This window comes from Agrobacterium sp. FDAARGOS_525 (genome assembly GCF_003938925.1).
Lineage (GTDB): Bacteria > Pseudomonadota > Alphaproteobacteria > Rhizobiales > Rhizobiaceae > Agrobacterium > Agrobacterium pusense.
The window spans coordinates 281,985-337,430 of sequence record NZ_RKIU01000003.1 but is presented as its reverse complement, the minus strand read 5'-3'; the positions used below and the strand labels follow the sequence as shown (position 1 = coordinate 337,430).

Here is a 55,446-nt window from a genome sequence, read left to right as displayed (position 1 = left end):
GTAACGGTCGATCCAGGCCTTGGCGGAATAGTGATCAACGACCAGGATTTCATCGGGCAGGAACAACACCATGTCGCGCTGGTCTTCCGGGCGTGCCAGCGACAGCTTGATGGCGTCGAACTGGAAAGCGAGGTCGTAACCGAAGGCGCCGAACAGGCCGATTGCCGAATCCGCGTTCGAATAGAAGAGGTCGACTATGGCGCGCAGCGCAGTGAAGACGGTCGGGATTTTTGAGCGTTCTTCTTCAGTGAAGACGCGGTCCGGTTCGTTGACGGTAAGATCAAGACGACGCGTGGTGGAAGCGCCGAGCGTGAGATCGGGCGTCGCCTTCAGCTTTTCGGTGATGAAGGAAAGCAGTACTTCGCCGCGGCCATTATAGGCCTCAATCCACATCTTGCGGCCAAAACAGGAAATTCCGAGCGGCGGGTCGATGATGGCCGTGTCCCAGCGCGTGTAGCGGCCGGGATATTCATAGTTGGATGAGAAAACCGCGCCGCGATGGGAATCGAGCTTTTCGACATAATTGTCGATGGCGTTGGCATAATCGGCAGGCCGGCGCTTTCGGCTGACCTTGATGCCGCCTTTCGTCTCGTAGGTTTCCGCTCCGTCATCCTGAATGATCGTTACCATTTCTTTCGCACTTCCCGTTGTTCAGGCCCGATGACAGGCGGCAAGATAACAAAAAAGCCGCCTGAAAATTCGGGCGGCTTGGACTTTGTCTGAAGACATGACTGGTCAAGGCCGCGTAAAGCTGCTCCACCACCAGTTAGCAATGTTCTTAGACACGATGTTCATGCGAAAATTGTTAGCGTGCACGATCCGCCTTGGCAAGCGGATTTCGGCAAGGGAATGAACCTTACGGGCCGCCGCGGCGTTGCACCCCTGCCGAAACGGTCAGGAGTGCCCCGTAAAATGCTTCATCGCCTGTGTCTTCTGGTAACCACCCTCGCACTGATTTCTGCCTCTGAACCGCCGGCGCAGGTGCCGGTGCCGCAGCCGAAACCGGGTGAGGGGCAGTCCTCCACCCCCTCGGAAAAGCCATCCGACAAGACGCCGCAAAGGGCGGCGGAAGCACCCAAACCCGTTCCCAAGCCGCAGCCCGAGGAGAAGCCGGTCGCGAAACCCGATGCTTCCGGAAACCAGCAATCCGATGGTGAAAAGACACCCGCTGACAAGGGTTCCGATGACGCCAAGAAGGAAGGCGAGGACAAGGATGGCGTGGAGCAGAAGAAACCGACTGTCGAAGCGGCGAAACCTGAGGAGAAGCCACCGGAGCCGGTGAAGCCGGAGGACCCGGCCGCACTCCAGGCATGTCTTGCCTCGTTGAAGGAGATTGGCGCCGAGTTCAAGCAGCTTGAGCCGATCCGCGATACGGAGCAGGGGTGCGGCATCGACGCGCCTGTCGAGCTTTCCGTGGTTCTGCCTGGCATCAAGCTTGAGCCATCTGGAACCATGCGCTGTGAAACCGCGCTTGCGCTTTCACGCTGGACCAAGGAGATGATGGTGCCGGCGGCCGCTCTGGCTTTGCCGGAGAAAAAGGTGACGGCGATCGCCAACGCTTCGACCTACATTTGCCGCAACCGCAACAGCGCGGAAAACGGCAAGATTTCCGAACATGCCAAGGGCAATGCCGTGGATATTTCCACCATTTCCTTCGATAAGGGCGAGCCGCTGGTGATGAAGCCGCGCGGTGAGGACGGGACGCCGGAAGGCGCTTTCCAGCGCACGATTACCGCTGCCGCCTGCCTGTTTTTCCGCACGGTCCTTTCGCCCGGCAGCGACGCAACCCATCAGGATCACCTGCATCTCGACGTGCTGGAGCGAAAAGGCGGCTATCTCTATTGCCGCTGACAAAAAGGGGCGACCCGAAAGGCCGCCCGACTGGAGTTGATGCTTCCGCCCCGGATTTAGAACTTCTGGGTCAGGGAGATTTTGAAGGTGCGGCCTGCTTCCGTGTAGAAATCGACCGGCTGATTGACCGTGCTGACCGAATTCGGGTTCACGTCGCGGACGCCGACGGCATTCCAGTATTTCCTGTCGAACAGGTTGTAGATGCCGGCGTGGATGCGCAGGCCCTTGGTCTGCTCGGGTTCCCACCAACCGGTCAGGTTGAAGACGCCGTAACCGGGGGCGTCGAAAGTGTTGGCCACCCTGTCGTCACGCATGCCGGCGGAAAAAACGCCCGTCAGTTCCGTGCCCCAGACATCCTGCGCATAACCCACGCCGAGGACGGACTTGAACGGTGCTACCGTGCGGATGAACTCGTTGGTGTCGGTGTCCTTGCCATAGGCGTAGGCAAGCGAGGCGTGGGCGAAGAAGCCGTTTGCCAGATCCTTGCGGACCTTGGCCTCCACACCGGAGATTTCGACGTTGTTGCGGTTGCGATAGGTAAAGAGCGATCCGTTGCCCCTGCCGCCGAAGCCGGGGAAGAGCGTTGTCGAGGTCGTATATTGTTCGATGAAGTTCTTGTACTTGTTGTGGAACAGCGTCAGGCTTCCCGTCAGGTCGCCGGAGGCGTAGTTCGCACCGATCTCGAAACCGTTGCTGGTCTCGGGATTGAGGGCGGAGTTGCCGACAACAGCGTAACCGGAGCTGACGTTGGAGAAGTTCAGATACAGTTCGTTGATCGTCGGGGCACGATAGGCCATCGACCATTGTGCGAAAAGCTGTAGTTCGGGCGTGACATCATAGGTGGCAAGAAGCTTCGGCGAGAAGCGCGAGCCGCTATTGCCGCTCGGCAGGCCGAATGTTCGGTAGCCGCTGTTGCTGGAAACGGAGCCATCGGGATCGTAATCGTAGGAATCGAAGCGCAGGCCGGGGGTCAGTCGGAAGCCGTTGCCGAAGGCGATTTCGTCATCGAGATAGAGGCCGAGGCTCTTGCCGCTCACGTCAGGCATGTCCGATTGCGACGATGAGGTCGAACCGGCCGTATTGGCGAAAAGCTCCTGGCTGAAATCTGTGGTCATGGCGTTGCCGCCGAAACGGACGGTGTGCTGCACGCCGCCAAGCTCGAACCCGGATTCCAGGCCGCCGACGATACCGAAGGCGCTGTTGCGCATGCTGTCTTCGCGAATATAGAGGGAATTATTGGTCAGCCGGTCGCCGGCGCCGGATTCCTTGGAGAGGCGCGTCCAGTAGAGCGACAGATTGGCGGCATCGATCATGCCGTCAGTCGAGGGCGCCTCGTATTCATAATCAAGCGAGACGCGGTCGCGCTCAGTGTCCTCGTAACCGCGGTAATCACCGATGCGATAGGTCGAGCCCGATACGCTGACACCCTGAAGGGTTTTCATGTCGCTGCGGTCTCTCAGCGAATACCGTTCGGCAGTAAGTCCTATGCGGTGGCCACCTTCCAGATCCTGGCGGATCTTGAACATCAGGTTGCTTTCATAGGTGTCGGCGGGGTTGGGCTTGGTGCGACGCGTGCCGTAGATGTCTGCCGTACCCTTGTTGTCCGTTTCATTGCCGCGTTTGTAGGAACCCTGGAAAAGGACCGAGGTGTTCTCGATCTTCCTGGCGACGGCGAGCGATCCGCCCACGCTTCTGTCCTCGCTGTCATAGGTGGTCTTGGCGACACCGCCCCAGTCCCTGCCTTCACCGATCAGGTCCTCCGGCTCGAGCGTGCGCAGCACCAGCGCGCCGCCGAGAGCACCGGAGCCGATGCGGCTGGAATCGGCGCCACGCACCACATCAACGGTCGAAAGCGATGAGAAATCAAAGCTCGAATTCGTATTGCTCAATGTGGTGGTGGCCTGACCCTGCCGGGCGAAGTTTTCGAAGAAGGGAACGGGAATATTGTCGATCAAGGTGACGACGCGTGCGCCACCGAGGCCGCGAATGAACAGGCCGCCGGGCCGGCCGGGTTTGGCGTCGACGTAATCGACACCCGGTTCCGTGCTGTTGCCGAGGTCCTTGATGCTGCCGATGTCCTTCTTGCGGATGTCTTCCGCAGTCGTCTGGCTCGCCAGCGGCGTATCGGCGACGGCATTGGCGCTTTTGACGCGCTTGCCCTTGACGACGATTTTTTCGAGCGTGGTGGTGCCGTCCGCCTGCGCCGCGGCATCCTGCGCCCGCACGGGGCCGGCGAGCGGCAGAAGAGAGATGGCAGTGCACAGAAGCAGCGCGGAATGCGTGCGCGAAATGGACATTAAATACCCCCAGGTAGGCGCGCGAATAGGCCACGGCGTGCGAAAGCACGCCGCGTTTGCCGTCGCGGCTGAAACTGTTTTGATTGTTACGGGCGAGCCGGTAAGCGAGGACTAAAAAACATGATTATAACTGTCAACATTATTATATATGACTTTTAGCATCATGTTTTAAAGCGGGGCGCTATGTTGCAAAAATATTACGTTTGCGGGCCGCGGCCAAAAAAGATGGGTCAGGGCGAAAACGCCACGATGCGGTCAAAGTGCCGACATTGATGCTTGCTACGATCTTCGCGGCCAGTTTACATGGCGAAAGAAAGCATACCCGAAAATAACAGTTTAATAATCGGATACGGAAATGAAGTCTCTTGAACTGCTCGTCGAGCGGATCATTCTCTCCAGCCGCTGGCTGCTGGTCGTTTTTTATCTCGGCCTCGTCGCGGCGCTGGCTGTCTACGCCTTTTCTTTCGCGCTCAAGTTTCTGAAAGTTGCGAAGAACGTTTTTACCTACGACGAAGCCGACATGATCCTCGCCATGCTGGGCCTGATCGATGCGGCACTCGTCGCCAGCCTGATCGTCATGGTGATGATTTCCGGTTACGAGAACTTTGTCAGCCGTTTCGACGATGCCGATGCGGAGGTTTCGTTTCTGGGCAAGCTTGATGCCGGAAGCCTGAAAATCAAGGTCGCGTCGTCAATCGTGGCCATTTCGTCCATTCACTTGCTGCAAATCTTTCTCAATGCCAATCAGTACTCGGACAGCAAGCTGATGTGGTTCACGATCATCCATCTGGCTTTTGTCGCCTCGGCGGTCATGCTTGGTTTCTTGGAGAAACTGATGGCCAAGCCGAAGGACAAGGCCGAAAAGCCGGTGCTTTAGCAGGGTAATCCAGACGATATGAAGGTCGCAACCCCGTCATGGCCACGCATTTTTTCGCTCCTGGCGTCAAGACCCGGCGCGGAGAAGGGGCGTGAATGGTGAAGACGGAGCGTCAGGCGAGGCTATGCGATGATCTGTCGGCTGCTGCCGACAAGTCCCAATGGCTGGAGGCGCTGCAGGAAGTGATGCACGCTTTCGGTTACGCCTATGTGACCCTGCTGCTCCTGCCCGGCGGCCAAAATGCCTATGGTTTGCCGACGGTCATTGAAAGCAGCCTGCCAATCTGGGTCGTGAATGCGATGACCAGCGACGGTGCGCTCGGGGATTGTCCCGTCATCAGGCGCGGCGCATCATCGATGATGCCGCAATATTGGTCGTTGCAGGACCCGGACATTGCGTGTGAAACGCTTCAGGATGCCGTATCCTCCGTGCGCAGCATGGGCATTACTTCGGGTCTCATGGTCCCGGTACACGGCATGAACGGCAATCGGTATCTGATGAATTTCGCAGGCGATCGCGATACCCTGCAACAGGCCGCGCTGAACGAGCTGGGCATGATCGCGCTACACGCGCTGGAGGTCTATGACCGGCTTTGCCGCACTGGCTCCAGAGGGCCTTCACCGCTGACGAAGCGGGAACTCGACGTGGTGCGCTGGACGGCGCAGGGGAAGACCTCGGTGGAGATTGCCGAGCTTCTCTCCATCTCGGAACATACCGTCAACGCCTATATGAACAACGCCATCCGCAAACTCGACTGCGTGAACCGCACCCAGCTGGTGGCCAAGACCATACGCCTTGGCCTGATCGTCTGATCAGTCCCGCCCTTCGGGAAAACCTGCGCCTTATCGGTCGAGAACCGAGCGAAGCTCGACGAGATTGGAGCGAACCCGCAAAACGTAAAATCCCATGGTTGCCAGGTGCGACGGCATGATCCAGCCGCTCTCCTCACCATTGGAGATGATCGCCGGCTGGATACGCAAGGCTGCGCGGGTCTGCAGGAGCGTGTCGTTCCACAGGTTGGTGAGGTTGCGTTCGCGGATGACCTGCGCGAAGTCGGATCCGGCTGCGGAAAGTACGCCGTAATAACCGTAAAGCTGACCATAGGCGAACCAGAAACGGTCGTCGGCGCGGGTATCGAACCAACCGCCATTATAGTTTTCCGAACGCTCACGCAGGATGGCCGATGTCGAGCCGATATCGCCGGCAATGCGGTCGATGAACTGGATCAGGTTGTCGGCGCGGGTGTCGAAGACGGCCTTGCAGGCGACGAGCTCGCCATTGAAGGCCTGGAAGCTGCGGATCGCGGCGCGGTAATAGCTGGGGGTCGGCGTCTTCGGGCCGAAAGGATCGAGACCAAAATACCAGGAATATTCGCTGAACTGCATATTGCCACGCGCTTCCTGGAGGTTGTTGTTGATGCCCGATGTCCCGCGCACGCGCCCGAGCGTATCCACCAGCTCCACTGAGGTGCGGCGCACAGCCTGGTTCACGCCGCGCTGGAATGAGGCCTTGTTGTCGAGAAACGGTGTGCTATCCCAGTCCATGCCGAAGAGACCGAGGCGATAGAGCAGCATGGAGGAAATCCATGCATTCTGGTTGACGTTGAAATCGGTGAGATCGGCGGCAGCGTCAACGATGGCTGAGCGCTGGCACACCGGCGCGGATGTGTTGGCGGCTGCACCGGTTGCGCCAGCGGGCGACGTCGGGGAGGCGGCCGGCAGTTCCTGTCCGGGCGGCACGGTCCGTTCAGCAAGCTTGTAACGGGAAATGTAATCCGGATCGAAATTGCTCCAGACCTGCGTTTGCCAGACGAAATATCCGTAGAAGCCGGCAAGCAGGATGAGAACCAGAGCGATCGGGCCCTTGATGAGCCAGTTGCGGCCGCTGTACCAGCCATGGGCGGCCATGAAGGGCCATAAAAGCCAAGCGACGAGAAGACCGGCGGCCCTGCCGATGGCACTGAAGGCTGCCTGAATCGTGGCGGTGATCCGGTCTATCATGTCGTCATAGTCTCCTCTGCCCGCGGGGCTGGATGCCGGAATAAAACCGCCATCCGGTGGGGCGCCCTTCGGCGCCTGGTCGGACTCCGGTCATTTACTGTCCTGCAGATATGTCCCGGTCAACCGGGATACAACATGATTGCGAAACTTTTCTCAACCTGCGGTCCGCGCCGGCCATCATCGCTCTCCATACGGACTGCGACGTAACGGCCGCCGCGGAGCCGGAGGGCAAGCAGTCAGAGGCCGAGCCTGGCGATCTCCTCATTCAGCCGGTCGCGTGCCTTTTTCGGCAGTTTGCCGCTCTTGACGGCATCGAGGTTGGCCGGCACGGCGTCGCCCACGACAACGAGCGCGACCATGCCCATGCCGAGATGCGGCGTGCATTTGACGACGTAGGCGCCTTCCTTCTCGACCGTCAGCTTCACCGCCTCGTTCATCTTGCCCTTGAACTCGGAAACCCCCTCGGGGATCATATCCTTCACGGCTGCCGCGTCATGGCCCTTGTCCACCGGAATGAAGGTGATGACGTCACCTACGGCAGCCTTGACGGTTGCGGGCTCGAAGACCATCGCCTGACCATCGCTGCCCTTGTTGAGCATCTTCACTTCGATTTCGGCAGACAGGGCGGGGAAGGCAAAAAGTCCAGCAATGACGAGGCTGGCAAATCCGGCAATTTTGTTCTGCATAATTTTGCTCCTGAGAGAAAGCACATCCAAGCGGATGTCCCCGCCGTTCTAGCGCAGGAGCCGGGCGGTCATCTTTGCGAAAAATCAAATGCGGCAACCGGACGCAGCCGTTCAGCCGCCGTTGAACGTCTCCACCCAGTGGCGGCGGCAGAAGGAAACATATTTTTCGTTGCCGCCTACCTCAATCTGCGCGCCTTCCGTGACGACATTTCCTTCATTGTCGAAGCGGGCCACCATCGTCGCCTTGCGGCCGCAATGGCAGATGGTGCGGATTTCGCGAAGCTCGTCGGCAATCGCAAGCAGTTCTTTCGAGGCAGGGAAGAGCTTGCCCTGGAAATCCGTGCGCAGACCATAGGTCATGACCGGGATGTCCAGCCGGTCGACAATCTCGGCAAGCTGCCAGACATGGTGTTCTGAGAGGAAATTGGCCTCGTCGACGAAAACGCAGGCGACGGGCGCCTGTACATGCAAGGCCGATACTTCAGCGAACAAATCGGTATTTTCATCGAAGGTCAGGGCGTCGGAGGACAGACCAATGCGCGAGGCGACACGGCCGACGCCGGCGCGGTCGTCAAACGCGGCCGTGAAGATCAGCGTGCGCATGCCGCGCTCCTGATAATTATAGGACGCCTGAAGCAGCATGGTCGATTTGCCGGCATTCATCGTCGAATAATTGAAATAGAGTTTTGCCATTATCCACTCCCGGAGCGCCTTCGCGCCTTTCGGCCGCCTCGCAACCTCACGAAACGGCGCGCCGGATTTCACCAGGCGATCACAAAGCCCGATCCGATGCCGCATCAGGCGTCTTTTGACGAGGAAGATGTGGATTGAAAAGTGCGCAGGCGCGAAAAACACAGATTTCTGCTGTCTGCTTTTTCCCATTTGCAGGTTCGAATCCCGACGTTTTTGCCGTTTTTGTCGCAAACGGGCGGGCCAAAGCACGCAAATGCACGCGAGTTGATTGTGGCCGGAAGATATTGATAATGGCAAGGGAACGAAAAAAAGGGAGCAAACAATGTTTGCAAATAGACGTCGCTGTCTGGTTCTGGCCGCAGCAATCTCCTCCATGACGTTCAGCGCGGCCGGTGCCGCCGAACCGGCAAGTTGCGGCACGGTGCGGTTTTCCGATGTGGGCTGGACCGACATCACTGCCACAACGGCCACCGCCACGGTGCTACTGAAAAGCCTAGGCTATGAAACTGACGTCAAGCTTCTCTCTGTTCCCGTTACCTATACATCCCTGAAAAACAAAGACATCGATGTCTTCCTCGGCAACTGGATGCCGACCATGGAAGGGGATATCGCGCCTTACCGCGAAGACAAATCGGTCGAAACGCTGCGGGAAAACCTGACCGGCGCCAAGTATACGCTGGCGACCAACGCCAAGGGTGCCGAACTCGGCATCAAGGATTTCAAGGACATCGCCACGCACAGCGACGCGCTTGGCGGCAAGATTTACGGCATCGAGCCCGGTAATGACGGCAACCGCCTGATCCTCGACATGGTGGCCAAGGATACATTCGGATTGAAGGCGTTCGAAGTCGTCGAATCCTCCGAGCAGGGGATGCTGTCGCAGGTCGCCCGCGCGGAAAAATCCGGCGAGCCGATCGTTTTCCTCGGCTGGGAACCGCATCCGATGAATGCGAATTTCAAGCTCACCTACCTGACGGGCGGCGATGAGGTCTTCGGTCCCAACTTCGGTGGTGCGACGATCTACACCAATGTTCGCAAGGGTTATGTCGAGGAATGCCCCAATGTCGGCGCCTTCCTCAAGAACCTGCAATTTTCCCTGCCCATGGAAAACGAGATCATGGGCAAAATCCTGAATGGCGGGCTTGAGGGCGAAGCTGCCGCCACCGCATGGCTGAAGGCCAATCCGGCTGCGGTCGAACCCTGGCTCGCCAACGTCAAGACCAAGGATGGCAGCGCCGACGCCCTGCCCGCCGTCAAGAAGGCGCTTGGCCTTTAAAACGCAAGACTGTGCATGACTGTATCCGGCCTGTGCGACAGGCTGGATTCAGCGGGAAATATCGATGCCCATGCATGACCTTGCCCGCGCATTTTCAACGCATTGCAGGTCATGCGCCAGCACCGCGTCCGGCCGCCGTCTGCCGGTCGTTGTTTCTGCATTTGTTTAAGAAAGGTCTTTTCTTACCGTGGAATGGCTCAGCGCTCCTGAAAACCGCCTGCCCGTCGGCCGATATGCCAAGGAGGCCATCGACTGGCTGACCGGCAATCTCGCTTTTTTCTTCGATTGGCTTTCCTTCATTTTCCAAAGCGTCATCAACGCCCTGCTTTATGTGCTCCAGGCGCCGCATCCGCTGGTCATCGTGGCGATTGTCACGGCGCTTTCGGCCTGGACGCGACGCTCGATCGGCATGCCCGTCTTCACCGCACTCGGCCTGCTGCTCATCATCAATCTCGGCTATTGGAAAGCGACGACGGAGACGCTGGCGCTGGTGATTGCCGCCAGCGCCGTGTGCATGATCATCGGCATACCGCTTGGCATATTGGCGGCGAGGCGCAAATGGATCTATGCCGGCATGCGCCCGGTGCTGGACCTGATGCAGACCATCCCCACCTTCGTTTATCTCATTCCGGCGCTGGTGCTGTTCGGCCTTGGCATGGTTCCGGGGTTGATCGCCACCGTCATCTTCGCCATTCCGGCTCCGGTGCGGCTCACACGCCTCGGCATTGTCTCCACGCCGCCGGCGCTGGTCGAGGCGGCCGTCGCCTTCGGAGCAACGCCGTCGCAGGTGCTGCGCAAGGTGGAGCTGCCCTTCGCCGCGCCGCAGATCATGGCCGGTCTTACCCAGACGATCATGCTGTCGTTGTCGATGGTGGTCATTTCCGCGCTTGTCGGCGCCAATGGTTTGGGCGTGCCTGTCGTGCGCGCCTTGAACACCGTCAATATCGCCATGGGCTTCGAGGCGGGATTGTGCATCGTCATACTGGCGATCGTTCTTGACCGGCTTTTCCGCCTTCCCGGTACGGAGGATGATCTATGAGTGACGCCATCATCTTCGGAAATGTCGATATCGTCTTTGGCGACCGGCCCGATGCCGCGCTGCCGATGATCGACAGGGGCAGTACGCGCGACGAGATCAATGCCGAGACCGGGCTGGTGCTCGGTGTCGCCAATGCATCGCTGTCCGTCAGCGAAGGCGAGATACTCGTGCTTATGGGGCTTTCCGGCTCGGGCAAGTCGACGCTGCTCAGGGCCGTCAACGGGCTTGCGCCCGTGGTACGTGGCAATGTGGGGGTGAAGACCAAGACCGGCTTTGTCGATCCCTATCGCTCAACGGCCAAATCGCTCCGCGACCTGCGCATGCATACGGTTTCCATGGTGTTCCAGCAATTCGGTCTTCTGCCGTGGCGTAACGTGGCCGACAATGTCGGTTTCGGGCTCGAGCTTTCCGGCGTACCGGAAGCGGAGCGCAAACGCATGGTGGCCGAGCAGCTCGAACTGGTCAATCTTTCCGCCTGGGCCGACCGCAAGGTGGGAGAGCTTTCCGGCGGCATGCAGCAGCGTGTGGGACTGGCGAGAGCGTTTGCCACCGGCGCGCCGATCCTGCTGATGGACGAACCATTCTCGGCGCTCGACCCCCTTATCAGAAGCCGCCTGCAGGATGAGCTTCTCGAATTCCAGAGCCGGCTGAAGAAAACGATCCTCTTTGTCAGCCACGATCTGGATGAGGCTTTCCGCATCGGCAATCGTATCGCCATGATGGAAGGCGGACGCATCATCCAGTGCGGGACGCCGCAGCAGATCGTCAAGCAACCGGCCACGCAATATGTCGCGGATTTCGTGCAGAATATGAACCCGATCTCCATGCTGACCGCTGCGGATGTGATGAAGCGGGGCGTAGATGAGCGCAACGGCCAGATGACCGTCGCGGCCACCGCCCGCCCGTCATCCCCCCTGATCGACATTCTCGATGCGCTGGCCAAACATTCCGGCGCAATCGGTGTCGTCGACAATGGCGCAATCGTCGGCACGATTTCCGCTGACGAAGTCGTGGCAGGGCTGACCCGTCATCGCAAAAAATAACTGGCTTTTGCCAGGAAACAAAAGGGACCTCCCTCACCGGGGGGTCCCTTTTGTTTTTCCGCAGATATTTCGGGCAAGTTACCTTCCCCGTGTTGGAAAGAGTATCTTTGACATCATAAGTTATGCATGAAAATTATTACTAATAAAAACCATATTGCAAATTTCGAGAAAATTGCGCAAAGTAAAACTAGATTCTGTAGCCCGTTGCTAAATTTAAGGTGGTATAAGCTTAAAGCCTCAAAATCGGTCGCGGGTTATGGTGATTTGGGAGCTGAAATTTTTATCATTTGTTGCTTATGAATACTTATTCTAATACATGTTTTTATTGTCAATGGGATAAAAATCAGGCAGAACGCCGATATTTTAGGTGAAGTGTCTTAGAGTCTGATTCAAAACTATCTCGTGTAATTTCATGCTCTTGCGATACGGCGTGTGAAGAGCTGGATTGATGCGATGAACAGCCAGGCGGTTGCTGAGGCGATGGTTTGTTCGAAGTCCTTGGCGAGACGTCGGTTGCGGCTGAGCCATGCGAAGGTTCGTTCCACCACCCAGCGGCGCGGCAGCACCTCGAAGCCTTTCGCGGCGTCGGACCGCTTGATGATTTCGATGGTCCATTTGCTCTTTCCGATCTTGCGCAGTGCCTCCCGGAGCTTGTCACCGGCATACCCACCATCGGCGAAGACGTGCCGCAGCCACGGGAAGCGGCGGATTATTTCGGCGAGGACGAACGGTGCCCCGTCGCGATCCTGGATGTCGGCGGTGTGGATCACAGCATGAACCAGGTTGCCGTCTGTGTCGGTCAGGATGTGGCGCTTGCGCCCCTTGATTTTCTTGCCCGCATCGTAGCCCCGAGGCCCGCCGCTCTCGGTGGTTTTGACACTCTGGCTGTCGATCACTCCTGCACTGGGCGACGCTTCGCGCCCTGCCGCTTCCCGGCCGATCAGAAGCAGAGCATGATTGAGCGAAAGCCACAGACCATTGTCGCGCCACAGGTAGAACCAGCGTCGTACCGTCGAGACCGGAGGAAAGCAGGGCGGCAACATCCGCCAAGGCAGCCCTCCGCGCAGCAGATACAGGATCGCCTCGACGATGCGCCGCAGCGGCCACTTCCGCGGACGCCCAACCTGTGAAGGCTGCGGAAGAAACGGCTCCAGCACGGCCCATTCCGCGTCAGTCAAATCGCTTGGCAAAGTCAGCTGTGCACGGGCATACTGCGCCCGAGTGGTGTCGGTCCACATCGTCGAACTCCGGAAGTTTGTTGCAAAACCCCGTGAATCAGCGACTTGGGATGGCGTCAAGCTAACCCGCTGACACCACTCAACTTAATTTCGGATCAGGCTCTTAGATGGATAATTAGTGAAGAATAGTCTTTGAAAGGGACACGATATAAGCAAGATTTAGGTATATACAACGTTTCCACCGAATTATAAAAACACCTTTTGGAACACCTATAATAGCCACCATGACCGTCTTTCCGACTGTCATCAGGAGACTTGAGCGTATGGATAACCAATCTCTGTCGGAACATAGCATCGCCGCTGCAGACTTGCTCTCAGCGATGGCGAATCCCAAGCGCCTGATGATCTTATGCACGTTGGTGGATACGGAAGTGCCGGTCGGTGTTCTCGCCTCTCAGGTTGGTCTCAGCCAGTCCGCTCTTTCGCAGCATCTTTCGAAATTGCGGGCCCAGCGGCTGGTAAAGACACGACGGGATGCGCAGACCATCTATTATTCCAGCAACTCCGAATCCGTTAAGAAAATCCTGGCCTCCCTTGAGGAAATTTATTGCCAGGCGCAGAAGAGCAGCAAGACAGCCGCCTGATCCGGGGCCGTCAGGCCTCCGGCAGCATTGAATTGAAACCGGCGCTTGACGCCGGTTTTTCGTTTGTGAGTTACCTGACCGGGCGGGTGATCCCGCAAGGAGCGCGCTGGTCTTTGCGCCGGGTGCGATCAGCGGGCGGGCACAGCCTGCATCTGCTGCTTGAGCAGGGTTGCTGCAGCCGCGTATCCGCCGTCAGCGCCGTCCACGAAATGCATGTGATCCCGTGAAAGCGGGGAGGGTACGATACAGGTCATCAATGCGGCGTCCTGCTCATGCAGGCCGAAATAACAGCTTCCAGACAGGCGGCCTTGCTCAAGCCGGTCGCGAATTTTTTCGAGCCTTGCGCCGTCGATATCCACGGTCATCTTCAAACCGTCGTCGAATTTCCTGAAATCGGTATTGCTGGCGACGGAGCGCCGATAGCGCTCCGCATTGAACCGTCCGAGCGAAAGACCCGTCAAGCCGAGCAAATTGATAAGCAGGGTCTCGCCGAGAATACGGGACGAACGGCGCAACTGGCCCCAGACGTCGCGATGGGCCGCTCCTGCGCGTGCCTCGAGATTCAGTCCCTCCCGCACGAAACCGAGCTTCGGGCCCTCCTCAGGCACGGGGTGGCCATGCCTTCCGTCCTGCTCGGCCAGATCGACAAGATCGGTAACAAGCTTGCGGAATGCCGGCATGTCCCGCGACGGCCCCGGCACCGCTATGATGGATACAACCTTGCCACGGGTCGCCGGAATGGGATTCCAACGGCATGAGAGGCCGGTCAGATCCGGGCGTTCGCCTGCGGCTGCGGTGGGCAGGATATAAAGGCCTTCCTTCATCCGTGCTTCGGCCCAGCTATTGCCGCCACCTGAAAACATCGCATAGGATACATCGTCGCTTGCCTGAAAACGCGCGACGCGCACATCGAAGCCATTCTCACGAATATCCTCAACCGGAACCAGCGCTACCCGCATCGTAAGGTCGAGATCGTCCTTCACCCAACGCTGAACGGAAGAAAGAGCGGCGCTGGCAAGCGGCAGCCCGCCCGGGGGCACGGTGACGGCGGCGCCATCGCCGCCGAAAACGAAGGGCAGGTCGTGACGTCCGAGACTGTTCGACACACCGGAAATGACAGCCGCGCCGGCCATGTTCACCGCCTTGTATCGGCCGGTCTGGATCGCCGTCGTTGAATCGACGATATCGGCGATGGCAAGCCCCCATCCCGGTGGCAGGGCACGATAAAGCGCCGGATCAACCACGTCCTCAAAGCGCTGGAAAACGGGCAGGCCCGTCAGAAATTCGTCATCTGCTGTGATCATGCCGCGATTATCCTCCAGCGGCGGCCAAACGCCAAGCATTTCCATGGGTCGATACCGTGCTTCGGAGTGATAGGATCATGGCCCGCTCCGCGTTTGATTTACCTCTAATAGACCTAATCCAGCAAAGGTGACTTGCATAGATCATCAATCCTTCCGTATGAGTTGAGTGGAAGGCTCGGAATTCAAAAATGGAACGAGTTTTCGCCGGGAGGCGTCCGATAGTTTCATTCGGTCGGCGCCCATGGCGCTCACCGGGTCCCGCGACCCCCTTTAAGGAGACACCAGGATGAAACTGAAGACATTGACCAGCGTGACGCTTGCAGCGTCCTTCGCATTCGCACCCCTTGCCCATGCCGAAATCGTCATCGGCCTGATTGCGCCGCTCACCGGTCCTGTCGCCGCTTATGGCGACCAGGTCAAGAACGGCGCCCAGACGGCAGTCAATGAAATCAACAAAAAGGGCGGCATCCTCGGCGAACAGGTCGTGCTGAAGCTGGCCGACGATGGCGGCGAGCCGAAGCAGGGCGTTTCAGCCGCGAATCAGCTGGTTGCCGAAGGCATTCACTTCGTCGTCGGTCCGGTGACGTCCGGCGTCGCCATTCCCGCTTCGGACGTCTTTGCCGAAAACGGCGTGCTGATGGTTACGCCGACGGCGACTGCGCCGGGCCTTACCAACCGCGGCCTTTCCAACGTCTTCCGCACCTGCGGTCGCGATGACCAGCAGGCCGAGGTTGCGGCGAAATACGTTCTCGCCAACCTCAAGGACAAGAAGGTCGCCATCATTCACGACAAGGGCGCTTACGGCAAAGGCCTGGCAGATGCCTTCAAGGCGACGCTGAATGCCGGCGGCGTGACCGAAGTTCTCTACGATGCCCTGACGCCCGGCGAAAAGGACCTCGGCGCGCTGACGGCACGTCTGAAGTCCGACAATGCCGAGATCATCTATTTCGGCGGTTACCATCCGGAAGCCGGTCTTCTGGTGCGCCAGTTGAAGGATATCGGCTCCAAGGCTGCCGTTATCGGCGGTGACGGCCTGTCGAACAGCGAGTTCTGGAACATCGGTTCGCAGGCTGGCGAAGGCACGATCTTCACCAATGCTTCCGACGCGCTGAAGAACGCTGATTCCAAGGCTGCTGCGGAAGCGCTGAAGGCCGCCAACATTCCGGCGGAAGCCTTCACGCTCAACGCTTACGCGGCTGTCGAAGTCCTGAAGGCCGGCATCGAAAAGGCTGGCGCCAAGGATTCCGAAGCGGTTGCCAAGGTCCTGAAGAGCGGTGAAGCCTTCCCGACCGCAATTGGCAAGGTCACCTATGGCGAAAGCGGTGACCTGACCTCGCAGACCTTCTCGCTGTTCAAGTGGCAGGACGGCAAGATCGTCGCAGCCGAATAAGCTGACCTTACCGGCCGCACCCGTTGCGGCCGGTTTCATTTTATGGCCTGAAGAGGGTGAAGGCAGCATGGCCGATGCCGGGACGCGCATAGACGGAGATATCGCTTTAGAGCGGATATTCCCCATCCTCAGGATGTTCGACGAGGCCAAGGCACGGGAGTTCTATATCGATTTTCTCGGCTTCGAGGTCGAGTGGGAACACCGCTTCGGCGAAAATTTCCCGCTCTACATGCAGATTTCACGCGTCGGAATGGGGCTGCATCTCAGCGGCCACCACGGCGATGCGACGCCGGGCTCCAACGTCTTCGTCACGATGCATGGCGTTCTCGCCTATCAGCGGGAACTGGCGGCAAAGGATTATCGCTTCATGAAGCCCGGCGTTGAAGAACTGCCATGGGGTAATGTGATGGAAGTGACCGATCCCTTCGGCAACCGCATTCGTTTCTGCGAGCAGAAAAGCGGATAGTGATGTTTTGGACGCGAGCGCAAGGCCCTTGACCTTGATCCTCGTTTGAACGATAGAACGCTCAAATAGCGAACCGCGCGCACGGAGACCCCGTGCGCGCGGTTCGTGCGTTTTGGCAATCGGTCATGCAATTCGTTCGCATCCGCACGGGGACAGAAAATGAACGTTGAAGGCAATGCGCTGGTCAGGAAGCTCGCATTCTGGGGCATTCCGCTTTTTTTCGGTGTACTCGGCCTCAAGCTTGTGGCCTGGTGGGTTACCGGCTCGGTCGCGCTGCTGTCCGACGGTCTGGAATCGACCGTCAACGTGGTCGCGGCTTTCATCGCCTATTTCGTCATTCGTTATGCGCAGAAGCCCGCCGATGACGACCACCAGTTCGGCCACCACAAGGCGGAGTATATTTCCGCTGTTGTCGAAGGGGTGCTGATCGTTGTCGCCGCCCTGCTGATCGTGCAGGAGGCCTGGGGAGCTCTCTTCAATCCGAGACTGCCGGAAGCGCCGGTACTTGGTCTTGCCATCAATGCCGCGGCCGGGATCATTAACGCTGTCTGGGCGACGATATTGATCCGCGTCGGCAAACAGCATTCTTCGCCGGCGCTTGCGGCGGACGGCCACCACATCATGTCTGATGTCGTGACATCGGCAGGCGTACTTGTCGGCCTCGTCCTGGCATTGCTGACGGGCTATGCCATTCTCGATCCCGCGCTTGCCATTCTCGTGGCCGTCAACATTCTATTTCAGGGCTCGAAGGTCATCCTGCATTCGCTGGGTGGCCTGATGGATCGGGCAGTGGAGCCCGAGGAGGATGAGGCGATCAAGAAGGCGATCGCAGCCAATTCCGGTGGCATTATCGGTGTCCATGATCTAAGAACCCGCCGCGCCGGTTCGGCCGCCTTCATCGATTTTCACGTTGTCGTTCCTGCCATCATGACGGTGCGTGAGGCGCATGATATTTGCGACCGCCTTGAAGATGCCATAAGGGACGTCATACCGGGCGCCAGCCTTGCCATTCACGTCGAGCCGGAAGGCGAAAAGGCGCATGGCGTCAAAGTGATCGTTTAAAAAACAGGAGTTTTCCATGTCCGTGACGGATGTTTCCGGCCTGTCGCAGCTGGGCACGAAGGTCGATACGCCAGAGAGCCCTGAAAAGGCCGTTCTCGAAAAGGTGCCCAACGGCAATGCCGGCACCGATTATGTCGTGCGCTTTACCGCGCCCGAATTCACCTCGCTTTGCCCGATGACCGGCCAGCCGGATTTCGCCCATATCGTCATCGATTATATTCCCGGCGACTTTCTGGTGGAATCGAAGTCGCTGAAGCTGTTCCTGCAGTCCTTCCGCAACCATGGCGCATTCCATGAGGATTGCTCGGTCTATATTGCCAAGCGCCTTGTGGAATTGCTGCAGCCGAAGTGGCTGCGTATCGGCGCCTACTGGTATCCGCGCGGCGGCATTCCGATCGACGTGTTCTGGCAGACCGGACCGGCGCCCGAGGGCGTGTGGCTGCCGGATCAGGGCGTTGCCACTTATCGCGGCCGCGGCTGATCCGGCTCCTTAAAGGATAAAAAGTTCAGGCGAACGAGCTGTCGTCGCCTGAATCGAAATCAGCATCATCGGCGCTGTCGTCGTAATCGGCCTGCTGGATATCGTCGTCATTGTTATCCTGCGGGTTCGCGCTGTCACCATAATAGTTGTTGATGACCGTTTCTTCGACTGGCGCATTGCCAGTGCCGCTATTGCCGCCGAAGGGCGAGCCGAGACCGAGCGACGACATGTGGCTTCCGAAGATGCCGCTCAGCGAATTCGCAAGCAGCATGCCACCTGCAACGCCGGCTGCGGTGCCAAGCGCGCCCTGCAGGAAACCGCCGCCAGATCGGCCGGCTGCTGCCGGCTGCTGACCCCACGGTCCACCGGGCTGCTGCTGGGCTGCCTGCGATCCCCACGGACCGGTCGTCTGGCCAGCGGTATCGTTGCGCCACGAGGCCGGCGCGGCAGCAGCAGGTGCTGGTGTCGGAGCTGGCGGCTGCGGCTGGCCGCTGCCGAAGATGGAACTGAGAAAGCCGCCCTGCGCTGCGGCCTGAGGGGCCGGGTTGGCGCTTTCCAATGCGTGGATGCGCTCTTCGAGCTGCTTGATATGGGCTGCTGCCGCTTCCAGTCCCTTCTCCTGCACGATCACCGCCTGAGCGAGATAATAGGGAGCTTCGGGCTGATCGCGCACGGCGTCTGCGATCAACGTTTCCGCCTCGCGGTCACGCGGGGTGGCGGATGCGGCCTTGGTTCTTTCGAACAGGCCCTTGAGAAGCTGGCTTTCTTCCGGTGACATGTGCTGCCTCCTTACCGTGAAGCGAAATTCTACGATAAGGAGGTAGGCCACAATTTTGGCTTTTCAAAGCGGTCCGAATTTTAAATTTCGGTAATGATCCTCAGCCGCCGAAAGCGAGCGAGAGGCCCGCAATCGCCGTGAGCGCGCCAACCGTGCGGCTGGCGACCGAGCCGAAGCGGGTGATGCCGAGACCGAGGGCGATGCCGGCAAGGTGCAGGATGGCGGTGGCGATCATGAAGCCGATGCCGAATTGCAGCGCGCCCGCGCTGCCGAGTTCGCCGCCATGCGCATGGCCGTGGAAAAGCGCGAAAGCGCCGACAACGGCCGCGGCTGCTGCGGTGGGAAGCTTTGCCGCCATGGCGACCAGAAGGCCAAGGCCGATGACGGAGGCGAGAATGGCGGGTTCGACGAAGGGCAGGTCGATGCCGTAAACCGCCATCAGGAAGCCCACAGCCATGGTGCCGACGAAGGCGGCGGGCACGATCCAGAGCGCCCTTCGGTCACTTTGCGCGACAGCAATCTGGGAGGCCCAGATGCCGACCGCCACCATCGCCAGAATATGATCCGCACCGAAGAAGGGGTGAGACACACCGGCCATGAAGGAGCCGTGTTCTTCCGGGGTCAAATGCGCGAAAGCGGGCAGGGTGGTAAGGCCGAGCGCGGCGGCTGCAAGGCTTAGTCTTTTCAGCATGGTTCCCTCTTAAGATTATCGCCGCTCACCTGCTGTCTTGGGGTTCCGCAGCGTGCGGCACTGCAATGAGACGCTGACGATATCGCGAAGACGAACGAGCTGTCCATGCGTCATCTGCCGGGGGTGCTGTTTATTGTTCGGGCGCGAACCTTGTCTTTTTTGCTCATTGCCTTACGTAACAAGTCGCACTATGTCCGAAGGGCATGCACGAATTTTGCTGGAGAGAGCCGTTGATGAACGAAGACGAAGACGACAAGAGCAAGGAACTGCCGATCGGCAAGGAAACGGAAGCGAATCTTTTCAAGTCGCGTTCGATCTTCATCTATGGTGGCATCACGCAGGAACTGGCGCAGAAGGTCTGCACGCAGCTCGTGGCCCTTGCCGCCGCCAGCGACGACGACATCCGCGTTTACGTCAATTCTCCGGGCGGTCATGTCGAATCGGGTGATTCCATCCACGACATGATCAAGTTCATCAAGCCGAAGGTTTACATCATCGGCACGGGCTGGGTCGCCTCCGCCGGCGCGCTGATCTATGTTTCGGTGCCGAAAGAACGTCGCCTTTGCCTGCCGAACACCCGCTTCCTGCTGCACCAACCCTCCGGCGGTACGCGCGGCATGGCGTCCGACATCGAAATCCAGGCTCGCGAAATCATCAAGATGAACCAGCGCCTGATCAAGATTTTCTCCAAGGCCACCGGCCAGAGCGAAGAAAAGATCGCCAAGGATATCGATCGCGATTACTGGCTCGGCGCGGAAGAGGCCAAGGACTATGGCCTCGTCGGCAAGATCGTCGAAAGCCAGTCGGAACTCTGAGTTCCGGATTTTCAGTCGATAAAGCCCGCATCGGTGAAAACCGATGCGGGCTTTTTCCTTTCGGGCCGTTGTTATTTCATCATATCGCAGGCCTTCATCATGTCGGCTTTCTTCATCTTGTCCATTTCCATACCGGCCTTGTGCATGCAGGCCTTCTTGCCGGTCACGGACATGCCATCTTTTTTCATCGTCTCCATTTTCATCGCGTCGGGCTTCATGGCGTCTGTCTTCATGCCGTCGGCATGGGCGATGCCCGTGAGGGAAACAGTAGAGAGCAGGGAGGCGGCGGCAACGGCGGTGAAAATGCGGGTCATGAAGGGTCTCCTCTGGACGTTATCGAATGTCCGCCGGCATCATGTCGGGGATCACGATTGTCCATTCGGGAGAAATGGGCGGTCGTTACAGCTTCACACGTTTGTGACAACATCTTCGGGCGAGATTTTTCAAACCACCGTGTAACAATATGCTGCCGACCGCGAATAACCCGATAGTGACAATGACAGGCAGCCTTTCAGAAGACACTTTAAAGACGCTGATGCTGCGTTCCCTCGACGGGGACGAAGGCGCCTACAGGCATTTGCTTCATGCCCTGCGCCGGCTGCTGACCGCTTACTACGGTCGGCGCATGGGCGCCGCTTCAAGGGCAGAAGTGGAAGATCTTGTGCAGGAAACGCTATTGTCGCTGCATGCGAAGCGGGCGACCTATGATCGCTCAAGACCGTTCACGGCCTGGTTTTTTTCGATAGCGCGCTACAAGCTCATCGATCACTATCGCGGCAGGGGCGCGCGCATGCGGGGGGAGGTGGAGCTGGATGAGACCCTGGAGGCGGATTGGTCTGTCGACGCCGTCACCGCGCGGATGGATATCGAACGGTTGCTCGAGGATTTGCCGGAGCGGCAACGCGAGCTCATTCGCAGCGTGAAGCTTGAAGGGCAGTCCATTGCCGAAGCGGCAAAAAAAACCGGCCAGACCGAGCTTGCGGCACGAGTCGGCATTCACAGGACATTAAAAACCCTGGCGGCGAAGTTGCGAGGCGACACGTGAAGAAAACGGAAGATATTATCGAGCGACTGGCAGCAGATCTCAGGCCCGTTCCGGCTTTTGCGCTCGAGCGTCGGCTGGCCTTTGCAGCCCTGCCGGCGCTTGGCGTTTCACTTCTGCTGATGTTCATCATTTTGGGACCGCGCGGCGATATGCGGGATGCGGTGAGCGAGCCAGCTTTCTGGGTGAAGTCTTTCTACAATGCCCTGCTGGCGATGGTCGCTTTTTTCGCGGTCAGGCGTCTTGCCCGGCCGGAGGGAGAAAGAAGCTGCCTGTTTGTCGGGATCGCGGTGATCGTTTCGGCAATGGCGGTGATGGCCTTCGTGCAACTGGGATTTGCCCTGCCTGAAGCCTACCGCAGGCTCATCCTGGGTTCTTCAGCCCTGCATTGCCCGCTCTTGATCGTCGCCTTTTCTGTTCCGGTGTTTTTTGCGAATTTTGCCGCTCTCAAACGATCTGCTCCTGCCGATCCCGCCCTGGCAGGTTTTGCTGCGGGACTTGCGGCCGGAGCGGCCGGAGCCTGGGTCTATTCCTGGTTCTGCAGCGAAAACGGCCTGGCCTTCGTGCTGATCTGGTATTCGCTGGGTATTCTCCTCACCGGTCTGATCGGGGCCTTCGCCGGTTCACGTCTTCTCCGCTGGTGAAGGCAGGTTTCCTGTTGTGTCGTGTCCGCTCATGCCGGCGCTGTGGGCTGTCAGGGGCCGGCACGATCCTTATCGTGTGTTACTGACCGAGGTTTGCCGGCACTGCGAAGGCTGCAAACTGGGTGAACTGCTTGCCCGGGTTGAAATTATCGTCCGAGGCGATGACAAAGAGCTGTTTGCCATCCACGACCGGTCCAAAAGCAAGGCTTTCGATATTGTCTATGTCGAGGCCGAAGTCGCCTTCCTTGATTTCGAACCATGCCGATTTGGAAACAGCGGCCACGGATGCCGGATCGATCCTGTCCTTGCCGAGAACATTCTCGGCGCGGGAGAGGTCGACGACGAAGAAGCGGATATGGTTGCCGACCCCGGAGGCGAAATTGCGCTCGACGGCGACGAGGCGCCCGTCCGGCAGGGCCGCAAGAGCGGAGAGGCCATTGTCATTGTATTTCGGCTCGGCGGCTGTCGGTGTGTTGGAGATCGCCTCCGTCACATAGACATGTTCAGCGACCGGCTTCAGGGTCGCGGTATCGATGACGAGAATACGGGCCGGGCTGCCCGCCTGCGGCGTCGCCTTCGGACCATCCTGAGTGAGCGCATTTTCGGTGGCGGCGATCAGTCTGCCAGGTGTCCCCGTCAGGCCTTCGAAGCCAAGATTGTTTTGCAAGCCCCTGGTCTTCGCGTCATCGATGAGATAGGCGTCGGGCAGCGCCAGCCGTTTGACATCGCTTCCATCGAGGTTTGCCACATAAATCGCCGGCTGGTTTTTCAGGTCGCGTTCCGAAGACCAATAGAGCTTGCCGCCCTTGCGGTCGAGTGCGATGCCTTCTGCGTCGATGCCTTTGGGAGCGAAGGCCGCGCCGGTCTCATCCTTCAATTCATGCATGGCGGCGATATTGAGGGTGGCGACGCCTTCCGACACCGCCAGTTCCAGCTCGTAATAACGGGCCGGGCCCTTTTCCACGCGGTCGTCGGAAATTGCGAGATAACGCCCGGTTTCGCTGTCGAAAGCGAGATCGGAGATCCCGCCGAAGGTGACGCCATCGATGGCGAGGCCGGAGGGAACGACGATCTGGCCCAGAAAGGCCGGCTGCGGCAGGGTCTGGGCAGCCGCCGGAAGGGCTGCAAAACCCAGGGCTGCAATGGTGACGATACGATACATGAAGCTCCCTCCTGTGGCGGATGATCCGTTGCGATGCAGGGAGGATTAGCGTGCTGCCGCTAAACTTTGATGACGTTTTCCATGCCGGCGTACCCGAAGTCCGGCGGTTCATCTTGCCAAGCCCCGTCTTTTTTGATCCTGAATATAGCCATGCTTCATCCAGAGCGTGCTGCTATCTTCAGATTCGCGCTTCACGCTTCAAATTTGTTCGTGTCCGTCGCCAGTGCAGATCGCTGCGGTTTCTTGCGACGGGCAGCAGGCCGCAGAGTGCTTCATGCTGAGAGATTTTTCCGTCCAGAGCCTGTTCATGGGCTGCCTCACCGCCTTTGTCGGTTTCGCCAGTTCCTTTGCCGTCGTGCTGCAGGGCCTCAAAGCCGTGGGCGCGACCGATTTCGAGGCCGCGTCGGGACTGATGGCGCTTTCGGTGGCGATGGGGCTTTGCGCCATCGTTCTTTCCGCCGCCACCCGGCTGCCGGTCAGCATTGCATGGTCGACGCCGGGCGCCGCACTTCTGGCCACGACGGGCGTGATCGAGGGCGGTTTTCCTGCGGCTGTCGGCGGCTTCATTGTCTGCGCCGTCCTGATCATCGTTGCCGGCCTGTTCAAGCCGCTCGGTCGGGCGGTTGCCTCCATTCCGGCGCCACTCGCCAATGCCATGCTGTCGGGTGTCATCATCGGCCTGTGTTTCGCCCCGATCAAGGCGATCGGCTTCAACCCGGCGCTTGGCCTGCCGATCATTCTGGCGTGGATTGTCGTGGGGGCTTTCAGGCGGCTGTTTGCAGTACCTGCGGCCCTTGCCGCCTTCGTGCTGGTGATGATTTTCGGCGTCGATATTCCGGCGGGTGCGTTCGACAGCGTCGCGCAATCGCTGACGCCGCCGATGGAATGGGTAACGCCCGTCTTCAGCCTGCATGCCGTCGTCTCCATCGCGCTGCCGCTCTTCATTGTCACCATGGCCTCGCAGAATATTCCCGGCATTGCGGTGCTGAAGGTCAATCACTACGACCCGCAGCCCGGCCCGCTTTTCGCCGCGACCGGCTTTTTCTCGCTGCTTTCCGCGCCCTTTGGCGGCCATGCGGTCAATCTTGCGGCAATAACGGCGGCGATGTGCGCGGGCGAGGATGCCCATCCTGATCCAAAGCGGCGCTATTGGGCGGCGATCATCGGCGGTGTCGGCTATATTATTTTCGGTCTGCTAGCCGGCGTGGTCACGGCCTTCGTGGCGCTTGCGCCGCCTATCCTCATTCAGGCGGTGGCGGGGCTGGCGCTGGTCGGCGCTTTTTCCGGCTCAGCGGTCGCCGCGTTCAAGGACCCCGAAACCCGCGAGGCTGCGGCCATCACTTTCCTCATCACGGCCTCCGGCCTCTCCTTCGGCGGCGTTTCCGGTGCTTTCTGGGGCTTGATCGGCGGCGGGTTGATGATGGCGTTGCAACGGTTGGTAAGGCGTGGTTAGATAGTGGAAATGGTATAGTTTTTATATTATATTCTCATAGAATTCGAATTTGATCCGGCCAAGAGCGCTGGCAATAAAGACAAGCACGGGATTGATTTTGTCGATGCTCAGGCGTTGTGGCACGACAAATTCGGTTTGACCGTTACCGCGCTGGGCGTCGGTGAAGAGCGGTTTGCGCTCATCGCTCTTCTCGGCGGCAAATTATGGCTCGCAGTGCATACGCTGCGGGATGGGCGTATTCGAATCATTTCCGTTCGGCGCGCCCGTGAGTTAGAGAGGCATCATTATGAAGACAATAAGCGCAGAAGAATTCGACAGAATGGCTGATGATGGCGAGGACATCGGTGAGTATCTCGACTGGACAACGGCGCGGCATCTGAATATCGAGCCCAAACGTGTCAACATCGATTTTCCGACGTGGGTCGTCAACGACCTGGACAATGAGGCTCGGAGACTTGGGGTGACCCGGCAGTCGCTTGTCAAATTGTGGATCGCGGAAAGGCTTGAGATCGGCCGACACGCAAAATAGGCCTGCACCGCACAAGATCACTTGTCAGACCGCCAGCCGCTGTTTATACACATCGCCATGAGCAACAGCATCGCAACCATTTCCGGCATGAGCGCGCAGATTTCTGCGAAGGCCTCGCCGTGCGGTGCACTCTCGCTTCTTAGCCTCGACCTTACACGCGGTTGCCGGGTCCAGTGAGGAGCGCCCGGCGGCCGAAAGCCCGCTGGTGCAAACGCTCCTCATCTCGAAATCTCATTTTATACTGGATTTAGGCCCTCAAGGGCCGCGCATCCGCCGATGGCTTGAAGAAGCCCGCGGATGGCGCAAGGAGGAAGCGACATGGACGCCAAGACCACCACTGTTTCCAAGGGCATGACCGACGCGAGCGTGAAGTATCGCCCTTATCCCACGATCAACATCCCCGACCGCACCTGGCCTTCCAAGACGATCACCAAGGCGCCGATCTGGTGTTCGGTGGACCTGCGCGACGGTAATCAGTCGCTGGTCAACCCCATGGGTCACGACCGCAAGGCCCGCATGTTCAAGCTGCTGCTCGAAATGGGTTTCAAGGAAATCGAGATCGGTTTCCCTTCCGCGTCGCAGACGGATTTCGATTTCGCCCGCTGGTGCGTGGAAGAGGGCAATGTGCCCGATGACGTCTCGTTGCAGGTTTTGGTGCAATGCCGCCCGGAACTGATCACCCGCACCTTCGAAGCGCTGGAAGGCGCCAACAAGCCGATCATCCATTTCTACAATTCGACATCGGAACTGCAGCGCCGCGTGGTGTTCGGCAAGGATGTGCACGGTATCAAGCAGATCGCGGTCGATGCGGCCAAGATGATCACCGACATGGCGGCCAAGGCTGGCGGCGGTTACCGTTTCGAATATTCTCCAGAAAGCTTTACCGGAACCGAGCTGGAAGTGGCGCTGGAAATCTGCAACGCCGTGGTCGAGGTTGTGAAGCCGACGGCCGACAACAAGCTGATCTTGAACCTGCCATCGACGGTGGAAATGGCGACGCCGAACATCTATGCCGACCAGATCGAATGGATGTGCCGCAATATCGACAACCGCGAAAACGTCATCATCTCGCTCCACCCGCACAATGACCGCGGCACGGGCATTGCGGCGACCGAGTTGGGCCTGATGGCGGGTGCGGACCGCGTTGAAGGCACCCTGTTCGGCAATGGTGAGCGCACCGGCAATGTCGATGTCGTGACGCTGGCGCTGAACATGTATACGCAGGGTGTGGATCCTGAGCTGGACTGCCGCGATATCGAGCGCATCAAGGCGGTCTATGAATATTCCAACGAGATGACGATCCCCGAGCGCCACCCTTACGTAGGCGAACTGGTCTACACGGCGTTTTCCGGCTCGCATCAGGACGCCATCAACAAGGGCATGAAGGCGATCAAGGTCGCCAATCATCCCGTCTGGGAAGTGCCGTATCTGCCGATCGATCCAAAGGATGTGGGACGCTCCTACGAGGCGATCATCCGCATCAACTCGCAATCCGGCAAGGGTGGCATCGCCTATATCCTCCAGCAGGATTACGGCATCAACCTGCCGCGCAATTTGCAGGTGGAGTTCCGCGAGGATATCCAGCGCATCACCGATGAAGAGGGTGTCGAGCTGCCGGCCAAGCGCATCTATGAGCGCTTTATCGAGCGCTACGTGACGCAGCCGAATGCGCGCCTCAAATTCGTCGATCACCACACCTATCCGGCCGGCGATTTCAAGGGCGTGCGCATCGTTGCCGCGGAGATCACCGACAATGGTGAGGTGAAGCGCATTGAAGGCAAGGGGACCGGTCCGATCGACGGGTTCATCAATGCGCTGTCGGTTTATCTCGGCATTGATCTCTCGGTGAACGATTATTCCGAGCACTCGCTGCAGCACGGCTCGAATGCCTCGGCCATCGCTTATGTCGAGATGGAACATCCGGGCGGCAAGCTGTTCGGGGCAGGGGTGAATACGAATATCGTTGCGGCTTCGCTAGAAGCGATCGTTTCTGCGGCCAACCGAGTGTTGGAAGAGCGGGCGAAGTAAGGCTTGCGTTGAGGGTGGGGCAAAGCACCCCCCTCTGCCCTGCCGGGCATCTCCCCCTCAAGGGGGGAGATCGAATCGCGGACAGGTCTCGCCCATCTCAACGTTTGTGAATGAAATGGCGGTAGCGCTTCCTGCTGATCTTCCCCTTGGGGGAGATGCCCGGCAGGGCAGAGGGGGGTAGCCCCAACCTCCTACCTCTCAATCCTCCGGGCTCTGCTCCGCAGGCCGCGAAAACCCCAGCGGCCGCCCGTTTTCATAAAATACCCTGATATCCTCAAGCGCGACACCGGTTGCCGTCTCATTGAGGCTGTGCCGCTCGCAGGTCACGTTCCAGGTGCCGGGACCGCCGGAGATGTTGAAGAGATTATAGGCCGCGCGCGGTTTTTCCCCACCGGGCCCCTGGCTAGCAGAGGCGATGCCGACCACGGGAATGTGGTCTTCACCATGGTGCGTGTTCAGCCAATAGACTGTGTTCAAATGTGTATGGCCATGCAGCACGAGCTCCGCACCGCCGACGCCTAGCGCCGCGGCGAAACGGCGTATGCCGATCATGCGCTTGTGCGTTGGGGCGGCGCCACGGATCGGCGGGTGGTGAATCATCACGACGCGGAACAGCCCCTGTTCCCCGGCTTTTTTCAACAGTTCCGCGGTGGCGCGCGCCTGCCGGTTGCCGAAATAGCCGGTGGCCGAGAAAGGTGGCGTCGCAATTGATGTGGAGCAGCCGATCAGCGCGATGGGGCCGCGCACGCGCATATAGGGGAATATCTTGCGGTCGTCGTCCCACTCGGCAGGGTCGCCATCGCCACGAACATAGGGGTACCAGGCCTGCATGGCCTTGTCATGCGCGCCGGACACATAGGCGTCGTGATTGCCGGGAACGACGGAGGTCTTTTCGGGGTCACCCACCTCTTCCAGCCAGTCGGCGGCGGCGCGAATTTCAATGCCGGTCGCAAGATTGACGAGATCGCCGGTGATAGCCAGATGATCCGGTGATTTTGTCTCCAGATCGTCCAGCAGCTTTTCCAGCGTATCGGTGAAGAGATGCTTGCGGCGGTTGCGATGCCAGTTGACGAAACCGGTGATACGCTTGGATGCAAGTTCGCGAAAAGTGAGTTTTGGAAGTGGCCCCAAATGGACGTCTGAAATATGCGCAAGTTTGAACATGGCGGCAGAGATAACCTATGATATGCCGCACGTCCAACAAAAGCCGGCAGGCGGGGAGAAACAGGGTGAATGACGAGACAACCGGGCGGCAGGCCCGTCCGTTCCATATGCGCGTCTTCATTCGTTTGCTGCATTTCGTTTTTCTGTTCACGCGCGGCGCAACTCTTGGCGTGCGTGCCGCCTGCTATGATGGAACCGGCAGGATTTTCCTCGTCCGCCACACCTATCTGCCGGGCTGGTATCTGCCGGGTGGAGGGGTGGAGCGGGGTGAAACCCTGCTCGCGGCGCTTCACAAGGAAATTCGGGAGGAAGGCAATCTCGAAGCCACGTCAAAGCCTGAGCTTTTCCATGTTTATCTCAATCTGGAAGGCAGCAATCGCGACCATGTCGCGCTTTATCGGCTTGAGGTTACCCAGACCAAGCCGAAAAAGCCGGATCATGAAATTGCCGAAAGCGGCTTTTTCGATCTTTCAAATTTGCCCGAAGGGGTGACGGGCGCAACCCGTCGCCGCCTTGCAGAACTTGCCGGCGAGGCGGCGCTCGCCGATCACTGGTAGCAGTGTCCACCCTCGTCAGGAAAGCGGGTCGCGGCCATGGGCCTTTGTCAGGTCCAGCTCGGGGCCGATGGGCACGATGCCTGTCGGATTGATGGTGCGGTGGCTGCGGTAATAATGTTCCTTGATATGGCGCATATCGACCGTGTCAGGCACGCCCGGCGTCTGGTAAAGATCGCGCAGGTAACCCGTGAGGTGCGGATAGTCGTGGATGCGGCGGATATTGCACTTGAAATGGCCGACATAGACGGGGTCGAACCGAACCAGCGTGGTGAACAGGCGCCAGTCCGCTTCCGTCTGCTCCGAACCGAACAGGAAACGGCGGTGCTTCAGCCGGTCTTCCAGCATGTCCAGCGTTTCGAAGACCTTGACCGCATTCTGCTGATAGGCATCCTGCGTTGTGGCAAAGCCAGCCTTGTAGACGCCGTTATTGACGGTGTCGTAAATCACGTCGTTCAACGCGTCTATTTCGGCGCGGAACGTCTCGGGATAATAATCGGTCTGCGAGCCGGTGAGGTCGTTGAAGGCGGAGTTGAACATGCGGATGATTTCCGCCGATTCGTTGGAAACGATGGTGCCGCGCTTCTTGTCCCAGAGCACCGGCACGGTCACGCGGCCGGAATATTTGGGATCCGCTTTGGTGTAGACCTGCCAGAGCGCGGATGAACCGAAGAGGTGATCCTCGGTCGCACCTGGCGTCCGCTCACCTTCAGGCTTAAATTCCCAGCCGTTTTCCAGCATCAAAGGGTCGACAACCGAGACCGAAACAAGCTCTTCCAACTTTTTCAGCTTGCGAAAAATCAGGGTTCGGTGCGCCCAGGGGCAGGCGAAGGAGACATAGAGGTGGTAACGGTCCTTCTCCGCCGCGAAGCCGCCTTCTCCTGAAGGGCCGGGTGCGCCATCCGCCGTTATCCAGTTGCGAAATTGCGAGGCGCTGCGCTTGAAATGCCCCTTGGTTTCCTTGGTGTCGTACCAGACGTCTTTCCATACGCCTTCCACCAGCATGCCCATGACGATCTCCTTGATTGTTTCCTTGGCGGCAACCCTACCCGTTTCACTCGTTGTCGCGAACCCGCAAGGCATTGAACAATGCGTTTCCGTGCTGCAGAGCTGGAATGGGGCGGCGACGAGATTTGTTCTGGACGGGTCGTTATATTCCTGATAATTGCGATTTTCACAAATCTGAGGAAATTTTTGATTATGATCGAACTACGGATGCTCCGACGACGCTGACGCTCCTGAACGCCCTAACCGGCGCAGCCGTCATCTATTGTCGCATCCGCATTCTGGAAGTTTCGGTCTCTTCATGTCCAAGCACGATCTTGTCTACCTCACCGAGGACGCGTCGCACGACGCCATCATCGAAGTCATCAACGAAGAAGCATTTGGCCCCGGCCGGCACACCCGTGCGGCAGCACGCATCCGCGAGCAGGGTCCGCATGACCGGTCGCTCTCCTTCGTCTGCGCCGATGATGGCGAGACGATTGCCTCGGTGCGCATGACGCCGGTTCTGGCAGGCGATGTGAAGGGTCATATGCTTGGCCCGCTTGCGGTTCGGCCCTCTCACAAGAACAAGGGCATCGGCCGGGAACTCGTCCGGATCGCCATCGCGGCGGCAAGGCGCAAGGGCTCCGAAGCCGTGATACTGATCGGCGATCCGCCCTATTACATGCCGCTCGGGTTCGAGAAAGTCGCTTATGCGGCGCTTGATTTTCCGGGGCCGGTTGATCCGAACCGGGTGCTGGTCGTGCCGCTTGGCAATGACGTGCACCAGCGGCTGAAGGGCAATATCGGCTGGCGCAAATGCGAGGCCGTGATGCCGGCCGCGACAGTGGAAGATGAGGGTTTCGAGGCGCCTCTTCGGGTTTACGGGTGACGGGATATCCGAAGAGCTTTTTGCTTCTTAGCGCAACATAAGCCCCGTCATTCCGGCCTTGAGCCGGAATGCAGCCAGGTCAAGTCTTTGGGCTGAAATCTTCTTCCAGTAGCCTGTTTCGAAACAACGCGTCTCCCTCCACAGAATTCAATTCCGTTTCCTCCCCCCATACGATAGCAAGTGAAAGTCGGTTTTTGCGAAGGGACGAGGCATGACGGCAATCACCATGAATGATGCGCTGAAGCGCGCGGGCGCAGGCGCCTATCAGCGCAGGCTGATGGGCATATTCGGCCTCGTCTGGGCGGCGGATGCCATGCAGGTTCTGGCCGTCGGTTTCACTGCGGCCTCAATTGCCGCAACCTTTGGGCTGACGGTGCCGCAGGCGCTGCAGACCGGAACAGCGTTCTTTTTCGGCATGTTGCTGGGTGCTGCGGGTTTCGGACGGCTGGCGGACCGTTACGGCCGTCGCCGGGTGCTGATCGTCACGGTGGCCTGTGATGCCCTGTTCGGCGTGCTTTCGATATTCTCGCCGGATTTCACCATTCTGCTTGTCCTGCGCTTTCTCACCGGGGCCGCCGTGGGCGGCACGCTGCCGGTGGATTATGCGATGATGGCGGAATTCCTGCCCGCCAAGAATCGTGGGCGCTGGCTTGTCTTTCTGGAAGGTTTCTGGGCTGTCGGGACGCTGATCGTGGCGCTTGCAGCCTGGGGTGCCAGCCTTGCCGGTGTTGCCGATGCCTGGCGATATATCTTTGCCGTAACCGCGTTCCCGGCTGTCCTCGGCCTTGGCCTTCGCTTTCTCGTGCCGGAATCGCCGCTTTATCTCCTGCGCACGGGTCGGTCGGAGGAAGCAAAGGCCGTCGTCAACCGTATGCTGGCCACGAATGGCCGCGCCCCGCTCGATGCCGGGACAGGGCTTTTCCAGCCTGAAGTGTCCAAGGGGCAGGGGATATTTTCACCGGCGCTGCGCCAACGCAGCATCATGATCCTCGCCATCTGGTTTCTCGTCTCCGTTTCCTATTACGGCGTCTTCACCTGGATGCCGGCGAAGCTCGCGGGAGATGGCTTCGGTTTCGTGCGCGGTTATGGTTTCCTTGTGCTGGTGGCGCTGGCACAGATCCCCGGTTACGCGCTTGCGGCCTATGGTGTCGAAAAGTGGGGTCGCAAGCCGACGCTGATCGGCTTCTGCCTGCTCTCCGCGCTCGGATGCCTGCTTTTCACGCTTGCTTCCGGCGGTGCGATGATTGCCGCCTCGCTTCTCATCATGAGCTTTGCGTTGCTTGGCACCTGGGGCGCTCTCTATGCATTCACGCCGGAACTTTACCCGACGGAATCACGGGCAACCGGCATGGGTGCCGCAGGGGGGATGGCGCGGCTTGGCGGCCTGCTGGCGCCGTCACTCCTCGGTTATGCCATTGCGCAGGGTTTTGGTGTCGCGATCGGCATATTTGCCGGGCTGCTGGTACTGGCCGCCATTGCGGCGACGATGATCAATGCGGAAACGCGCCAGGTGGCGCTGACATAGGGTGTCAGTGCGGGACGATGGCCTGACCCTTGAGGATCAGGCCATTCTGTTCGGCTTTATAGCGTCGTGTAATTCACCGGCAGCCAATCATAATTGGTGCTGTCGGTGCGCACATGACCGATGCCGGGGAAGGCGATATGCGCCCCTGCCACCAGATATTTGCCTTCCACCGCCTGTTTAAATGCCAGATCACGCGTGGCGACGGCTGCCTTCTGATCGACGTCGAATGCGACGGCGACATCGGGTTCATCGAACTGGAGGATATCGCCATGGGTAATATCGCCCCAGAAGACGATTTTCTGGCCGTTGCTTTCGAGAACGATGCCGCTGTGGCCCGGCGTGGGCCGGCGTAAAGGACTGAGCCGAGACCGGGAACCGGCGCGGCATTGTCGCCGAACGTCTCGAACTTGCCGGCATCGATATAGGGCTGGATGCTTTCTTTGGCTTCGGCATAGCCCTTCTTCAGCGCCTCCGGTGCTGCCTTGGCCTTCGCCTCATCGAGCCAGAAAGCGGCTTCGCGCTTGTTCACGCGCAGGGTCGCGTTGGCGAAGACGCGCTTGCCATCCGCGGAGAGACCGCCGGAATGATCGGTATGGATATGGGTGAGAACGACATCATCTATCTCATCCGCTTTGTAGCCCGAGGCTTCGATATTGGCGACGAGCCTGCCGAGGCTTGGGCCAAGATAGGAGCCGGTGCTGTCAATCGGCGTCGTAACGGGACCCCTTATCGGCTCCCAAAAGGGACCCCTGCCTCTAGTTGCATCGGGTCAGCGCGCGTAGGCCCGGGGCTCTCCATTTAGCGCAAGGGCCTGCGGGCGCGGGTTGTTTGTCTTTTCGGCTTTAGCTTTGAGAGCGGTTTTTAAAGCGCCAGGATTCGTTCCCGGTTTCCACGATCTCGCAATGGTGGGTGAGCCTGTCGAGCAGAGCGGCGGTCATCTTGGCGTCGCCGAATACGGCCGGCCACTCGCCGAAGGCCAGGTTCGTCGTGACGATGATGGACGTCCGCTCGTAGAGCCTGCTGATGAGGTGGAAGAGGAGCTGGCCGCCCGCCTGGGCAAATGGGAGATAGCCCAGTTCGTCCATGATGACGAAGTCGAGCCTGGTGATGAAGTCGGCCAGCCGTCCCTGTTTGCCGCTACGTGCCTCCGTCTCGAGCCGATTGACGAGGTCGACGACGTTGAAGAAGCGGCCGCGTGCGCCATTGCGGATCAGAGCACGAGCAAGGGCGATGGACAGGTGAGACTTTCCCGTGCCGGTTCCGCCGACCAGAACGATATTGTGCTGCTCGGCGAGGAAGGCCCCGGTTGCGAGTTGGCGCACCAGGCCTTCGTTGACCGGCGTGTCGGTGAAGTCGAAGTCGTCGATGTCCTTGGCCAGCGGCAGCTTGGCGACGGTGATCTGGTATTTGATGGAGCGCGCTTGCTTCTCGGCGATCTCCGACTGAAGCAGGTCACCGACGATGCGCGGCGGTTCGTGCTGTCGCTTGATGCCGGAGGCCATGATCTCGTCATAGGCGCTACGCATGCCGAACAGCTTCAGCGTGCCCATCATGTCGAGGATTTGGGATCGTTCCATATCAGCTTGCCCTCCTCAGGCTGTCGTAACGGGCGCAGTCGGCCAGAGGCTCATGGGTCAGGCGAAGCGCATCGGGGATGGAAAGGATGGCGGCCGGCTGCGGATCACGCTTGCGGGCCAGAATGTTGATGATGACGGCGGCCGAGAACACGCCCTGATCGATCGCCTCCTGGCAGGCCGCTTCGACGGCGGGGAGCCCGTCCAGGCCCACGCATTCGAGGATCGACACCATCTGCCGGTCGCCGTCATGCATTGCCTTCAGCCGGCGGCGCACCTTCTCCATGGCGGCGGGCAAAACCCAGTCGTGGAACGGCGCACCGTTGCGCAGTGCTCCCGGTTTGCGGGTCAGGACCGGCACGTAATGCCAGGGATTATAGATCGTCTCGCCACGGCCGAAGCAGCGATCGTGTTGGCCGATTTCCACGCCATCCTGCCGGATGACGATGCGATCTGCATAGGCATGTATCTCGGCAGGGCGGCCGACTGCCGTAGACAGTACCGAGTATTTGTTGTTGTCGAAACGCACGAGGCAGGTCTTGCCGATCGAGGCCTGCACAGCGTGGAAGCCGTCGAATTTGCCGGGATAGCCGACCAGGTGCGGCCGCTCCGCATCGAACACCTCCCAGATCGTGCGCTCCGTCTGATCGACGTGCTTATGAGCGCGGGCGTAACTGATGCACTTGTCCAGCAACCAGCCATTCAGTTCATCGTAGGATTTGAAGCGCAGTCGCGGCGTGAAGAAGCGTTCGCGCACCAGATTGACCTGGTTCTCGACCTGGCCTTTCTCCCACCCCGACGCCGGCGTGCAGGCCACCGGTTCGATCAGGTAATGGCTGCACATCTGTAGGAAGCGGCGATTGTATTGCCGTTCCTTGCCGACGAAGACCGTCTCCACCGCGGTCTTCATATTATCATAGATGCCGCGCGTGCAGGCCCCGCCGAAGAAAGCGAACGCCCTGTCATGGGCGTCGAAGACCATCTCTTGCGTCTCGCGCGGATAGGCTCTCACATACATCATCCGGCTGTGGCAGAGCCGGATATGCGCAACCTTCACCGTCGTCGTCACGCCGTTCAGCACGACAATCTCGTGGCTCCAGTCGAACTGGTAGGCCTCGCCCGGCGCGTAATAGAGCGGCACATAGGCTTGCGCCGTCACGGACCCGCGCTCCTTCGCCCATGTTCGGGCGTAACGCCGGACTGTGTCGTAACCGCCCTCGTAGCCGAGGTCGCGCAAGTCCTCGAATATCCGGATCAGTGTCAGCCGTTCGCGAGAAGATTTGGCCTCATTGGCGAGGAGCATTCCATCGAGCTGACCGCGCCAGGGGCCGAGCTTCGGCTGAGGTTGACGGGTCCGTTCGTATTTGAACTCCGTCTCATCGGTGCGCAAAACCTTCCGCACCACTTTCCGCGATATGCCCAACTCCCGGCAGATCGCCTTGATCGACTTGCCCTGAACATGGGCTAGCCGCCGTATCTTCAGAATTGTTTCCACAATAAGCATCCGAACAAAAAGCCTCCGATGAAACCGGAGGCTGTTGTAACCCCATTGCAAATGGGGGTCCCGTTTGGACGCCGATCACCCCATGTGCGGGGTCCTTATTCCATGCCTAATCACACCGGTGCCGGCATCGATCAGCACCAGCCTGTCACCGGTGTTGACGAGAAACGCATTGACGGACGTAGGCGTCTCTTCCGGAAGGAACGCATCCTGAAGCGCCTTCGTCGCATGTTCCGGTGTGGTGTTGGTGTAGATTTTGGCAAGCGGCAGCGCAATGACGCCGTCCGAAAGCGCAGTAACTTCCACCTTGCCGACCATCAGCCGGTAGAAGCCGGGCGCCTGCGTGGCGACAAGCGGTGCCTTGGCAAATGCGACGGAGGGCGCAACAAAGGGGGCGGCGATGAGGGCGCTGGCGGCGCCTTTGAGAAGTGAGCGACGTGATGGCATTGAAGGCTCCTGGGTTTAGGAATGTCTTGAAACTTTCCGATCTCCAGTTAAGTGTAGGCAGGTTAGCAATCAAATCGATGTGACTTATGCAAACTATCGATCATTTCAATCTCCGTTCCTTCGACCTCAATCTCCTCGTCGCTTTCGATGCGATGATGGAAGAGATGAACGTCACGCGCGCGGCACGGCGGCTGAAAATCCAGCAACCTGCCATGAGCCATAATATCTCCACCCTGCGCACACTGTTTCAGGATGAGCTGTTCATTCGCGTCGGGCAGGAAATGAAGCCGACGGCGCGGGCGCTCAATCTGGCGGGGCCGGTGCGGCAGGCGCTGAGACAAGCGCAGGCGGCGGTGCTGACGGCTGATGTGTTCGATCCGGCGACCGAGAGGCGGACGTTCCGGCTCGGCATGTCCAGTGAGGTGGAGCTGCTGCTTTTGCCGGATCTGTCCGCGCGGCTGCGCGAGATCGCACCCGGTATCCGTATCCTTGCGCGCAACGGGCAACAGCAGGAAATCACCGCTATGCTGGATACAGGCGTGATCGACATGGCTGTAGGATGCACCTATTCGAAGGAACAGCGGCACCATTGCGAACCGCTTTATTCTTCCAGCGTGCTCTGCTGCTTCAACCCGGCTCTGCTCGATCTGCCCAATCCCGTTGGACTGGACGCCTATCTGTCGGCCAAGCACGCGGTCATATCACAGACCGACAGTCTGCATGGCTGTATCAAGGACGCGCTGGAACTGACCGGACTGGAAATCGACGTCGTCGCCGCTGCGCCGGATTTTCTTTCCGTGCTGGCAACGGCGCGCTCCTCAGCCGTGCTGGCGACCGTGTCTTCGCGCATTGCTCAGCGTTATGCGCCGATGCTGGGACTGGAAGTGAGCCCGGTGCCGGTGACGTTGAATTTCCCGCCTGTCGCCATGGTCTGGACATTGCAGACCGATGCGGATGCGGGAGCCGTGTGGCTGCGTCAACAGATTCGCGACACCATGGGACGCACGGTCGACAGCGAGGTGTCGGGCATCGCCGCCTGAAATTTGCGTGGCCGGCGCTCTAGAACCGTTTCTCCAGCCAGGTGATGGATTGGCCGCTGGAGAGTGGCCCAAGCGAGCCGATCTTGGTGAAACCGTACCGTTCGTAAGTCCTCAGCGCATCCGGGTTCATCGTGTCGATATAGGCGCCCATACAGCCGCGCTTTTTCGCCTCGTCTTCGGCCATGGCCAGAAGTTTCGCGGCCGTGCCTTGTCCGCGCATCGTCTCCGGCACGAAAAGAAGCTGCACATAAAGCCAGCCGCGGGCGGTGTGGCCCACCAGGCCGCCGGTGACCTCATTGTCGTCATTGCGGATGGTGATGATAATGTCGCGTTTGTCGCTTTCGCCGAAACGAGCAAGATTATAGGCCACCAGAGGATCGCGGATGGCTTTTTCGGCCTCTGGATCGGCGGCATCGCTTAAAACGAAATTCATATTCATCTTCCCCGGCCGCCGGGCGGTGGCCGTTTCCCGTTTACGTGCCGAGACGAGGGGAAGGCCCCACGATCTTTGCTGGAACGCCCTTACCGGCCTTCACGCCACCATAGAGCGGAGAAGGCAAGCAGCAACGCGCCTAGCCCGGCGAAACCTGCAAAGAGCGGCAGGGTGTTGACGCCTTTCAGCACCGTCTCGTCGGTCATGCGTATCAGCATGCGATCCTCATCGGCAACCCTGATATCGCCGCGGACCGGCAATATATCCGGCAGTGCGACCCGGCCGGAATTATCGGCGACACGGTGCACGCTGCCTTTGGTGGCATCTGCCAGCGGCTTCAGCGTTTCGGTCGTTGAAATCATCGCCTTGAATTCGGGGGCGTCCACTGCGCCAACATGGACGAGGGTGGTGAAATCGCCGTTCTTGATTTCGAACAGGCCGGTTTCATCCATGCGGCGTTCGATCCTGTAGAGACCGGGCTCGCTGCTGGTGAAAGCCATGTTCTCGGTTTTGCCGGAGGGGAAACGCACGCTGGCCTGACCGGGATCGTCGCCGATGGTCTGACGGGTGATCTGCAGGGTGCGGCCGTTGGCGCGCGCCGTCAGCGCCTCTTCCTCAAGCTCGGGTTCTTTCATCAGCCAGTGGGCGATGCGGCGGTAAAGCGCCACATGCGGGCCGCCGCCCTCATAACCACGCGCCCAGAGCCAGCCCTGATCCGACAGCAGCATGGCGACACGGCCTTCACCCTGGCGGTTGAGCACCAGCAGCGGGTCCTGACCATCGCCCAGCATCACGGTCTGGCCCTGCGGCGGGTCGACGCTGATGGTGCGGAACCAGCGGCCCCATTGGGGCGGCTCGTTGCCTGATCCCTCTAGCCCGCGGGTGACCGGGTGTTTCTTGCCCGCTTCCGAAAGACGCGGATAGAAGGCAGCCTGATGCACCTGCCCGGTCGGCTGCGCCGGCAGCACGGAGGCCAGAGGCGTCATGGCGATTGAATCCTGACCGGCATGTTCCGGCCCGGCGGCAATCAGCAGCGCGCCGCCTTTTTCGACATATTGGGCGATGTAATCGTAATAGAGGATCGGCAACACGCCGCGATGCTGGTAGCGATCGAAGATGATGAGATCGAAATCATTGATCTTCTCGACGAACAGCTCGCGGGTGGGGAAGGCGATCAGCGAGAGTTCGTTGATCGGCGTGCCGTCCTGCTTTTCCGGCGGACGTAGAATGGTGAAATGCACCAAATCGACCGAGGCGTCGGATTTCAGGAGGTTGCGCCATGCCCGCTCGCCGGCGTGCGGTTCGCCGGAGACGAGCAGCACGCGCAGGTTCTGACGGATGCCTTCGATCAGGTGAACGGCGCGGTTATTGGCAACAGTCACTTCGCCCGGGATTTCGGCGACGGAAAATTCCATGACATTGTTGCCGCCGCGTGGGACCTTGAAGCGGAACGGCGTCGGCTGACCGGGTGTCGCCTGTAGTGTGGCGATCTCTTCGCCATTCATCTTCACCGTCACCTCAGCCGCGCCACCGCCTGCCGGGCGTCCGTCATCGAAGACGCGCAGCGTCAGTTGCTGTTCCTCATTGACGATGCCGAAGCGCGGGGCGCGAACGATTTCGATACGGCGGTCGAACTCATCAGCCTTGCCCGTGATCAGGCCGTGCACGGGCGCGCGGAAGCCGAGCGCCTGCTCGGCGTTGGGCAGGGCATTGGGAATATCGTGAATCTGACCATCGCTCAGGAAGATCGCGCCACCCACACGGGAAGGCGAGACATCCGAAACGGCGGAGGACAAGGCCGAGAAAAGCTGGGTCGAGGGCGAATCGCTCTCGCCATTGTCGCGCACTTCAACGATGCGCGGCTCGATGCGGGGGAAACGGGACAGCCGGTCTTTCAGCGCATTGAGCGCCGTGTCCGTCATCTGCGGCCGGTCCTGCACGTCCTGGCTCTGCGAACGATCGACGATGACGGGGACGATGGTGGAAAGCGGCTCGCGCTCCTCCTGCGTCAAAAGCGGATTAGCGATGGCGGCAAGCAGGGCGGCGAGCGCCAGCCCGCGCAACCATGCGCCACGCACGCCGCGCCACAGGCCGATGAAGGAAAGGAGAAGTGCTGCGACGGCCAGAACGGCGATCACGATCCATGGCAGGAAGGGAGCGAAGGTCAATGTCATGTCACTGCCCCAACCGTTCGAGAAGTGCCGGAACATGGACCTGATCGGCCTTGTAGTTGCCGGTCAGCATATACATCATGATGTTGACGCCGGAGCGGAAGGCATGTTCGCGCTGCATCTCGTCAGGCGGAACGGTGGGCAGAACCGGTGCGCCCTGCGCATCGACCGCCCATGCGCCGGCGAAATCATTGCCGGTTATCATGATCGGCGTCACGCCGTCCCCGGAGGAGGAGAGGCCGGAGGTGGTCTTGGCGGCACCCTGACGCGATTCCACCCAGAGCGGCGAGCCATTGTAACGGCCGGGGAAATTGGTGAGCAGGTAGAAGGAACGCGTCAGGACGTGATCCTCCGGCACGGGCTCCAGCGGCGGAATATCGATATTGGCGAGGATCGCCTGCAAACGCTCGCCATTGGCGCTGGTCGCGCCGGTATCGAGCGAGGAGAACTGGTCGCGTGTATCGAACAACACTGTGCCGCCGGCGCGCATATAGGCGTCGATGCGCGAGATGGCGGCGCTGGACGGCATGGGCGCAGAGGCCGAAACCGGCCAGTAGATGATCGGATAGAAGGACAATTCATCCTTGGAAATATCGAGGCCGACAGGCTGCCCGGGCTCCAATGTCGTGCGCCAGGTCAGGAATTCGCTCAAACCCTGCAAACCCTGTTCTGAAATGCGGTCGACATCGTCTTCGCCGGTGCGGACATAAGCAAGATGGGTGGTGTCCAGCCGCTCGAATATCTGCTCGTCGCCGGGTTTGGGATCGTCGGCACGGGCATCGGTTGGCGACACCGCGGCAAAGGCGCCGAGGGCGAGGAGTATGGTCGCGGCCGTGGCGCTGCGGGCTTTCGGCAGGCGGGCGAAGGCGCCGTTCATGAAAAGCACGATCAGGCTGTCGGCAATCAGCATCAGGAAGGCAGCGATGAAGAGGGCGGGACGCAGCGATTTCGCCGTCTCGCCGATCAGCGCTTCACTTGACGTGCTGACACCGGCGGCAGAGGTATCGAGCGGGCGCAGCGTCGCACCCGCCGGCAGGAGATTGAGAGCCACGAAACCGTCCTCTGTGCCGTAAAGGCCGGGGGGATTGTCGAAGCCGGTGCGCGGAAGCTGGCCCGCGCGCATTTCCAGCGGCCGGGCGGTGCCGATTTCGGCAGATAGCGCGCCTTCCGCCGTCAGCAGCCGGAAGGGTGGCAGAGCGGCGGCCGGCGCATTGGCGGAAGCCGAAGCGCCGCCCGCCTTGGACAATTGCACGATACGGCGAAGCATATCGACGAAGTGGCCTGATATCGGCAGGTCGGACCAGCTGGCCTCGGCGCTGACATGGAACAGCACGATGCGGCCTGCCTCGACGTTGCGGGTGGTGACGAGCGGCGTGCCATCGGCAAGGCTTGCCCACGTGCGTTCGGCGAGGTCCGGTGTCGGCTCGGCCAGAACCTGACGTTTGACGAGAATGCCATCGGCTTTCGGCATGCCGGCGAAAGCGCCGAATGCAGGGAAATCGGCAAGCGGTTGCGGTTCAGCCCAGGAGAGTGCGCCGCCGAGCGCGCGTTCGCCCTGTCTCAGCGTCACCGGCACCAGCGGGTCGTCGGCGGGGGCTGCGGCAAGGCGTGGCCCGGCGAAGCGGATCAACGTGCCGCCGCCCGCAAGCCATTTTTGCATCGGCTCATAGGTTTCCTGCGGCAGGCGGCCGATATCGGCCATGACAATGACGGAGGGGTTGGATTGCAGGATTTCCGGGATAGCCTGCGCCAGATCGGCTTGCCGCTGCGGAATGAGATCGACGAAGGGCTGAAGTGCGCGGCTGATGTAATAAAGCGGTTGCAGCAGCGGCTGGAAGTCGTTGCCGGTTTCGCCTGCCAGCAGCGCCACGCGGCGGCGGCGGAAGCCGTCATCGAGAAGATGCACTGCACCCGCCGTGGAAACACCTTCAAGCGAAAGACGGGCGAAATCGTTGCGCAATTCGAAGGGTGCTTCCACCGTTGCCGTTGTTTCAGCCTGGCCGGGGGCGAAGGTGGCGATGCCATTGGCGAGGATGCGGCCCTGGCTGTCCTGCGCGTTGACCGTCAACCGGGCAGCTTCCGCAGTATTGAGCCTTGAAAGCGAAACGCTCATGGCGTCGGCATTGTTGGTTGCGCCCGTTATCGCGGCAATGGCCTTGCCGTCGCCGCTGACGATACGGAATTCGGCTGGTGAAAGACTGGCCAGCGTTTTCAGGGCGCTTTCGTCCTGCGCCGTCTGCACGCCATCAGCGATATAGGCGAGGGTGCCGGGGGTCGTGCCGTTAAGCGCTTCGGTAATGGCTTCGGCCGTACGGACACGATCGGGCACGAGCGGCTTCGGTTTTGCCGCTGCCAGCTTTTCCAGGGCGACCGCTGTCGTTCCGGGCACGGCGTCGTGTTCGGCATCAGCTGTAAAAGCGATGGCGACGGGGCGCTCGGCACGCTCTGCATCCCCGATCAGGGCTTCCGCGGTCGCCACGCGCCGCTCCCAGTCGGGCGCAGACGCCCAGCTATTGTCAACCACCAGCACCAGCGGGCCGCTGCCGGCGATGCTGCTGTTGCGTGGGTTCACCACCGGATCGGCGAGCGCAAAAATCACGGCGGCGGCAAGCGCCATGCGCAGCAAGGTGAGCCACCACGGGCTTTTCGACGGCGTTTCCTCGCGTTTCAACACCGTCGCCAGAATCTTCAGTGGCGGGAAGACCTCTGCCTTGGGGCGCGGCGGGGTCAGCCGCAGCAGCCACCAGATGGCAGGCAGCGCCAGCAAGCCGAAGAGGATGTAGGGGCTGGTGAAGACGAAAGGCAATGCGCTCATCGGCGGCCACCGCCTTGCCCACCGCCCTGTGCCGGCGCGCCGGAAAGATACATGTGCATGGCCACCAATGCCTCGGAAGCGAGATGGTCGGTGCGGTGGAACACGAAGTTCCAGCCCAGCCGGCGAAGCGACGAGGAGAGTGCCTCGCGCCTTGCGAGATAGGCGCGGGTATAGTCTTCGCGAATGGTCTCGGCGCGGCCGGACACCAGTTTTTCGCCGGTTTCCGGATCGCTAAATTCGGTGCGGCCGGAATAGGGGAAGGTTTCTTCGGCCGGGTCGGCAATTTCCACCACGTGGCCGCGCAAGCCCCGCCGTGCGAGCGGTGAAATGCGCTCCATCACGGCCTGTGCATCATCGAGAAAATCGCCGATCAGCACGATGTCGCTCGCGCCACGGATCATGCCCGTTTCCGGCATGCCTTCGGTCGGCGGCGCATGCATGATCGCGGTGGCGAGCCGTTCGGCGGCATTCCGGGCCGAAACCGGTTCCATGATACCGGGGCAGCCGATGCGCTCGCCGGAGCGCGCGAGGATTTCCGCCAGCGCCAGCATCAGCACCAGGGCCCGGCTTTCCTTGGAAACGGAACCGAGGGTCGATTTGAACATCATCGACGGTGACATGTCAGCCCAGAGCCAGATGGTGTGGGCCGCTTCCCATTCGCGGTCACGCACATAGGTATGATCGTCGCGGGCCGAACGCCGCCAGTCGATACGCGCGAGACTTTCGCCTTCGGCATAGGGGCGGAACTGCCAGAAATTTTCGCCGATGCCGCGCTTGCGGCGGCCATGCCAGCCTGCGGTGACGGTGTTGGCGATGCGCTTTGCCTCGACCATGCAGTCCGGCACCAGAGCGGCGCGCTGGCGCGCGCGCGCCAGAACTTCGCTACCCGGCGTCTTGTCTACGATCTGGCCTATGGATGCCACATGCAGTCCTTTCGCGAACGTCGCTTCAGTTCTTCGCCTGCTCCACGAGGGCAGCGATGACATCGCGCACCGACATGCCTTCGGCGCGGGCCGCAAACGTCAGCGCCATGCGGTGTTCCAGCACCGGTTCGGCCAGCGCATAGACATCGTCAAGCGAGGGCGCGAGCCTGCCTTCGTAAAGCGCACGCGCACGGGCCGTCAGCATCAGCGACTGGCCGGCGCGCGGACCGGGACCCCAGGCAACGTTCTTATCGGTCAACTTGTTGCCGTGGCCGGGGCGGGCGGAACGGACGAGCGACAGAATGGCGTCCACCACCTTGTCGCTGACCGGCATCTGGCGGATGAGCGCCTGTATCTCCATCATGCGGGGCGCATCGATGACGCCGCGTGCTTCGCCCGAGGCGGTGCCCGTGGTGTCGAGCAGGATCTGGCGTTCGGCGGCAAGTTCGGGATAACCGACATCCACCTGCAGCAGGAAGCGGTCGAGCTGGGCTTCGGGCAGCGGATAGGTGCCCTCCTGTTCCAGCGGGTTCTGCGTTGCGAGAACGTGGAACGGCTTCGGCAGCTCATAGGTCTGGCCGGCCATGGTGATGTGGTATTCCTGCATGGCCTGCAGCAGCGCGGACTGCGTGCGCGGGCTGGCGCGGTTGATTTCATCGGCCATCAGCAACTGAGCAAAAACCGGTCCCTTGATGAAGCGGAACGAGCGGCGGCCGTTTTCGTCCTGGTCCATGACTTCGGAACCGAGAATATCTGACGGCATCAGATCCGGGGTAAACTGGATGCGGTTGGCGTCGAGGCCAAGCACGGTGCCGAGTGTGGTGACGAGCTTGGTCTTGGCAAGGCCGGGAACGCCGACAAGAAGGGCATGGCCGCCGGAAAGGATGGCGAGAAGCGTGTTCTGCACCACCTTTTCCTGGCCGAAGATAACCTTGGATACTTCCGCGCGGATCGCCGCAATGTCGGACAGCGCCTTTTCGGCCGAGGCGATGATCGCCTTTTCATCGAGGGTTTCGCCGGTATTCATCACGCCCATGTCGCTCTCCTCATACCTTCGCCGCTGTCACATTTGCATTCCGGTTTTGCTGGCCGCCAGCCGGAACGGATTTTGCGCTGCATATAGCTTATTGCTCTCTTGGCCGCTGACAAGCGCCATTCGAATGACTATGTCGTGACTTAGTATTTCCTTATCGGCAAAGCGAGACTCGAATATGGCAGCGGAGACGATAAATTCGGCTGATGATGCGGCTGGCCTTGCGGCGTTGATTTCCCGCGCCGCGGAACAGACCGGTGACGCCAGGCGCGGACCGGCCCCGGTGGAGCGCTGGAATCCACCCTTTTGCGGCGATCTCGACATGGAAATCCGCGCTGACGGCACCTGGTTCTACCTCGGCACGCCCATTGGCAGGGCGCCGCTGGTGCGGCTGTTTTCGACCGTTCTGCGCAAGGATGAGGATGGCAAAACCTATCTTGTAACTCCTGTGGAAAAAGTCGGCATCCGGGTCGTCGATGCGCCTTTCGTCGCCGTGGAAATGAAGGTGACGGTGGGCGAGGAGGATGGGGAGCCTGTGCTCACTTTCCGGACGAATGTTGGCGACGTGGTAGAGGCGGGGCGGGAGCATCCGCTGCGGTTTGAAATTTCGGGCGAAAACCGCGAGTTGAAGCCCTATCTTCTGGTCCGCGGCCGTCTGGAAGCGCTTGTCTCGCGAGCCGTGATGTACGACCTCGTCGCCCTCGGTGAAGTGATCGAGGTTAACGGCGTCGACATGTTCGCGGTGCGCTCGGGTGGCGTCGTTTTTCCAGTCATGCCCGCCAATGAACTGGAACGGCTTTCACAATGACGATCACGACAATAGGCCTCAGGGCTTTTACTGCCAGCGACTTCCGCCGCCGGGTGCTGCAGGAGGGCGAGGGCGTGGCCGAGCGCGAAAATGGCGACCATGTCCTCAATCCGGGCGTGGTGCTGTCCGGGAACGGCATCAAGCTGAAAGACGCCGCCGTGCTGGTCCCCGTTATCGATGACGGCAATGATGCCCGGGTGATCTTCACCCAGCGCACCTCCACCTTACGCAAACATTCAGGTCAGATTTCCTTCCCGGGCGGCGGTATCGACGCCGAGGACCGCACGCCGGAAGAGGCAGCATTGCGCGAAGCGGAGGAGGAAATCGGTCTGTCCCGGTCCTTCGTGGAAACGGTGGGGCGATTGCCGGATTATATCTCCGGTACGGGTTTCCGGATAAAGCCGGTGCTGTCCGTTGTTCGGCCGGGCTTCGACCTCACGCTCAATCCGGCGGAAGTGGACGAAGTTTTCGAGGTGCCGCTGTCCTTCCTGATGAACCCTGAAAACCACGCGCGCGGTAGCCGCATCTTTCAGGGGAAGGAGCGGTTTTTCTATGAAATGCCCTATGGCGAACGCTACATTTGGGGCATTACGGCGGGCATCGTCAGGACGATTTACGAAAGGTTTTATTCATGAACAGCCTTGCCGGCCAGGACTGTTTCGAAAAACCGGCGCTGAAGCGCATTTTCGCGCTTTTGAATGCCGATGGCGGCGAGGTGCGGATCGTCGGCGGCGCGGTGCGCAACGCGCTGATGGGCCTGCCGGTGGTCGATATCGACATGGCCACGACGCTGACCCCTGACGTGGTTGTTGCGCGGGCCAAGGCTGCGGGTATCAAGGCGGTGCCAACAGGCATCGAGCATGGCACGGTAACGCTGGTCATCGACGGTGAAGGTTTCGAGGTGACGACGCTGCGCCGCGATGTGGAGACCAATGGCCGCCACGCACAGGTGGCCTTCGGCTCCGACTGGCAGACCGATGCCGAGCGGCGCGATCTCACCATCAATGCTCTTTATGCCGATGAAAAGGGCGAGATCATCGACCTTATCAACGGGTTGCCCGATATCGAAACCGGAACCGTGCGCTTCATCGGCGATGCGGCGACGCGAATTTCGGAAGATTATCTGCGGATTCTCCGCTTTTTCCGCTTTTTTGCCCATTATGGCTCTGGCCGCCCGGATGCCGATGGCTTGCGAGCCAGCGCACGGGCCAAGGACAGGCTGGCGACGCTTTCGGCCGAGCGGGTGTGGAGCGAGTTGAAAAAGCTGCTTTCAGCCCGCGATCCGTCCCGCGCCCTGCTCTGGATGCGGCAATCGGGCGTTCTAACGGAAATTCTTCCCGAAACCGAGAAGTGGGGTATCGACGCCATTCACGGTCTGGCCGCGACGGAGCAGGCTCTTGGCTGGGCGGTGGATCCAATGCTGCGGCTTGCCGCGATCGTGCCGCCGGATAGGGAGAGGATGGCCTCTCTGGCCGCGCGGCTGAGGCTGTCGAAGGCAGAAGCTGCCTACCTTGCCCATTGGGCCTCGGCCCCGCCGGCAGACCCCGAACTGAAGGAGACGGCGCTCGACCGGCTGCTTTATCGTCAAGGTGTCGAAGGCGTGAAGACGCGGCTGAAACTCGCGCTTGCCTCCGCTCGTGCCGATATTTCGGCCGGCGAGACAGCCATGCAGAAGGTTGCACGGTTTTCGACGCTGCTGGCGAGGGCGGAGAAATTCCAGAAGCCCGGATTTCCGTTAAGCGGTGCAGACGTGATGGCAGCGGGCGTCGCGGCCGGTCCGCAGGTCGGCGAGGTGCTGAAAAGCCTTGAGGAAAAGTGGATCGACGTCAATTTCTCACTTGACCGGGCAGCGCTGACCGCCCGGCTTAAAGAGATGCTTCAGGACTGATATTGCCAGAGCGCTGATACTCCAGTCTAAGCCGCATTCGCCTCGTCGCGGATGCGGGCCTTGATGTTCTCGATCATATTTTCGCGGATAACGGTTTCGCCGTGGGCCGAGCGCATATGCTCCACCGTGCGGCGGACGACTTCAGCATCGTCATCTGCGCGTGTATGCCAGGCGCAGCCCGGCACGAGCGTTCCACATTCGAAAAGTCTCATGGTCTTGCCTCCCTGCTTCAGAAAAAGGCAGCATTGAAGTGACGTGCTGCCCTTCCGTTATGAAACAAAAGTCCGCCGCTTATGTTCCAAAGCGGCGTCCTTGAGCGCTGATACCGGACTTATTCGGGCATCGCCCAGCACTGGAAAACGGAGGACGTCCCGGCTGGCGGGATTTTTGTGCTGGGTCGTTCGTCGTTATCCGCGCGCTTCACGGCTTTTCCGGCGAGCGTGCGTTTCACCTGTTCGACATAAAAGGAATGCGGCAGTTCGCGATCGCCTGTTGAGCGCATTTCGGCGGCCAGGCGGTCAATCAATGCGGTGGTATCGATGGATTGCGATGCTCCCTCGGCGGAAGCAGAAATAGGCATGCTGTTCGAAGTAATCATGACGATAGCTCCTCCAGTACGTCTGCGGAAGGAGACTACCACTGCCTTGATTTTTCCATAAGTCCTAATTTACGCTATTTGCGACAAAATGGCTGATAAGCGTCAAATTTGCGTGAGGTTTTCAGGGCCAGCGCACCACCGGCGGCAGGGAAGACAGGATCGATTCGACATTGCCGCCGGTCTTCAGTCCAAAGATGGTGCCGCGATCGTAGAGAAGGTTGAATTCCACGTAGCGGCCACGGCGAATAAGCTGCTCGTCGCGGTCCTCTTCCGTCCAGTTCTGGTTGAAATTGGCGCGGACGATTTTCGGATAGACCAGATTGAAGGCCCGGCCGACATCCTGCACGAAGGCGAAATTGGCGTCCCAGCCGCCATTTTGCTCTTGCGGATGCAGCCAGTCGAAAAAGATGCCGCCGGTGCCGCGCGGCTCGTCGCGGTGCTTCAGGTAGAAATACTCGTCGCACCACGTCTTGTATCGTGGATAGTCCGCCACGGGATGGCGGTTGCAGGTGATCTCGAAGGCGCGGTGGAACAGCTGGGTATCGGCGTCCTGTTGCGTCCGCCTGCGGCCAAGCACCGGCGTCAGGTCCGCGCCGCCGCCGAACCAGTGGCTGGTGGTGACCACCATGCGGGTATTCATATGCACGGCCGGCACATTGGGATTGACCGGATGGGCGATGAGCGACAGTCCCGATGCCCAGAAGCGCGGGTCTTCTTCCGCGCCCGGTATCTGCTTGCGGAATTCCGGCGAAAATTCGCCGTAGACGGTGGAGGTGTGCACGCCAACCTTTTCGAAGACGCGCCCTTCCATCATAGACATCTTGCCGCCGCCGCCTTCACCATTGTCACGCAGCCAGTCTTTCTGGACGAAACGGCCCGGTTCCTGATCGGACAATGGGCCGGTCAGTTCATTTTCCAGTGTTTCGAAGGAGGCGACGATGGTGTCGCGCAGATGCTGGAACCATGCCTGGGCAACGGCCTTCTTGTCTTCAATGTCCTCGGGCAAGCCCTTCGGCAAGATCGGCCGTTCCATGTCTCATTCTCCTGCGGTGTAGTCTGTCATGCCGCCTCTAGCAGGTGTTTGCGCCGCGCACAAATTCGACTCGCCAAGTCAGCGTGTCGACACTATCTTTAAAGACGTAGGTGCCAGAGGTGAATATCATGACGAAATTTACCGGACCGCCGCCCCTCGACGGGCTGAAGCGCAGAATTGCCAATCACCGCAGGGAGCGCGACAGCGCCGGCGGCGAACAAAAGCGTGAGGGCATGTTCGTGCGGCAAACGTTTTGTCTGGGACGCGAGGAAGCCCGCGCCAAGGCCCGAGAATGGTTCGACAGCTTTCCCAAGGCCGCTTACTGGACGGAAGTGGAAAGCTGGCGGCAGCTGGAAGGCGACCGCATCGAATTCACCATGCGCCGGCTTCCCTCGGCAGACTGATTTTTAGAGTGCTTTCGTCTTTCCGTACCAAAAAAACGGACCAGATTTTCTAAAATCCTCTAGGCGCGCGGCTCAGCATATCGCAAACGGCTTTCGATCAGCACGCCGCTTTCATCCAGAATGGGGTGCGCCACCGAAACGATATGGGCGTTGATACGCTTGAGGTCGCGCAGCATGTCGAGATGCAGCGAGCTTGTCTGCATGCTTTCCGTCAGCCCGTCGCGCAGCCGCTCCAGATGGCGGTTGGAGGATTGTTTTTCGAGGCGGCGAATATCCACCTTGCTTTCCATCAGCCTGCGGGCAAGTTCGAAATCGCCGGTCACCAGAATGCTCTGGGCGGCGCGCAGGTTCTCGATGGTCATGTCGAACAGGGTCTTCAACTCCTCATAACCGTCATCGGAAAATTTGAAGCTGTTCAGCACCTTCTTGCGGATCTGTTCGCAAATGCCCTTTTCGATGATGTCGCCGATATGTTCGAGGTTGATGGCATAATCGATGATTGCGATTGAACGGCGGGCATCCTCATCGTCAAGCCCCTTGCGGCCGAGCTGGGACAGATAGACCTTTACTTCCTGCTGGCGGCGGTCGACCTTTTTTTCAAGCAGGGATATTTCGGCAAGCGGCGCCAGGTCGTTGTGCTTGAAGGCGTTTTCGGCGCGGATCAGCATTCGCTCGATGCTGTCGCCGACGCCCAGGACCTCCCGCGTTGCATTGGCCAGTGCCACTACCGGCGTTGCCAGCGCCTGTTGATCGAGGAAATTCGGGCCGTCTTCGGCTTTCGGATCACCGGGAACCAGCTTCGTCATCAGATCCGATATGAGGCCCGAGAAGGGCCATGCGAGCGCGGCCAGGATGACGTTAAAGATGAGATGGGCGTCGACCGGCAGTTTCGCGGGTGAAAGCGGCAATTGCTGCAGGAACTCCGCGCCATAGGAGGCGAGCGGCAGGGCGATGAGGCAGCCAGTGGTGCGCACCGCGAGATTGCCTATGGTGATGCGCCGCGCCGAGGCGGGGCCGGAAAGCGTGGCGATGACCGGAGGAATGGCGCCGCCGAGATTGGCGCCGAGAATGAGGACGATGACGAGGCCGGTGGAAAGCGTTCCGGTGGCCGCAAGCGACAGGATCAACACCACCACGGCAAGGCTGGAGGAGGAGACGAAGGCAAGCACCGCGGAGAAAATCAGCGCAACGGGCCACGCCCCGTCGAGCAGGCCGATAAAGACGGCAAGCGCGGGCGAGGCGCGCATGGGCTCGGTCGCGCCGCTCAGCAGATGCAGTGACAAAAGCATCAGGCCGATCCCGATAAGCGCCGTTCCGCCGCCCTGCCTGGCGTTGGAGCTTCCCTTCTTGAGCACGATGCCCGCGAGGATCAGAAGCGGTGACAACCATTCGACGCCCGCCGCCACGATCCACGCGGTCACGGCGGTGCCGACATTGGCGCCAAGCAGCACGACCTGTGCCATGCGCGGCTTGATGAGGTCACGTTCGGCGAAGGAGGCGACGGTGAGAGCGGTTGCCGTGGAGCTCTGCAGCGCGACGGTGGCGAAGAAGCCGGAAAAGAAGGATCGGGGCCCGTTCTGGGTGCCGGTGGCGAGTACGCTCCTCAGTTTCATGCCAAAGGCACGGGTCACGCCATCCTTCACCTGGGTGAGGCCGAAGAGCAGCAGCGCGACCGCGCCGAGAAGATTGACGATGACAATGGTGGACTGCATGCGACGTCTCCACACACCCGCCGGCGGACCGTCTCGGCGAGGGCGATTTTTATTGTCCGGCTAATCAGTATAGGAGCGTGAACGCCTCCGGTACAGGCCGGGTTGCGACAGTTTCGCGGCAAAAACGGCCAATTTTCAAGTTTGCCCGAAAAATTGGCTGTAAAGATGGCAGGTCAGGACCATGAGGTCTGGCGCAAGGCCTCGCCGGTGACCATCGCAGCCGACATCGCAACGTTGATCGAGCGCTGCCCGGCGACCATCGGAATGATGATTCGCTCATCCGCCTTTTCATGCACGTGATCAGGCACGCCCGCACTTTCGCGGCCAAAGAGCAGGATATCGTCGGCACGATAGGTGATATCAGTATAGGGCTGGGCTGCCTTGGTGGAGGCGAGGACGAGCCGCCGGCCGGTGGTTGCCCGCCATTCCTCGAAGCGATCCCAGCTGACATGGCGCGTGAGGGCGGCCGCCGCAATGTAGTCCATGCCGGCCCGTTTCAGATTGCGATCCGAGATGTCGAAACCTGCGGGTTCGATGATGTCGACGCCAAGGCCAAGGCAGGCGGCCAGCCGCAGGATGGTGCCGGTATTGCCGGGAATGTCGGGCTGGTAAAGGGCGATTCTGATTTCGGTCGTGGTGCCGGACATGGAGATCTCACTGCGGTTGCTGTGCTCGTCCGATTATCACGCGCGGACAGGGGACGACAGGCAGTTTGCGAAAAGTCCCTCTCGGGTGTCATTCCAGACCGGATATTCATGCGCGTGACACACTGGGCGGCTACCCATTCACCAGTACATCATCAGGCTTGCCCGAACCATCGGGAACGGTTGACGTCGGCCTACTTGAGCCGGATCTTCTGCACGCAGGAACAGGGGGATAGCATGTCCGAACGGGTGAATTTCGTCCATCTGACCGATCTGCATGTGGGCAATCCGCAGGTGCAGGATGACGATCTTTATTCAGAGACCTCGGCCACGCTTTCCACGACGCTTGCGCAGATCAAGGCGCTGGTGCCGCCGCCCGAATTCATCATCGTCAGCGGCGATCTGACCAATCGGGGCGATGCCGGCAGCTATGAGGAGCTCAAGCGTCTGATAAAGGAAGCGGAACTCGGTATGCCTGTGCTTTTCGCGCTCGGCAATCACGACCGCCGCGATGGATTTTATCCCGTGATGCTCGATCGCCACGAGGATCTGGACGAGCCCTATGACCATGCCGAGGTGATTGCCGGCATTCACATCATCGTCATGGACACCAGCGTTCCCGGCAAGGTTGGGGGTGCTTTCGAACCCGGACAGGTCGAATGGCTTGAGGATGAGCTGGAAAACCATCCCGAATTGCCGAAGCTGCTGGTGATGCACCATGCGCCGGCGCTTGATTTCGACCGTCCCGATGCGGAGTGGGAATCCCTGTCCTTTGATGATACCGAGATTCTGGACGAACTGCTGTTCGAACATGATGTCATTGGTATTCTGGCAGGCCACATCCATTACGACCGCATGTCACACTGGCAGGGCATTCCCATCGTGGTCGGTATCGGCCAGCATTTCGCGACCGATCCTCTATGGCTGCATGAGGGCGTACGCATGCTCTCCGGCGCATCTTTCGCCATCGGCACGATAAGGGATACGGGCCTGACCGTCACCTTTGCCCCGCAGCCCAGCGACCGGCGGGAACTCAAGCGCCATACTCAGGCCGGAATGATCGAGTTGATCACGGAATATGAGAGTGGTCAGGCGCAGGACGCAGCCGAATAAGGCGACGCAGCACGGCAGGCGGCGGTCGGAAACCTTTGCGGGTAAATCCGTCCATTTGTGCTACTCGACACATCTTGAGTTTTCGAGCGTGTCGGTGTCTTTCCGGCTGGTCATTGCTTAATTTTTGCGCTACAAGGCCATATCTTCAACACCAGCCAAGGGAGGTTCTTATGCCAAATGACATTCGTATTCGCCTCCCGGCCCCAGTAGTGCTGCTGCTGGCCTAGGTGTTACTCCGCGGCTCGGCCGCGTTTCCCATATTCCGATTCGTCATGTGGCTGTCACGGCCATGTTCAAAGACTTTTCCGTTCCGTCGTGGGCCATATTGCGTCCGCTTACCTTTGACGACGGGGCGATTTATTGCCGGAGCTTGGCCTATGTTTGGCTGGTTTGAAAAACGTCTCGATCCCTTTCCGTCTTCGACGCCTTCCGTGCCGCCGAAGACGCTTCTGCCGTTCCTGTGGCATTATGTAAAGCCCGCCTGGCCGTGGCTGCTGCTGCTCGGCCTGATGTCGATGGGCATCGCCGTTGCGGAAGCGATGCTTTACAAATTCCTCGGCAATATCGTCGACTGGCTTTCCACGGCCAATCGTGAGACGTTTTTTGCCGATGAGGGCTGGCATCTGATCATCATGGCCGGGCTGGTGCTGTTTCTGCTGCCGCTGATGGGCGCGATCCACACCATGACGATGCACCAGACGCTTGCCGGCAATTTCGGCATGATTGCGCGCTGGAAAATGCACCGTTTCCTGCTGCGCCATTCCATGACGTTTTTCGCCAATGAATTTGCCGGCCGGGTTTCGACCAAGGTCATGCAGACGGCGCTGGCGATCCGCGAAGTGGCACTGAAGGTCATCGACGTCTTCGTCTACGCGATCAGCTTTGTCGTTTCGATGCTGTTCATGGTCGCGGCTGCCGATTGGCGACTGGTTATCCCCCTTTTGGTCTGGCTGGGTATCTACATGGGTATCCTCGCCTATTTCGTGCCCAAGCTCGGCCGGCTGGCGCAGGAGCAGGCCGATGCGCGCTCCATGATGACGGGCCGGATAGTCGACAGCTATACGAATATCTCGACGATCAAGCTGTTTTCCCATGCGGGCCGCGAGGAGAGATACGCGCGTGAGGGCATGAACGTGTTTCTCGGAACCGTTCACCGCCAGATGCGCAAGATTTCCGGCTTCAACATCCTGATCGACCTCAACAATGCGGTGGTTCTGTTTTCGACGGCCGCGCTCGGTCTTTATTTCTGGATGCAGGGTTCGGTGACGGCCGGTTCGGTTGCCATCGCCATCAGCCTCGCCATGCGCGTCAACGGCATGTCCCAGTGGATCATGTGGGAAGTCACGTCGCTGTTCGAAAACATCGGCACGGTCTATGACGGCATGTCGATGATGACGAAGCCGCATGACATCGTCGACGTTCCGAAGGCGCCTCAGCTTGCCGCGCCGCAGGGCGGCATCCGCTACGACAACGTCCGCTTCCACTATGGCAAGAACAAGGGCGTGATCGACGGGCTGACGCTCGACATCAAGCCAGGCGAGAAAGTTGGTCTTGTCGGTCGTTCGGGGGCGGGCAAGACGACGCTGATGAACCTGCTGCTGCGTTTTTACGATCTGGAAGGCGGCAGGATCACCATCGACGGTCAGGACATCTCCAAGGTGTCGCAAGACAGCCTGCGAGAATTGATCGGTGTCGTGACGCAGGATACGTCGCTGCTGCACCGCTCGATCCGCGACAACATTGCCTATGGTCATCCGGAAGCCACCGACGAGCAGGTGATTGCGGCAGCAAAGCGTGCCAATGCCTGGGATTTCATCGAAACGCTGGTCGACATGCATGGTCGCCAGGGCCTCGATGCCCAGGTAGGTGAACGCGGCGTGAAACTGTCGGGCGGCCAGCGCCAGCGTATCGCAATTGCGCGCGTCTTCCTCAAGAACGCGCCGATTCTGGTACTTGATGAGGCGACCTCGGCGCTCGATTCAGAAGTCGAGGCGGCAATTCAGGAGAACCTGTTCTCGCTTATGGAAGGCAAGACGGTGATCGCCATCGCCCACCGTCTCTCGACGCTGACCGAAATGGACCGGCTGATCATTCTGGACAAGGGCCGGATCGTGGAAGCGGGCAGCCATGCGGAACTGGTGGCAATGGGCGGCATTTACGCCGATCTGTGGCGGCGCCAGTCCGGCGGCTTCATCGCCGATCACGAGGCGGAAGCGGCCGCGGAGTAAGGAAAGACGGAGGGCGGGAAACAGGGTTCCCGCCCTCCGTCTTTTATTCCCGCCTTTTTCATTTCCCGAACGTTACCGAAATATAATCTCTCACCGTCGCCTCCGCGGCTGTTCCCGCACCGGGAATCCGCCTATATCCGGATCATGCTCATTACCCGCATCTTCGAGTATTTCGAGAACTGGATAAAGCCCTTCGACCGCAAGGACGATTTGCGGCCGCCGGAAAGCACGTTCGCCTTCATCTGGTTCTATATTTCGCAGGCGAAAGCGCCGTTCTTTGCGATGCTGGTGCTGGGTGGGCTGACTGCGGCCATCGAGGCGGCGCTTTTCTGGTTCGTCGGTCGGCTTGTTGATATTCTCTCGACGGTAAAACCGGAAGAAGGCTGGGCCGGGTTGCTTTCCACCCATGGCGGCGAACTCGTCGGCATGCTTGTCCTGATCGGCGTCATCCGCTTCATCGTCACAATGCTGACGGCGCTGGTGGATCAGCAGATCATCACGCCCGGCTTCTACAATCTGGTGCGCTGGCAATC

At 59.9% G+C, this 55,446-nt stretch carries 54 protein-coding genes and 2 pseudogenes (2 of these 56 running past the window's edge); 29 read left to right on the top strand and 27 right to left on the bottom strand.

Annotated features, from left to right (window positions below):
- Window positions 1-630: the 5' portion of an anthranilate synthase gene (locus EGT36_RS02840; protein WP_037089738.1), read on the bottom strand. Its footprint begins 1,560 nt before the window's first position; only the first 630 of its 2,190 coding nucleotides appear in the window; it begins with the start codon at window positions 628-630; the stop codon falls past the left edge of the window.
- A 282-nt stretch (window positions 631-912) separates the two neighbouring features.
- Here EGT36_RS02840 and EGT36_RS02835 point away from each other — a divergent pair, with 282 nt between their 5' ends.
- A complete protein-coding gene (locus EGT36_RS02835; RefSeq protein ID WP_037089740.1) occupies window positions 913-1,851 on the top strand; it encodes an extensin-like domain-containing protein in 939 nt (312 codons plus the stop codon).
- Between the two features lie 56 nt (window positions 1,852-1,907).
- Here the strand turns inward: EGT36_RS02835 and EGT36_RS02830 are convergent, their stop codons facing one another.
- Window positions 1,908-4,148, bottom strand: coding sequence for a TonB-dependent hemoglobin/transferrin/lactoferrin family receptor (locus EGT36_RS02830; protein ID WP_037089742.1), 2,241 nt, complete (start codon window positions 4,146-4,148; stop codon window positions 1,908-1,910).
- A gap of 355 nt (window positions 4,149-4,503) precedes the next feature.
- Here EGT36_RS02830 and EGT36_RS02825 point away from each other — a divergent pair, with 355 nt between their 5' ends.
- A complete protein-coding gene (locus tag EGT36_RS02825; protein WP_004443046.1) occupies window positions 4,504-5,025 on the top strand; it encodes a TIGR00645 family protein in 522 nt (173 codons plus the stop codon).
- Between the two features lie 95 nt (window positions 5,026-5,120).
- Entirely contained in the window at window positions 5,121-5,837 is a 717-nt protein-coding gene (locus EGT36_RS02820; protein ID WP_004443044.1) for a helix-turn-helix transcriptional regulator, read from the top strand.
- 30 nt (window positions 5,838-5,867) lie between these two features.
- On the opposite strand, the gene EGT36_RS02815 is transcribed toward EGT36_RS02820, so the two are convergent.
- The 3 genes from EGT36_RS02815 to EGT36_RS02805 all read right to left on the bottom strand — a co-directional run bounded on the left by EGT36_RS02815 (window position 5,868) and on the right by EGT36_RS02805 (window position 8,404).
- The gene (locus EGT36_RS02815) at window positions 5,868-7,025 is read right to left on the bottom strand and encodes a DUF2333 family protein (RefSeq protein WP_004443043.1); all 1,158 of its coding nucleotides are present in this window, start codon (window positions 7,023-7,025) and stop codon (window positions 5,868-5,870) included.
- 236 nt (window positions 7,026-7,261) lie between these two features.
- Window positions 7,262-7,711, bottom strand: a complete 450-nt coding sequence (locus EGT36_RS02810) for a pseudoazurin (RefSeq protein ID WP_037089744.1) — start codon at window positions 7,709-7,711, stop codon at window positions 7,262-7,264.
- 111 nt (window positions 7,712-7,822) lie between these two features.
- Window positions 7,823-8,404, bottom strand: coding sequence for a thymidine kinase (locus EGT36_RS02805; RefSeq protein ID WP_004443038.1), 582 nt, complete (start codon window positions 8,402-8,404; stop codon window positions 7,823-7,825).
- A 373-nt stretch (window positions 8,405-8,777) separates the two neighbouring features.
- Here EGT36_RS02805 and EGT36_RS02800 point away from each other — a divergent pair, with 373 nt between their 5' ends.
- From EGT36_RS02800 to choV, 3 genes are all read left to right on the top strand, one after another.
- Entirely contained in the window at window positions 8,778-9,680 is a 903-nt protein-coding gene (locus tag EGT36_RS02800; RefSeq protein WP_479829392.1) for a choline ABC transporter substrate-binding protein, read from the top strand.
- Between the two features lie 187 nt (window positions 9,681-9,867).
- Complete coding sequence (gene choW / locus EGT36_RS02795) at window positions 9,868-10,719, top strand: choline ABC transporter permease subunit (RefSeq protein ID WP_004443035.1); 852 nt, start codon at window positions 9,868-9,870, stop codon at window positions 10,717-10,719.
- A complete protein-coding gene (choV, locus tag EGT36_RS02790; RefSeq protein WP_004443032.1) occupies window positions 10,716-11,762 on the top strand; it encodes a choline ABC transporter ATP-binding protein in 1,047 nt (348 codons plus the stop codon). Before choW ends, choV begins: the two co-directional genes overlap by 4 nt.
- A gap of 410 nt (window positions 11,763-12,172) precedes the next feature.
- Here the strand turns inward: choV and EGT36_RS02785 are convergent, their stop codons facing one another.
- The gene (locus EGT36_RS02785; RefSeq protein ID WP_067489441.1) at window positions 12,173-13,000 is read right to left on the bottom strand and encodes an IS5 family transposase; all 828 of its coding nucleotides are present in this window, start codon (window positions 12,998-13,000) and stop codon (window positions 12,173-12,175) included.
- 263 nt (window positions 13,001-13,263) lie between these two features.
- On the opposite strand from EGT36_RS02785, the gene EGT36_RS02780 reads away from it, so the two are divergent.
- On the top strand, window positions 13,264-13,584 hold the full coding sequence (locus EGT36_RS02780) for an ArsR/SmtB family transcription factor (RefSeq protein ID WP_003524068.1): 321 nt from the start codon (window positions 13,264-13,266) through the stop codon (window positions 13,582-13,584).
- 128 nt (window positions 13,585-13,712) lie between these two features.
- On the opposite strand, the gene EGT36_RS02775 is transcribed toward EGT36_RS02780, so the two are convergent.
- Window positions 13,713-14,888 (bottom strand): DUF3095 domain-containing protein, encoded by a 1,176-nt coding sequence (locus EGT36_RS02775; protein ID WP_037089968.1) that lies wholly within the window; start codon window positions 14,886-14,888, stop codon window positions 13,713-13,715.
- Between the two features lie 286 nt (window positions 14,889-15,174).
- On the opposite strand from EGT36_RS02775, the gene EGT36_RS02770 reads away from it, so the two are divergent.
- The 4 genes from EGT36_RS02770 to queF all read left to right on the top strand — a co-directional run bounded on the left by EGT36_RS02770 (window position 15,175) and on the right by queF (window position 18,287).
- Window positions 15,175-16,278: a branched-chain amino acid ABC transporter substrate-binding protein gene (locus EGT36_RS02770; protein ID WP_004443027.1), complete on the top strand. Its 1,104-nt coding sequence runs from the start codon at window positions 15,175-15,177 to the stop codon at window positions 16,276-16,278.
- Window positions 16,279-16,345: 67 nt separating this feature from the next.
- On the top strand, window positions 16,346-16,744 hold the full coding sequence (locus EGT36_RS02765) for a glyoxalase superfamily protein (RefSeq protein ID WP_037089746.1): 399 nt from the start codon (window positions 16,346-16,348) through the stop codon (window positions 16,742-16,744).
- 159 nt (window positions 16,745-16,903) lie between these two features.
- Window positions 16,904-17,806, top strand: a complete 903-nt coding sequence (locus tag EGT36_RS02760) for a cation diffusion facilitator family transporter (RefSeq protein ID WP_125270027.1) — start codon at window positions 16,904-16,906, stop codon at window positions 17,804-17,806.
- Between the two features lie 16 nt (window positions 17,807-17,822).
- Window positions 17,823-18,287 (top strand): preQ(1) synthase, encoded by a 465-nt coding sequence (gene queF / locus EGT36_RS02755; RefSeq protein ID WP_004430149.1) that lies wholly within the window; start codon window positions 17,823-17,825, stop codon window positions 18,285-18,287.
- A 25-nt stretch (window positions 18,288-18,312) separates the two neighbouring features.
- Here the strand turns inward: queF and EGT36_RS02750 are convergent, their stop codons facing one another.
- Together EGT36_RS02750 and EGT36_RS02745 are read right to left on the bottom strand one after the other, a co-directional pair.
- Window positions 18,313-19,065 carry a DUF2076 domain-containing protein gene (locus EGT36_RS02750; RefSeq protein ID WP_037089749.1) on the bottom strand — a complete coding sequence of 251 codons (753 nt, stop codon included), beginning with the start codon at window positions 19,063-19,065 and terminating at the stop codon, window positions 18,313-18,315.
- Between the two features lie 100 nt (window positions 19,066-19,165).
- Complete coding sequence (locus EGT36_RS02745; protein WP_125270026.1) at window positions 19,166-19,756, bottom strand: HupE/UreJ family protein; 591 nt, start codon at window positions 19,754-19,756, stop codon at window positions 19,166-19,168.
- Between the two features lie 233 nt (window positions 19,757-19,989).
- On the opposite strand from EGT36_RS02745, the gene EGT36_RS02740 reads away from it, so the two are divergent.
- On the top strand, window positions 19,990-20,571 hold the full coding sequence (locus EGT36_RS02740) for an ATP-dependent Clp protease proteolytic subunit (RefSeq protein ID WP_003523060.1): 582 nt from the start codon (window positions 19,990-19,992) through the stop codon (window positions 20,569-20,571).
- Between the two features lie 71 nt (window positions 20,572-20,642).
- Here EGT36_RS02740 and EGT36_RS02735 read toward each other — a convergent pair whose 3' ends face one another.
- Entirely contained in the window at window positions 20,643-20,885 is a 243-nt protein-coding gene (locus tag EGT36_RS02735; RefSeq protein WP_004443022.1) for a pentapeptide MXKDX repeat protein, read from the bottom strand.
- A 182-nt stretch (window positions 20,886-21,067) separates the two neighbouring features.
- Here EGT36_RS02735 and EGT36_RS02730 point away from each other — a divergent pair, with 182 nt between their 5' ends.
- Both EGT36_RS02730 and EGT36_RS02725 read left to right on the top strand, forming a co-directional pair.
- The gene (locus tag EGT36_RS02730; RefSeq protein WP_044459666.1) at window positions 21,068-21,616 is read left to right on the top strand and encodes a sigma-70 family RNA polymerase sigma factor; all 549 of its coding nucleotides are present in this window, start codon (window positions 21,068-21,070) and stop codon (window positions 21,614-21,616) included.
- Entirely contained in the window at window positions 21,613-22,257 is a 645-nt protein-coding gene (locus EGT36_RS02725) for an NrsF family protein (RefSeq protein WP_034498755.1), read from the top strand. The genes EGT36_RS02730 and EGT36_RS02725 overlap by 4 nt, the downstream gene beginning before the upstream one ends.
- A gap of 79 nt (window positions 22,258-22,336) precedes the next feature.
- On the opposite strand, the gene EGT36_RS02720 is transcribed toward EGT36_RS02725, so the two are convergent.
- The gene (locus tag EGT36_RS02720) at window positions 22,337-23,419 is read right to left on the bottom strand and encodes an esterase-like activity of phytase family protein (protein ID WP_125270025.1); all 1,083 of its coding nucleotides are present in this window, start codon (window positions 23,417-23,419) and stop codon (window positions 22,337-22,339) included.
- A 274-nt stretch (window positions 23,420-23,693) separates the two neighbouring features.
- Here EGT36_RS02720 and EGT36_RS02715 point away from each other — a divergent pair, with 274 nt between their 5' ends.
- From EGT36_RS02715 to leuA, 4 genes are all read left to right on the top strand, one after another.
- Window positions 23,694-24,872 (top strand): benzoate/H(+) symporter BenE family transporter, encoded by a 1,179-nt coding sequence (locus tag EGT36_RS02715; RefSeq protein ID WP_037089759.1) that lies wholly within the window; start codon window positions 23,694-23,696, stop codon window positions 24,870-24,872.
- A gap of 36 nt (window positions 24,873-24,908) precedes the next feature.
- On the top strand, window positions 24,909-25,199 hold the full coding sequence (locus EGT36_RS02710; protein WP_004443015.1) for a BrnT family toxin: 291 nt from the start codon (window positions 24,909-24,911) through the stop codon (window positions 25,197-25,199).
- Window positions 25,159-25,401, top strand: coding sequence for a type II toxin-antitoxin system BrnA family antitoxin (gene brnA, locus EGT36_RS02705; protein WP_004443014.1), 243 nt, complete (start codon window positions 25,159-25,161; stop codon window positions 25,399-25,401). The genes EGT36_RS02710 and brnA overlap by 41 nt, the downstream gene beginning before the upstream one ends.
- Before the next feature lie 318 nt (window positions 25,402-25,719).
- Window positions 25,720-27,429 carry a 2-isopropylmalate synthase gene (gene leuA, locus EGT36_RS02700; RefSeq protein ID WP_006699443.1) on the top strand — a complete coding sequence of 570 codons (1,710 nt, stop codon included), beginning with the start codon at window positions 25,720-25,722 and terminating at the stop codon, window positions 27,427-27,429.
- Window positions 27,430-27,627: 198 nt separating this feature from the next.
- Here the strand turns inward: leuA and EGT36_RS02695 are convergent, their stop codons facing one another.
- Window positions 27,628-28,593, bottom strand: a complete 966-nt coding sequence (locus EGT36_RS02695) for a metallophosphoesterase family protein (RefSeq protein WP_006699444.1) — start codon at window positions 28,591-28,593, stop codon at window positions 27,628-27,630.
- Window positions 28,594-28,658: 65 nt separating this feature from the next.
- Here EGT36_RS02695 and EGT36_RS02690 point away from each other — a divergent pair, with 65 nt between their 5' ends.
- Window positions 28,659-29,150 (top strand): NUDIX domain-containing protein, encoded by a 492-nt coding sequence (locus EGT36_RS02690; protein WP_006699445.1) that lies wholly within the window; start codon window positions 28,659-28,661, stop codon window positions 29,148-29,150.
- A gap of 15 nt (window positions 29,151-29,165) precedes the next feature.
- On the opposite strand, the gene EGT36_RS02685 is transcribed toward EGT36_RS02690, so the two are convergent.
- Entirely contained in the window at window positions 29,166-30,158 is a 993-nt protein-coding gene (locus EGT36_RS02685; RefSeq protein WP_037089971.1) for a glutathione S-transferase family protein, read from the bottom strand.
- A 295-nt stretch (window positions 30,159-30,453) separates the two neighbouring features.
- Here EGT36_RS02685 and EGT36_RS02680 point away from each other — a divergent pair, with 295 nt between their 5' ends.
- On the top strand, window positions 30,454-31,023 hold the full coding sequence (locus tag EGT36_RS02680) for a GNAT family N-acetyltransferase (RefSeq protein ID WP_004443004.1): 570 nt from the start codon (window positions 30,454-30,456) through the stop codon (window positions 31,021-31,023).
- 211 nt (window positions 31,024-31,234) lie between these two features.
- A complete protein-coding gene (locus EGT36_RS02675; protein ID WP_125270024.1) occupies window positions 31,235-32,548 on the top strand; it encodes an MFS transporter in 1,314 nt (437 codons plus the stop codon).
- Between the two features lie 56 nt (window positions 32,549-32,604).
- Here the strand turns inward: EGT36_RS02675 and EGT36_RS02670 are convergent.
- The 4 genes and pseudogenes from EGT36_RS02670 to EGT36_RS02655 form a co-directional block, all read right to left on the bottom strand.
- A pseudogene (locus EGT36_RS02670) lies at window positions 32,605-33,245 on the bottom strand (MBL fold metallo-hydrolase); the annotation flags it as partial.
- A 145-nt stretch (window positions 33,246-33,390) separates the two neighbouring features.
- Window positions 33,391-34,125 (bottom strand): IS21-like element helper ATPase IstB, encoded by a 735-nt coding sequence (gene istB / locus EGT36_RS02665; RefSeq protein WP_003501246.1) that lies wholly within the window; start codon window positions 34,123-34,125, stop codon window positions 33,391-33,393.
- 1 nt (window position 34,126) lies between these two features.
- Window positions 34,127-35,626: an IS21 family transposase gene (gene istA, locus EGT36_RS02660; protein WP_052821263.1), complete on the bottom strand. Its 1,500-nt coding sequence runs from the start codon at window positions 35,624-35,626 to the stop codon at window positions 34,127-34,129.
- Between the two features lie 114 nt (window positions 35,627-35,740).
- Window positions 35,741-36,070, bottom strand: a pseudogene (locus tag EGT36_RS02655) (MBL fold metallo-hydrolase); the annotation flags it as partial.
- Window positions 36,071-36,156: 86 nt separating this feature from the next.
- Between EGT36_RS02655 and EGT36_RS02650 the strand changes: the two are divergent.
- The gene (locus EGT36_RS02650; RefSeq protein ID WP_022556707.1) at window positions 36,157-37,110 is read left to right on the top strand and encodes a LysR family transcriptional regulator; all 954 of its coding nucleotides are present in this window, start codon (window positions 36,157-36,159) and stop codon (window positions 37,108-37,110) included.
- A 19-nt stretch (window positions 37,111-37,129) separates the two neighbouring features.
- Here EGT36_RS02650 and EGT36_RS02645 read toward each other — a convergent pair whose 3' ends face one another.
- The 5 genes from EGT36_RS02645 to EGT36_RS02625 form a co-directional block, all read right to left on the bottom strand.
- Window positions 37,130-37,543 (bottom strand): GNAT family N-acetyltransferase, encoded by a 414-nt coding sequence (locus tag EGT36_RS02645; RefSeq protein ID WP_004442995.1) that lies wholly within the window; start codon window positions 37,541-37,543, stop codon window positions 37,130-37,132.
- 89 nt (window positions 37,544-37,632) lie between these two features.
- Entirely contained in the window at window positions 37,633-39,717 is a 2,085-nt protein-coding gene (locus EGT36_RS02640) for a hypothetical protein (RefSeq protein ID WP_112554098.1), read from the bottom strand.
- Between the two features lies 1 nt (window position 39,718).
- Window positions 39,719-42,529 carry a DUF4159 domain-containing protein gene (locus EGT36_RS02635; protein WP_037089765.1) on the bottom strand — a complete coding sequence of 937 codons (2,811 nt, stop codon included), beginning with the start codon at window positions 42,527-42,529 and terminating at the stop codon, window positions 39,719-39,721.
- Window positions 42,526-43,452, bottom strand: coding sequence for a DUF58 domain-containing protein (locus EGT36_RS02630; protein ID WP_037089766.1), 927 nt, complete (start codon window positions 43,450-43,452; stop codon window positions 42,526-42,528). Before EGT36_RS02630 ends, EGT36_RS02635 begins: the two co-directional genes overlap by 4 nt.
- A gap of 25 nt (window positions 43,453-43,477) precedes the next feature.
- Window positions 43,478-44,488: an AAA family ATPase gene (locus EGT36_RS02625; protein ID WP_004442986.1), complete on the bottom strand. Its 1,011-nt coding sequence runs from the start codon at window positions 44,486-44,488 to the stop codon at window positions 43,478-43,480.
- Between the two features lie 175 nt (window positions 44,489-44,663).
- Between EGT36_RS02625 and EGT36_RS02620 the strand changes: the two genes are divergently transcribed.
- Genes EGT36_RS02620 through EGT36_RS02610 form a run of 3 tightly spaced genes read left to right on the top strand, consistent with a single transcriptional unit; the run spans window position 44,664 to window position 47,181 of the window.
- Window positions 44,664-45,293: a DUF1285 domain-containing protein gene (locus tag EGT36_RS02620; RefSeq protein ID WP_037089768.1), complete on the top strand. Its 630-nt coding sequence runs from the start codon at window positions 44,664-44,666 to the stop codon at window positions 45,291-45,293.
- A complete protein-coding gene (locus EGT36_RS02615) occupies window positions 45,290-45,928 on the top strand; it encodes a CoA pyrophosphatase (protein ID WP_006699454.1) in 639 nt (212 codons plus the stop codon). Before EGT36_RS02620 ends, EGT36_RS02615 begins: the two co-directional genes overlap by 4 nt.
- Window positions 45,925-47,181, top strand: coding sequence for a CCA tRNA nucleotidyltransferase (locus EGT36_RS02610; RefSeq protein ID WP_037089769.1), 1,257 nt, complete (start codon window positions 45,925-45,927; stop codon window positions 47,179-47,181). The genes EGT36_RS02615 and EGT36_RS02610 overlap by 4 nt, the downstream gene beginning before the upstream one ends.
- 26 nt (window positions 47,182-47,207) lie before the next feature.
- On the opposite strand, the gene EGT36_RS02605 is transcribed toward EGT36_RS02610, so the two are convergent.
- The 3 genes from EGT36_RS02605 to hemF all read right to left on the bottom strand — a co-directional run bounded on the left by EGT36_RS02605 (window position 47,208) and on the right by hemF (window position 48,812).
- Complete coding sequence (locus EGT36_RS02605; RefSeq protein WP_004442982.1) at window positions 47,208-47,393, bottom strand: DUF1059 domain-containing protein; 186 nt, start codon at window positions 47,391-47,393, stop codon at window positions 47,208-47,210.
- A gap of 119 nt (window positions 47,394-47,512) precedes the next feature.
- On the bottom strand, window positions 47,513-47,779 hold the full coding sequence (locus EGT36_RS02600; RefSeq protein WP_004442981.1) for a hypothetical protein: 267 nt from the start codon (window positions 47,777-47,779) through the stop codon (window positions 47,513-47,515).
- 121 nt (window positions 47,780-47,900) lie between these two features.
- Entirely contained in the window at window positions 47,901-48,812 is a 912-nt protein-coding gene (gene hemF, locus EGT36_RS02595; protein ID WP_004442979.1) for an oxygen-dependent coproporphyrinogen oxidase, read from the bottom strand.
- 128 nt (window positions 48,813-48,940) lie between these two features.
- Here hemF and EGT36_RS02590 point away from each other — a divergent pair, with 128 nt between their 5' ends.
- Window positions 48,941-49,216 (top strand): hypothetical protein, encoded by a 276-nt coding sequence (locus EGT36_RS02590; RefSeq protein WP_004442978.1) that lies wholly within the window; start codon window positions 48,941-48,943, stop codon window positions 49,214-49,216.
- 59 nt (window positions 49,217-49,275) lie between these two features.
- On the opposite strand, the gene EGT36_RS02585 is transcribed toward EGT36_RS02590, so the two are convergent.
- Together EGT36_RS02585 and EGT36_RS02580 are read right to left on the bottom strand one after the other, a co-directional pair.
- A complete protein-coding gene (locus EGT36_RS02585) occupies window positions 49,276-50,928 on the bottom strand; it encodes a Na/Pi cotransporter family protein (RefSeq protein ID WP_037089772.1) in 1,653 nt (550 codons plus the stop codon).
- 173 nt (window positions 50,929-51,101) lie between these two features.
- On the bottom strand, window positions 51,102-51,575 hold the full coding sequence (locus EGT36_RS02580) for a tRNA (cytidine(34)-2'-O)-methyltransferase (protein WP_004442975.1): 474 nt from the start codon (window positions 51,573-51,575) through the stop codon (window positions 51,102-51,104).
- 234 nt (window positions 51,576-51,809) lie between these two features.
- Here EGT36_RS02580 and EGT36_RS02575 point away from each other — a divergent pair, with 234 nt between their 5' ends.
- The 3 genes from EGT36_RS02575 to EGT36_RS02565 all read left to right on the top strand — a co-directional run.
- Window positions 51,810-52,685, top strand: a complete 876-nt coding sequence (locus tag EGT36_RS02575) for a phosphodiesterase (protein WP_037089774.1) — start codon at window positions 51,810-51,812, stop codon at window positions 52,683-52,685.
- 377 nt (window positions 52,686-53,062) lie between these two features.
- Window positions 53,063-54,913 carry an ABC transporter ATP-binding protein gene (locus EGT36_RS02570; RefSeq protein ID WP_037089775.1) on the top strand — a complete coding sequence of 617 codons (1,851 nt, stop codon included), beginning with the start codon at window positions 53,063-53,065 and terminating at the stop codon, window positions 54,911-54,913.
- 144 nt (window positions 54,914-55,057) lie between these two features.
- Window positions 55,058-55,446: the start of an ABC transporter ATP-binding protein gene (locus EGT36_RS02565; RefSeq protein ID WP_037089776.1), read on the top strand. Its footprint extends 1,480 nt past the window's final position; 389 of the gene's 1,869 nt are visible here — the first part of the coding sequence; its start codon is at window positions 55,058-55,060; its stop codon lies beyond the right edge, outside the window.

What these genes read in the sequence shown, in the direction of transcription:
- EGT36_RS02645 (WP_004442995.1), bottom strand. Translation starts at nt 37,543, where the DNA reads ATGAATTTCGTTTTAAGCGATGCCGCCGATCCAGAGGCCGAAAAAGCC.
- EGT36_RS02730 (WP_044459666.1), top strand. Translation starts at nt 21,068, where the DNA reads ATGACAGGCAGCCTTTCAGAAGACACTTTAAAGACGCTGATGCTGCGT.
- EGT36_RS02620 (WP_037089768.1), top strand. Translation starts at nt 44,664, where the DNA reads ATGGCAGCGGAGACGATAAATTCGGCTGATGATGCGGCTGGCCTTGCG.
- EGT36_RS02830 (WP_037089742.1), bottom strand. Translation starts at nt 4,148, where the DNA reads ATGTCCATTTCGCGCACGCATTCCGCGCTGCTTCTGTGCACTGCCATC.
- EGT36_RS02720 (WP_125270025.1), bottom strand. Translation starts at nt 23,419, where the DNA reads ATGTATCGTATCGTCACCATTGCAGCCCTGGGTTTTGCAGCCCTTCCG.
- choV (WP_004443032.1), top strand. Translation starts at nt 10,716, where the DNA reads ATGAGTGACGCCATCATCTTCGGAAATGTCGATATCGTCTTTGGCGAC.
- EGT36_RS02810 (WP_037089744.1), bottom strand. Translation starts at nt 7,711, where the DNA reads ATGCAGAACAAAATTGCCGGATTTGCCAGCCTCGTCATTGCTGGACTT.
- EGT36_RS02785 (WP_067489441.1), bottom strand. Translation starts at nt 13,000, where the DNA reads ATGTGGACCGACACCACTCGGGCGCAGTATGCCCGTGCACAGCTGACT.
- EGT36_RS02835 (WP_037089740.1), top strand. Translation starts at nt 913, where the DNA reads ATGCTTCATCGCCTGTGTCTTCTGGTAACCACCCTCGCACTGATTTCT.
- EGT36_RS02610 (WP_037089769.1), top strand. Translation starts at nt 45,925, where the DNA reads ATGAACAGCCTTGCCGGCCAGGACTGTTTCGAAAAACCGGCGCTGAAG.
- EGT36_RS02800 (WP_479829392.1), top strand. Translation starts at nt 8,778, where the DNA reads ATGACGTTCAGCGCGGCCGGTGCCGCCGAACCGGCAAGTTGCGGCACG.
- EGT36_RS02640 (WP_112554098.1), bottom strand. Translation starts at nt 39,717, where the DNA reads ATGACATTGACCTTCGCTCCCTTCCTGCCATGGATCGTGATCGCCGTT.
- EGT36_RS02815 (WP_004443043.1), bottom strand. Translation starts at nt 7,025, where the DNA reads ATGATAGACCGGATCACCGCCACGATTCAGGCAGCCTTCAGTGCCATC.
- EGT36_RS02765 (WP_037089746.1), top strand. Translation starts at nt 16,346, where the DNA reads ATGGCCGATGCCGGGACGCGCATAGACGGAGATATCGCTTTAGAGCGG.
- EGT36_RS02695 (WP_006699444.1), bottom strand. Translation starts at nt 28,593, where the DNA reads ATGTTCAAACTTGCGCATATTTCAGACGTCCATTTGGGGCCACTTCCA.
- EGT36_RS02605 (WP_004442982.1), bottom strand. Translation starts at nt 47,393, where the DNA reads ATGAGACTTTTCGAATGTGGAACGCTCGTGCCGGGCTGCGCCTGGCAT.
- EGT36_RS02570 (WP_037089775.1), top strand. Translation starts at nt 53,063, where the DNA reads ATGTTTGGCTGGTTTGAAAAACGTCTCGATCCCTTTCCGTCTTCGACG.
- EGT36_RS02680 (WP_004443004.1), top strand. Translation starts at nt 30,454, where the DNA reads ATGTCCAAGCACGATCTTGTCTACCTCACCGAGGACGCGTCGCACGAC.
- istB (WP_003501246.1), bottom strand. Translation starts at nt 34,125, where the DNA reads ATGGAACGATCCCAAATCCTCGACATGATGGGCACGCTGAAGCTGTTC.
- EGT36_RS02580 (WP_004442975.1), bottom strand. Translation starts at nt 51,575, where the DNA reads ATGTCCGGCACCACGACCGAAATCAGAATCGCCCTTTACCAGCCCGAC.
- EGT36_RS02805 (WP_004443038.1), bottom strand. Translation starts at nt 8,404, where the DNA reads ATGGCAAAACTCTATTTCAATTATTCGACGATGAATGCCGGCAAATCG.
- EGT36_RS02745 (WP_125270026.1), bottom strand. Translation starts at nt 19,756, where the DNA reads ATGCTGAAAAGACTAAGCCTTGCAGCCGCCGCGCTCGGCCTTACCACC.
- EGT36_RS02615 (WP_006699454.1), top strand. Translation starts at nt 45,290, where the DNA reads ATGACGATCACGACAATAGGCCTCAGGGCTTTTACTGCCAGCGACTTC.
- EGT36_RS02590 (WP_004442978.1), top strand. Translation starts at nt 48,941, where the DNA reads ATGACGAAATTTACCGGACCGCCGCCCCTCGACGGGCTGAAGCGCAGA.
- EGT36_RS02735 (WP_004443022.1), bottom strand. Translation starts at nt 20,885, where the DNA reads ATGACCCGCATTTTCACCGCCGTTGCCGCCGCCTCCCTGCTCTCTACT.
- EGT36_RS02820 (WP_004443044.1), top strand. Translation starts at nt 5,121, where the DNA reads ATGGTGAAGACGGAGCGTCAGGCGAGGCTATGCGATGATCTGTCGGCT.
- EGT36_RS02770 (WP_004443027.1), top strand. Translation starts at nt 15,175, where the DNA reads ATGAAACTGAAGACATTGACCAGCGTGACGCTTGCAGCGTCCTTCGCA.
- brnA (WP_004443014.1), top strand. Translation starts at nt 25,159, where the DNA reads ATGAAGACAATAAGCGCAGAAGAATTCGACAGAATGGCTGATGATGGC.
- istA (WP_052821263.1), bottom strand. Translation starts at nt 35,626, where the DNA reads ATGCTTATTGTGGAAACAATTCTGAAGATACGGCGGCTAGCCCATGTT.
- EGT36_RS02625 (WP_004442986.1), bottom strand. Translation starts at nt 44,488, where the DNA reads ATGGGCGTGATGAATACCGGCGAAACCCTCGATGAAAAGGCGATCATC.
- EGT36_RS02760 (WP_125270027.1), top strand. Translation starts at nt 16,904, where the DNA reads ATGAACGTTGAAGGCAATGCGCTGGTCAGGAAGCTCGCATTCTGGGGC.
- EGT36_RS02685 (WP_037089971.1), bottom strand. Translation starts at nt 30,158, where the DNA reads ATGGGCATGCTGGTGGAAGGCGTATGGAAAGACGTCTGGTACGACACC.
- EGT36_RS02780 (WP_003524068.1), top strand. Translation starts at nt 13,264, where the DNA reads ATGGATAACCAATCTCTGTCGGAACATAGCATCGCCGCTGCAGACTTG.
- EGT36_RS02585 (WP_037089772.1), bottom strand. Translation starts at nt 50,928, where the DNA reads ATGCAGTCCACCATTGTCATCGTCAATCTTCTCGGCGCGGTCGCGCTG.
- EGT36_RS02675 (WP_125270024.1), top strand. Translation starts at nt 31,235, where the DNA reads ATGACGGCAATCACCATGAATGATGCGCTGAAGCGCGCGGGCGCAGGC.
- EGT36_RS02575 (WP_037089774.1), top strand. Translation starts at nt 51,810, where the DNA reads ATGTCCGAACGGGTGAATTTCGTCCATCTGACCGATCTGCATGTGGGC.
- EGT36_RS02750 (WP_037089749.1), bottom strand. Translation starts at nt 19,065, where the DNA reads ATGTCACCGGAAGAAAGCCAGCTTCTCAAGGGCCTGTTCGAAAGAACC.
- hemF (WP_004442979.1), bottom strand. Translation starts at nt 48,812, where the DNA reads ATGGAACGGCCGATCTTGCCGAAGGGCTTGCCCGAGGACATTGAAGAC.
- EGT36_RS02600 (WP_004442981.1), bottom strand. Translation starts at nt 47,779, where the DNA reads ATGATTACTTCGAACAGCATGCCTATTTCTGCTTCCGCCGAGGGAGCA.
- queF (WP_004430149.1), top strand. Translation starts at nt 17,823, where the DNA reads ATGTCCGTGACGGATGTTTCCGGCCTGTCGCAGCTGGGCACGAAGGTC.
- EGT36_RS02715 (WP_037089759.1), top strand. Translation starts at nt 23,694, where the DNA reads ATGCTGAGAGATTTTTCCGTCCAGAGCCTGTTCATGGGCTGCCTCACC.
- EGT36_RS02825 (WP_004443046.1), top strand. Translation starts at nt 4,504, where the DNA reads ATGAAGTCTCTTGAACTGCTCGTCGAGCGGATCATTCTCTCCAGCCGC.
- EGT36_RS02775 (WP_037089968.1), bottom strand. Translation starts at nt 14,888, where the DNA reads ATGATCACAGCAGATGACGAATTTCTGACGGGCCTGCCCGTTTTCCAG.
- EGT36_RS02635 (WP_037089765.1), bottom strand. Translation starts at nt 42,529, where the DNA reads ATGAGCGCATTGCCTTTCGTCTTCACCAGCCCCTACATCCTCTTCGGC.
- EGT36_RS02650 (WP_022556707.1), top strand. Translation starts at nt 36,157, where the DNA reads ATGCAAACTATCGATCATTTCAATCTCCGTTCCTTCGACCTCAATCTC.
- EGT36_RS02740 (WP_003523060.1), top strand. Translation starts at nt 19,990, where the DNA reads ATGAACGAAGACGAAGACGACAAGAGCAAGGAACTGCCGATCGGCAAG.
- leuA (WP_006699443.1), top strand. Translation starts at nt 25,720, where the DNA reads ATGGACGCCAAGACCACCACTGTTTCCAAGGGCATGACCGACGCGAGC.